Genomic DNA, 57,017 nt, shown 5'->3' on the forward strand with positions numbered 1-57,017 from the left:
GCGTATATCGGTAGAATTTGTCCGCCAGCCGGACCCGCAGCTCGGCTACCTCCTGGGTGGCTGGCTGACCATGGGCATGTTGCTGTCGATCCCCATGCTGTTGCTCGGCATTTGGGCGATGTGGCGGGCTCGCGCCGCGTCCCCGGCAACGACCTGAGGCAACCATGACCACGCCGCTGGCCGACAAGATCAAGGCGATCATCCGTCAGAACGGACCGATCAGCATTACCGATTACTTCGCACTGTGCCTGGCAGATCCAGAATATGGATACTACAAGACCCGCGAGCCTTTCGGTCGGCGTGGCGATTTCATCACCGCCCCGGAAGTCAGCCAGCTGTTCGGCGAGATGATCGGCGTCTTCCTCGTGCAGGCCTGGCAGAAGCACCTGAAGCCGCAGCGAGCCATAAGGATCGCCGAGATCGGCCCCGGCCGGGGCACGATGATGGCGGACATATTGCGCGTGATCTCCCGACTCGCTCCCGAACTCTATCAAGGTGCCACGGTGCACATGGTGGAAACCAGCGCCAAGCTGACAGCCCTGCAGGCCGAGACGCTTGCCGCCCATACCGGCAAGATCAGCTGGCATGAAAGCTTCGACGAGGTGCCCGACGGCTTCCTGCTGCTTGCCGCCAACGAGTTTTTCGATGCGGTACCGATACGCCAGTTCGTCAGGACATCGACAGGCTTCTGCGAGCGGCTCGTGGGCATGGATGAACATGGCGACCTGGCATTCGCGGCCGGATACGGCACTGTCGATCCTTCGCTCTTGCCAATGGGGTATCGGGAGGTGGGGCTCGGCACAATTGCCGAAGTCGCCCCTGCCCGCAGCGCCATCATGCAGATGATTTCCGATCGGCTGTTTGCCAATGGCGGAACGGGTCTGTTCATCGACTACGGAAACCTCACGCCAGGTTTCGGCGATACGCTGCAGGCCGTGCTCGACCACCGCTTCGATCCGGTTCTTGCCAATCCCGGCCTAGCCGATCTGACCAGCCACGTCGATTTTGCTCCGCTTGCCGAAACCGCCCGCGCCCGCTCCATCCATATCAACGGCATGATGAGCCAGGGAGAGTTCCTGCTGGGCCTCGGAATCGCCGAACGCGCCGGCTCGCTTGGCCGCGACAAGGATGCCGCCCAACAGGACGCCATTCGCGCCGCCATCACCCGTCTGGTCGGCGCAAATGAGGGTGAAATGGGCGCTCTGTTCAAGGTGCTCGCGGTATCGAGCCCGGCAGTAGAACTTCCTCCATTTGTGCTCTGAGAGTTGACTCGGGCAAACGACCTCTGCCAACATCCCCGCAACTTGTGGCCGTTGCACCCCGAAAATCCGGGGTTTCCGTCCGAATCATCGTTGAAAGGCTACCGCCGATCATGACCCTCGCGTCACAAACCAGCCTCTCGCCAATCCTCAGCCCGCTTCTCGAACAGGCCGCCCCCAGCGGCATCCGGCACGGTTTTTTCGGCCGGCAGGGCGGAGTGTCCACAGGCATCTATCGGGGCCTCAATGTCGGCACCGGCTCCAACGACCTGCCCGAACACATCCATGAAAACCGCGCGCGCGTGGCGGGCTGGTTCAATGCCGAACCCTGGCACCTGTCGACGCTTTATCAGGTCCACTCTCCCGACGTCGTCACTGTCGAGACGCCAGACCAAGTTAACAGGCCGAAAGCCGACGGACAGGTGACGGCAACGCCGGGTGTGGCGCTCGGCATCTTGACCGCCGACTGCGGCCCGGTACTGTTTGCCGATCCCGAAGCCCGCGTAGTCGGGGCCGCGCATGCCGGCTGGAAAGGCGCCTTCGACGGTGTGCTGGAAAACACGATCGAAGCCATGGTTCGCCTCGGCGCGAACCGAAATCGCATCAAGGCCAGCCTCGGACCGTCGATATCGCGGCGAAGCTACGAGGTCGGGCCGGAGTTCGTGGAACGCTTTCTGACCCGCGATGCCTCCTGGGCACGTTTCTTCGGCCCTTCGGAGAAGCACGGCCATAGCATGTTCGACCTGCCGGCGCTGACGATCAGCCGCCTGCAAGCGGCCGGCATCGAGGCTGAAAACCTGGATATCTGCACCTATGCCGATGAAGACCGGTTCTTTTCCTATCGCCGGACGACCCATCGGCAGGATCCGGACTACGGCAGGCAGATATCAGCAATCATGATCGGGGAGTTCTAGCCATGGCACTGCATTTTTCTAGGGACGAGTTTGCCTCCCGGCTGGAACTCCTGAAGGTGCGGATGAAGGAGGAAAAACTCGACGCCCTCCTGATCTTCGCGCAGGAAAGCATGTATTGGCTGACCGGCTACGACACCTTCGGCTACTGTTTCTTCCAGAGCCTTGTGGTCAAGGCCGATGGCCAGATGGTTCTGTTGACCCGCTCGGCCGACCTCAGGCAGGCACGCCACACATCGATCATCGAGGACATCCGTATCTGGGTCGATCGCGCCAGCGCCGACCCCGCAGTGGATTTGAAGAACGTTCTGATGGATCTGGACCTGCTCGGCGCGCGCATCGGCGTCGAATACGATACGCACGGCCTGACCGGCAGGAATACCCGACTGCTCGACAACCAGTTGACGAGTTTCGGCACGATTGTGGACGCCTCCCTGGTCATCAGCCACCTCCGCCTTGTGAAAAGTGCCGCTGAGATCGAGTATGTCGAGAGAGCCGCTGCCCTTTCCGACGATGCGCTCGATGCAGCCCTATCGCTGATCAAGCCAAGCGCCAACGAATCCGATATCCTCGCAGCGATGCAGGGGGCAATCTTGTCAGGTGGCGGCGACTATCCCGCCAACGAGTTCATTCTCGGCTCCGGCGCAGATGCCCTGCTCTGCCGCTACAAATCCGGGCGACGCAATCTCGATCCGGCCGACCAGCTGACACTGGAATGGGCCGGTGTGTTTGCGCACTATCACGCACCGATGATGCGCACCGTCGTGATCGGTCAGCCGACCGATCACCAGAAGCAGCTCTATGCTGCGTCGCGGGACGCCATCGAAGCGATCGAACTGGTGCTGACACCGGGCAACACGTTCGGCACAGTCTTCGACACGCATGCAAGGATCATGGATGAGCGGGGGCTTGCGCGCCACCGGCTGAATGCCTGCGGCTATTCGGTCGGCGCGCGGTTTTCACCGTCATGGATGGAGCACCAGATGTTCCATGCCGGCAACTCCGAGCCAATCCTGCCGGGCATGACGTTGTTCGTCCATATGATCATCATGGACTCCGATACCGGTACTGCCATGACGCTGGGCCAGACCTACCTGACAACGTCAGACGCGGTCAAAAGCCTGACGCGCCATAGCCTCGACATGATTGCAGTGTGAAATTTCGATCCGGAATTGACAGACAACGCCAGAGGATGTTCAAAGTCTTGCACGAAAAACGGAGCCGGGAGACGGAAATCATGCGCGCGCATCCATCGAGATTTGCCGCGGCAATGCTTCTGTTTGTTCTGGCCGGCTGCAATACCACAGATGCGTTGACGCCGCAGGCCGACATACCCAACGCCAGCAATCAAGACCAGCAGAACAACGCTGCTTCCGATGGTCAAACGGTTCAGAACGATGTTGCTGACAACACCACGCAACCGATGAACCAGGTCGCCACCAACGGTCGTGCACCGCAGAATACGCTGGAAGCACAGGCGCAAGCTCTCGAGCGCGGCGAGGAGAACCCGTCGCTGACCAGAAGCGAAAACACATCGCTGGGTGCCAACCTCTACAAATCCAACAGCGAAGCCAAGCCGGTCAGCAGCCTCTACGCCGCCAACACCGCCAAGGGTTCGATACGCTTCCTGCCGATCATCGGCGCCCCCGTTCAAGCCGTGACGCCGCTTTCCAAGGAACTCGGTAACACAGCACGTTCGAATGGCCTGTCGATAAAGCCGTCGAGCGACGCTTCGGCGGAACACGTACTCAAGGGCTATCTCTCCGCATTCAGCGACGGCAAGAACGTCACTGTCGTCTATGTCTGGGATATCCTCGACAATGGCGGTGCTCGCCTGCATCGAATTCAGGGCCAACAGTCGGTACCGGGAAAAAGCTCCGACGCCTGGGCTTCCGTCCCCCCCGAACTGATGCAGCAGATTGGTGTCGAAACCATCGCCGAATACATCAAGTGGAAGGACGCGCGGCAGGGTTGACCGACGCGTCCCGTCCATTGAGACATCGATAAGATCAGCGACTGGTGCGCGCCTTCGCGCCGTCAAGCACAAAAGATTTTCTACCCGTTAACATTGTCCTAATCTTGCCAATGTGCGTGTTTAGAAGCGCGAGCCAAGGGGCACACGGCATTATGGAGCTGAGCAAACGTGACGGAACTAACAGTCAAGAATGACACCGCGACCGGTGCGGCGATCATCGAAATCAAAGGGCTGACGACCAGCGATATGCGCTTTCGGCTTTGCGACCTTTCGGCCGACAAGTATCTCGGCAAACGTGGGTGGACAAAGCAGCCAGCCAATCTGCCCGCCAGGGTCTCGTTTTCCGAGGACCTTGTTACACTGACGCTCGAGCCCGAGACGGCCAATCGCATCGTTGAACGAGCCAGTCTGACCCTGGAGCAGCCGACGTCAGGCTTTCGAGAGACATTCGTCTGGCCCGAAGCCGAAATCCCGGTGCTGTCCAGCGAGGACCTCCCCCCTCTGGTTCCATTCCCCGAAACCTCACCTGCCGTGTTGCCCGACCTTTCAGCCGAGCCTGCCGTCGACGTGGAGAAACCGGCAGAGCCCGCGATGGCAATACCAGCACGTGAGCCGGAAGAAGCCACTGTTACCGATGACGAAGTTCGTCGCCCCGATTTCTCCGGTCTCGTGCTGGAAGATCCCGGACATTCGTCGTGGTTGCCGACAGCGGTCGCAGCCGCACTGTTTTTCTTGCTGGGTATCGGGCTCTCCTATCTCTGGCTCGGTTCCGGTGAACAGGAGCGCATGCAAACCATCGCCAAGGCTGCTGAAGTTCAACAGCACAAAGTTGGCGATCTGAGTGCCGCACGAGACGCTGCACTGAAAGCAGTTGCCGACAAGGAAAGCGCGCTGCGCGACCTCAAGCAGAAGCTGACCACGGCAAGGGCAGAAGTCGCGACCATGCGGAATGAGGGCGGCAAACAAGCCGACGCGCGGGTTGTGGAGCTGACGGCGACGGTCGATACATTGACGGAAGCCCGCGACGAAGCCCTCAAGGCCGTTGCAGACAAGGATGCGACCGTCAAGGATCTCGAGGAGAAATTGTCGACTGCCACGGCGGAAATCGAAGCCGGCAAGCAACAGGCCGGCAAGGCTGCTGAAGAACAACAGGCAGCATTGTCGGAGAAAACCGATACGTTGTCCGCTGCACTCGACAAGGCCAAGGCAGACATCGCTGAACGCGACCAGACACTCAGGGACACGCAGGCCAAGCTTTCGGTCGCCAATGTTCAGATCGATGCCCTGAAGGGTGTTGCAGGCAAGGCTACCGCGGTCGACCTTGAAAAGGCTTCGCTGGAAGACCGGATTGCCCAGCTGACCGCGGATCTCGATGCTGCAGCCAAGACTGTCGCCGCCAATGAGAAGGCCGCCGCCGACGCTAACCAAAAGCTCAAGGCCAGCGATGAACGGCTTGCGACGATGACTGCAGAGCGACAGAACGACCCCGGCAGTGCATCAACCGGCGCCGATCAGGACGAAGCTGCGGCGCAGTTGAAGAAAGAGCGGGACATCTACGAGCAGGAACTGGAAAAGCTGACCCAGAATTTCACCGTTCTGAAGAAGGAAAAGGTCGAGCTGGAACAGCAGATCGCAACCCTGCGCAAGGACATCCAGGGGGCAAAGAACCCTGCAACTGACCAAGCCGGGCAGGCTCAGGTGGCCAGCGTCTGGGGCGCGACTGCCATCGACGACAGTGGTGCGATTTTCGCCGTCAGCAACCAGGCAACGAAAAAGGCAGCACAAAACGGCGCGGCAGCCAAGTGCCAAAGCCAGTCGGGCTTTGGCTGCATGCCACTGACGGCCTACCGCAACAGCTGCTTCAGCGTCGCCCGGTTCGAAGGCGAAGGCCCGGCAATCGACAACTACGCCTTCTCGACCGATTCGAACTGGAAGCGCTCTGCTGCCGAGGCGTTGGGGCGTTGCGAGCGGATGGGGCAGGCTTGCACCGTGCGTTTCACCGCCTGCTCTCCGGAAAACCTGTCGAAGTAAGCGAGCCGGTCACGGTGTCGTCGCACTCGATAGCCCTAGCCGCTTCAACTCGTTCTTCAAAACCTTCCCCGCGCCGCTGCGGGGAAGGTTTTCAATCCGAACATAGTCCCTTGGTATCTTGTAGCGGGCGATCAGCCCTGCACAATGCGCCACCAGCGCTTCGCTTGCGACAGCGCAGCCTGGCCTGAGCACTATGAATGCACGGCCGACCTCGCCCCATTTCTCATCAGCCACGCCGATCACAGCGGCATCAAGAATGGATGGATGCGCGTTCAGCGCGGCTTCGACCTCGACGGGATAGACGTTTTCCCCACCTGAGATGAACATGTCCTTGCGGCGGTCGACGATGGTGACAAAGCCGTCTTCGTCACGTCGTGCAAGATCGCCTGTCTTTAGCCAGCCATCTGGTGTAAAGGCCTTTGCCGTCTCCTCGGGCCGGGCCCAATAACCGGGCGTAACATTCGGCCCCGCCACCAGGATTTCGCCAACCTCCCCCGCACCGACATCCATGCCGGCCTCATCGACGATACGCATGGTCAGACCCGGCGCAGGTAGCCCGGCCGATCCGGCTTTCGCATCAATGAGGGCGGGGTCCAGCGGCATGCCCAGAAGCGTGCCTGCCTCCGTCATGCCGTAGCCATCGACCATGCGCACGCCCTTCCCCAGCCACCAGCGGATATTGGCCGGCGGATTGGGTGCGCCGCCGGTGAACAACGCCTTCAGGCTTCGCCAGTTTTCCGGCGCGAAATTCGCCGCGCCGCGCAACGCCTGCGCCATCTGCGGCACGCAGAAATAATGGGTGACCCCGAATGCGGCATCCGCCAACCGCGCATTGGTTGTCATCGGATCGAAAGCGGATGAGACCAGCACGGTGCCGCCCTGCAGCAATGGCGAGTGCATTGATGTAATCAGCCCGATGATATGAAACATCGGCGTATCACAGAGAAACACGCTGCCCTGCCCGACCTGCCCCAGCACGCCAAAATTGACGGCGGTGGCAAATACATTGCGCCCGGTAATCACCACACCTTTCGGTCGCCCCGAGGTGCCCGATGTGTAGAGTATGATGTTGGGCGCATCGGCTGGAGGCAGCGGTTGCGCAGCCGCAGGTGTTTCTCTCGCGACGGCCTCGCGAAATTCCGCAACGGCAATGTCCTTGCAACCGCGCGGCAAAATCATCCCCGCAATGTCTTCATCCGTGACCAGCAGGCTGGGTGCGCAGCCTGCGAGAATATCGGCCTGTTCGGGTCGCGACAGACGCCAGTTGATCGGCACGAAGATTGCCCCGGATCGCATCGCCGCCTGCTGCAGCATCAACAGATCGGCGCTGTTGCGGGCAATCGCCGCAATCCGCTGGCCGGGCTCGACCCCAAGGCTGGCAAGCGCAGAAACCGTCCGCTGGATCGCGCCGTTGAACTGCCGGTAGTTCCACTGCCGACCAGTGGCCAGATCGACACAGGCGAGCTTTTCCGGCTGCGCCTGCGCATATAGCGCCACGGGGTCGGGCGTTCTCCACTCGGGCATTCCCATCCTCCCAGTTCTATTTCGACATCGACCGGCGCGTCTCTCCTTCACGCCGGTAGTGTCAATCCTTCCGCGACTTGTCGTAGGCGCCGAGGCCGGGCTTGTAGGATTTCTCGTCGATGAACTGACGGATGCCTTCCTTTCGACCTCCGTCATCGTGGAAATTGGCCGCCTCCTGTGCGCGCACAAGATAATCTTCGGCATTGTCGTAGGTCATTTCAGCCACACGACGGATGGCATCCTTGGTGGCCTTCAGCGCCACCGGGTTCTTGCTCAACAGTATCCTGGCAATCTCGGTGACGCGCTCCTTGAGCTGTTCGAGCGGCACGCTTTCATTGACGAGCTTCCAGGCCGCAGCCTTCTTGCCGTCGATCAACTCGCCGGTCAGCGCGTGGTACATTGCATCCCGCATCGACAGCAGATCGACGACGACCTTCGTCGCACCGCCCCCAGGAAGGATACCCCAGTTGATCTCAGACAGCGCAAACTGCGCTTCGTCAGCGGCGACAGCCAGATCACACGCAAACAGCGGGCCGTAGCCGCCGCCGAAGCACCAGCCATTGACCATGGCGATCGTCGGTTTCTGATACCAGCGCAGCCTGCGCCACCAGCCGTAGGACTCGCGTTGCGCCTGGCGCACCGCACCCTGCCCCCTGACTTCGGTCTCACGGAAATACTCTTTGAGGTCCATGCCGGCGGACCACGCCGCACCCTCGCCTGACAGGACCAGTACGCCGACGTCACCGCGAAATTCCAGCGCGTCCAGCACTTCCATCATCTTGCGGTTCAGGTCCGGATTCATCGCATTGCGTTTGTCCGGCCGGTTGAAACGCACCCAGGCAATGGCGTCCACTACCTCATAGGTTACCGGATCCTCGGTCTTGCCCATCGTAATCCTCCCGTCCTGCGTTGAGAAAGCCAGATGAAATCCCGTTCTCATCCATGCTAGTTCTCACCAGCCGCTTTCATTGCGGCACTCATATAGCTATATTATATAGCAATGTTTCTTTTGCAAGGCAATGAATGGAGGCCAGATCGATGAGCCAGAACCTGTCCGTCAAGCTTGATGATCTGATCGGTTACAACATGCGCCGCGCCTCCGCTTTCATGCTGGGCGATTTCGGCGTCATGTTTGCCGATACACCACTGCGGCCAACCAGCTTCAGCGTCGCCTGCGTGATCGGCGAACAGCCGGGCATCACCTCGGCCGAGATCTGCCGCATTCTCGGCCTGCAGCGGGCAAACATCGTGACGCTGCTTGCAGAACTCGACAGCATTGCCGCTATCCTCCGTGTCGATGACAATGAGGATCGACGTATCCAGCGGCTCTATCTCAGCGACAGCGGCAAGGCAGACCTGGCGATATGGCGCGACATGGCCCAGCATCACGAAGACCGCGTCCTCAAGCGTCTGAGCGAGCGCGAACGCGCCGACTTGCTCGATATGCTGCGCCGGGTCTGGCGCGATGACAATGGAGAATGAAATGGCCCAGAACATCTATGACAAACCGGAATTTTTCGCGGGATACAGCCAGCTCGGCCGCTCGGTGATGGGGCTCGACGGCGCAGCCGAATGGCCCTCGATCCGCGACCGAATGCAGGATCTTGCCGGCAAGCGCGTCGTCGATCTCGGATGCGGCTTCGGCTGGGTATCGCGCTGGGCGCGCCAACAAGGCGCAAGTCACGTGCTCGGGCTTGATCTCTCCGAAAACATGATCGCGCGGGCGCGGGCGGACACCGACGATCCGCAGATCGAGTACCGGATTGCCGATCTTGAGAATCTCGAGCTGCCCGCTGCCAGCTTCGACCTCGCCTACAGCTCGCTTGCGTTTCACTACATCGCGGATTTCAGCAAGCTGGTGGCCGCTGTGCACCAGTCGCTTGCAAAAGGCGGCCAGTTCCTCTTCACGATCGAGCATCCGATCTACATGGCCTCGCGCCAACCGGGATGGCAGATCGACGCCGAAGGCAAGAAATCCTGGCCTGTCGATCGGTATTCGGTCGAAGGCAAGCGAACCACCGACTGGCTCGCCAAGGGCGTCGTAAAATACCATCGCACCATCGGCACCACTCTCAACACCTTGATCAATCAAGGATTTGCCATCCGCCATGTCGAGGAGTGGCATCCCTCCGCAGAACAGATCAGGGCGATACCCGATCTGGCCGAGGAAATGGAGCGCCCGATGATCCTCATCGTCGATGTGCAGCGCTGATGTTTGCAGAATCTGACTGCGGGACATCTGGTAGGATGGTAGCAAGACACCGCGCGTTTATCGCCATGGCTGTACAGCGGAACGATCCATTTTGGTTCAGCCATGCGGCGAGAACACCGATCTTCGCTGCATTGCGGCATAAACATCACGAAACCGGTGGCGTTCCACCAAATGCCTATGGGAAAAACCGCGAAAAACCCTTGCATTCACGCGAAAGCCAGATATTAAGCCGCCATCCGGCACGGAAAACAGGCAGCGGGTCATGAAGGTTTTTTCGGGCAATTCTAATCGGCAACTCGCCGAGACGATCTGTTCCTATCTCAAAGTTCCACTTGGTAAAGCCAGCGTCAGGCGTTTCGCCGACCAGGAAATTTTCGTTGAAATCCAGGAAAACGTGCGCGGCGAGGATGTGTTTGTCATCCAGTCGACATCCTATCCTGCCAACGATAACCTGATGGAGCTGCTGATCATGATCGACGCGTTCCGTCGATCGTCAGCCCGCCGTATCACCGCGGTGCTTCCCTATTTCGGCTATGCACGACAAGACCGAAAGCCTGGTCCCCGCACGCCGATTTCGGCCAAGCTGGTCGCCAACCTGATCACGGAGGCAGGCGCGGACCGCGTCCTGACGCTCGATCTTCACGCCGGCCAGATCCAGGGTTTCTTCGATATCCCGACCGACAATCTCTACGCCGTGCCGATCCTGGCACGCGACGTCAAGGCCAACTATGACCTCAACAACGTCATGGTCGTCTCGCCCGACGTCGGCGGCGTGGTCCGCGCCCGTTCGCTTGCCAAGCGCCTCAGCGACCGCAACCTCGCCATCGTCGACAAGCGTCGCGAGAAGGCGGGCGAATCCGAAGTCATGAACATTATCGGCGAGGTTGAGGGCAAGGATTGCTTGCTGATCGACGACATCGTCGATTCCGGCGGCACGCTCTGCAATGCGGCTGACGCTCTGCTCGCCAACGGTGCTTCCAGCGTCACCGCCTACATCACCCACGGCGTGCTGTCGGGCGGAGCAGTCAATCGCGTTTCATCTTCGAAGCTGAAGGAACTGGTGATCACCGACTCGATTCAGCCGACAACTGCCGTCATGTCGGCCCATAATATCCGCGTCATCTCAACCGCGCCATTGATCGGCGAAGCTATCAATCGCACCAGCCTAGAAGAATCGGTTTCAAGCCTGTTCGACTAAAACGCGATACATTAAAGGGGCCGGCGGCCCCTTTTGCTTTTTCCAACGATTGTTAGTTATTCGCGTGTCACGCGTGAAGATCGAGTTTGTTGATCTTCCGATGCAGGGTTGCACGGCTGATCCCCAGCATCTGCGCCGTCAGCGATACATTACCATTGTTGCGCGACAGCGCCCGACGAAGCGCGGCACGCTCCGCCTCCAGTAGATCGCTGCCCTCTCGTTCCTGGCTTTCCTGGAGCAGATCTGAGGCGGGAATCCCATGCGCGATCATCATGTCGTCGATCTTCAGCGCCAACCGTGCCGCCCGCGTCGCCCCGGTCACCATGTCGTCCCGATCGACCGCAAGCAGAGCCGAGCCGGAATGGCTGGCGCCATTGACGAGAACGATGCGCGACCCGCTATAGGCCCGCTTGAACAAATTGATCTCGATGCGCGAGGCCGTATCCTTGGCCGCCTGGGCCAGCACCGGCATGATCATTTCGGTCGCATCGCGCCGCGCGGTCGAAATATCGATTGCTGCCACGATCTGTCCCTTGTGATCGCGAACCGGTGCCGATGCACAAGACAGGCCGATATTTGCGGACAGAAAATGCTGCTCACGAAACACCGTCACCATTCGCCCGTCGGCGAGCGCGGTGCCGATGCCGTTGGTGCCGACACTGGCCTCGCTCCAGAGCGTGCCGGTCCACAGTCCCAGATCACGAAATTCCTTGTCCTCGGAGGAGACGCCCCGGCGCTCCAGCACCACCCCGGCGCTGTCGGTAAAGACGAGACAGCATCCGGCCTTGCCGACCATACCGAAGAGCCAGTCGAGCTCGCTCGATGCTTCTTCGACCACGTGCCCGGAATGCGCCAGGGTCTCCCTGAATTCCGCATCCGTCAATCGCACGGGCTGCCGGCTCTCCTCAGGCGCCAGCCCATGCTTGGTCAGACATCGCCGCCAGGAAGCCGCGATCGGAGAACTGGCTGCCCCGGATTTCTCCTGCGCGAGTGCATACACCTTGTCTGCATGCTGGTTCAGTCCAAGCATAGGCTCCTCCCAAAGCGACTACCCTGTCATTCCCCCACATAGTATCGTTATGTCATCATGAGGCCTGCCACAAAACAAGCCCGTAAATTCCACCCTCAAGCCGAGTTTGCATAAAAAAACGCCGGGATCACAATCCCGGCGTTCGAAGCATCGGACAGCAGTGTCTCAGAACTGCGACAATACAGTCGGAAAGCCTATCAGATCTTCATTTCCTGGCCATTGATCATCACCTTGCCATCGCGATCGAGCTTGACGTTCCAGATCATGCTGCCATCCGGCTGCTGCTTACCAAAGCCCTTGATCATTAGCACCATGAACGATGCCTGGCCGAATTCTGGCACCTTGCTGGCATTGTCCTGCAGGAACTTGATCGTCGTATCGAGATCACGCGCCGTCACGGTGATGTCAGCTTCGGGCTTGTCGCTCTCATCAGGATTGACCTTCATCGTGCCTGCAAGCGCAATGTCATAGACATCCGACTTGGCCGCGACATTGTAGAACTCGATGTTCATCACACCTTCCGGAAGAACGATCTTGGAAAGCGCATCAGACTGTTCGGTCGTCAACGGCTGCGACTTAGTGAAGTCTGCATGCTCGAGAAGGTAGGATACCACGCCTTCAACATTCATGCCGCCGACAGCGACACCCATGCTGGCGGATTTGGGCAGTGCGCCTTCGGTGCCTGGCGGCAGCACTCCAGCGGGAATGACAGGATCGTTGAAGCTGAATTCGACGCCCACCCTCGTATCGGCCTTGATGCCATTGAATTCGACCTTGTAGCCCGCCCGCGCGAGCGAGGCTTCCATCCCTTGCCCCGCAACGGTGATGTCGCGGAAATTGATGTCATAAACCAGATTGTCGACGAAGGGCACATTGGCCTTCATCAGTTCTTTCAGCCGTGCGTCGTCCTGAGCCGAGATCACATCGTCCTTGGACTTGAGCTTGTCGAGGCCGAAGATCACGAGATCCCGAAATGCGGCGACGCCCAGCTTATCGGCCTGCGAACGGCCATCGAGCGATGCCGCCGAAACGGTGAATGTGCCGCCCGTCGGGTCTGTGACCGTCTCCGTGAAACCCTTGCCGCTCAGATTGGAAACCATGTCGGCCTTGCCGCCATCGATGTTTTCCAGACGCATGTCGGTGCTGTAGTCATCGATATTGGCCGAAACCTTGGTGCTGCCGTCATCGGAGCTGAAGCGGAGATTCTGCAGGCTGGCATTGGCGGTACGCGTGAAGCTCAGCTCCGGATCGAACATACCTTCGAACGTGATCGTTTCGATCAGATAGGTAAAATTGTTCTTCTTTCCCTCGGCGGAGAAATGACCCGAAATGTCAAGGCGCTCATTGGTCTCGATCTTCCACAGGCCATCGTCCTGCGGGGTCAAGTACTGGACCAATGGCTTGAGGCCGGTAACCGAAAAGTCTTCCGTCTTGATCTTCCGGAGCAAAGCCTCCAGATCCACCGACAGCTCATAGCGGTTGGTGCCGGCAGTTACCTTGAGAAAACCAGTATCGACCACGTCCTTCGGTAGATAATGCGTGAGCTTTTCTGCTATATCGCGCGCACCGGTTTCGGAAACATCCGCGGCTCGCGTCTGCATTGGCGCAAGCATGGCAAGAATTGCGACTGTCGAATAAAGCGCACGGCGCATTATGTAACTCCCGTATCGGACTTATTGAGATGGCGGGCAAATTGCCCGCTGGCGATAATGCCGTCAATGCCACATATCGAACATCGCAGGCTTTTGCCAGTGCTGCGTTGCAGCGGGCGGGCTTGCGTTTCCAGCCCTTCTGGGTTATGAGCCCGCATCCGCCCGGACACCCTTGGAGGCACGGCGGAGGTATGCTGTTGGCATATCGGTTTTTGCCCGGGGAATCAGCCTCATGCAAGGACCCTCCATAACACTTGAAAGGAATAGCCATGAGCCACGTTTCCTACGAGCTCAAGGCCGAGCTGCGCGAACGGGTAGGTAAGGGGTCCTCCCGTGAACTTCGCCGCAATGGCCTTATTCCTGCTGTCATCTATGGTGACAAGCAGGCCCCCATCTCCATCACGCTTCCCGTCAAGGAAGTGACGCAGAAGATCCATGCCGGCGGTTTCATGACCACCGTTGCAACGATCGAAGTCGATGGACAGAAGATTTCGGTTCTGCCGAAGGACTACCAGCTCGACCCGGTCCGCGACTTCACGATGCACGTGGATTTCCTCCGCGTTTCGGCTGACATGAAGGTTACGGTTGAAGTTCCGGTTCACTTCGTCAACGAAGAAAAGTCCCCCGGCATCAAGGTTGGCGGCGTACTCAACATCGTTCGTCACGCTGTCGAGCTGCACTGCCCGGCAAACGACATTCCGGAATTCATCAGCGCCGACCTCAACGGCCTGAAGATCGGCGACGCGATCCATATCTCGCACGTCAAGCTTCCGGCTGGCGTTACGCCTGTGATCGCCGATCGCGATTTCACGATCGCTACGATCGTGGCTCCGGCTGGCGGCATCAAGGAAGAAACCGCTGAGTAAGGTCAAGCATTCCTTCTGACTGCGGCTCCGCTGCAATCGATAGATGCCACCCGATCAAGCCCCCGCAATCCAGAATGGATCGCGGGGGCTTTTGTTTACATTGCAATAACCAAGTATTCTCACGCCTACTCCTGGCTTTCTTCTTTTCAACAACATTTAATATCTGTCGGAATAGCTTGACGTCGGAGGCCTGGATCAAATTGGGGCACTCAATCGGTTAGCAATGATCGCGCGACAGAAGGCTGCATGACGCCACATGATTACCCATTCGGTTGAAGGACGCTTCATCGCAATCATTCTGGCAACACTCGTCCTTGTTGTAGCCCCCCTCTTCGTCCTTTTTCTCGTGCTCGCCCAGCAGCAGTCGGCCGACGAAGCGCTCGAGCGCGGGCGCATCATGATCGAGGCCAACGCGCAGGCGCTTGGCAAACCAGTCTGGGATTTCGATATCGAGAGCGTGCGGCAGATTGCCCGCGCCGCATCCTCGTCCCGGTCGGTGGCCAGGGTCGACGTGCGCGACAATACCGGCCAGATCCACATCCAGCTTGACGAGCGCGCCATGACCGAGCGGCATGGAATGATCGTTCTGACGCGGGACATCGAATACAATACGACTGATGGGCCAAAGAAGGTCGGCGTACTGAAGTTGCACCTGATCAAGCGGCCATTCTTCAACAACGACAACAACACCATCGCTATCCTCGCGATTTTCGCGCTGGCGGTGCTTCTGATCTTCGCGGCAGCCATTATTGGCAACCGCCAATTGGTGATCAAACCCCTTGCCAGGCTGACGGCGGCCATCGAAGCCACCAGACGGTTGGGATCGCGCCACAAGGTTGACTGGCACTCCAGGGACGAAATGGGCTCGCTTGCGGCAAACTTCAACGCAATGCAGACGCATCTGGCCGAAGAAGAGGCCAAGATCAAGGCAGCCCATGAAAGGGCGACCGAGATCTACAATCGCACGCCGGCAATGCTGTATTCCGTCGATGGCGAGGATAGGTTGACCGCTGTCAGCAATTACTGGCTGCTTGCGACAGGCTATGAGCGCAACCAGGTCATAGGCAGGATTTTCGCAGATTTCGTCGCCGAAGACGATGTGTCTGCCTATCGCTTCCGTCATAAACCCATTGACGGTCCGCAGGGGCACAACGGCATTACCGTAAGATTCTGCCGTGCGGATGGCGAGCTTTCCGACATGCTGATCATGGAAGCCGCGATCGGGCCTGCCGGAACGCGCGAAACATTGTGCGTCATGGCGGATGTGACCGACCTCAAGGCCGCCGAGCATCGCAACCATATGCAGGCAATCACCGATCATCTCACCAGCCTGCTCAACCGCCAGGGCTTCGAGCAGGCACTGACACGCAAGATCGAGGTGGCCGATCGCGATGAAACCGGCCTTGCCTGCCTGTTTGTCGACCTGGACCGGTTCAAGTGGATCAACGACACGCTGGGGCATTCGGCTGGCGACAAGGTGTTGCAAACCGTCGTGGCGCGGATGCGGGCCCAGTTGCGCCCCGGTGATACCATGGCGCGGCTCGGCGGCGACGAATTTGCTATCCTGATCGCCGCCCCGGCTCCGGAAAAAGCAGCCCTCGACGTGGCGGAACGGATCGCTCGCGTGATCGATGCGCCCATGGACATCGAAGGACACAGAACCAACCTCAGCGCCTCGGTCGGGATCGCGCTTTACCCCCAGCACGCCGCCACCGCTGCAGAACTGCTGCAGAAATCCGATCTGGCGATGTACGCCCGCAAGCGCAACGGCAAGAACGGCGCCCGCCTTTTCGACCCCGAATTGGCGAACGCCGCCCAGGACCGCGTTCAGATAGAAGGTTTCATTACCGACGGGCTGCGCGAAGACTGGTTCGACGCCCACCTGCAGCCGATCTTCGACCTGAGGACTGGCCGCATCGCCGGCTTCGAGGCTCTGATGCGCCTTGTCCACCCCGAGCACGGCATCATCATGCCAGCCGGGATCGTGCGCAACGCCGAGGAAACCGGTAGCATCGGCCAGATCGGCGAGCGCATTTTCGAAAAGGCCGTGAGCCAGTTGGCCAGGCTGTCCCAATACCCAGAATTCGCCGACGCCTATGTCTCGGTCAATATTTCACCACTGCAGTTCGAGCCGGCACTGCTCGATCGCATGGGCGGTTCGCTGCTGAAATGGGGCGTATCACCGCACCGGATCGTCGTCGAGATTACCGAAGCGGTGCTGATGCATCACAATCCAGATGTCCAGAAGATCCTTGAGACATTTGGAAAATCCGGCTTCCGGCTGGCGCTTGACGATTTCGGCACCGGCTATTCCTCGCTCAGCTACCTCCACAAGTTTCCGGTCGACATCGTCAAGATCGATCAGTCTTTCATCCGTTCCCTGACCGAGGACGGGGAGAGCGCCCGCAAGAGAAGCCGCATGCTGGTCGAGGGCATCACCACGATTTCGCATCAGATGAACTGTCTGGTCGTTGCCGAAGGCATCGAGAAGTCAGAACAGCGCGACATTCTCTCTGTCATGGGCGTCGATGCGGGACAAGGTTATCACTTCAGCCGCGCGCTGACCTCGGACGACATCATCCGCCAATTCGCCAGCCATGAATCCATGCCTGCCCAAGCCAATCGACAGGCATCGTAGATATCCTACACAGCAGCAAAGGAATACGCATCTTGAGGCTCCCGTTTTTTCTGCTCCCTCTTCTGCTTGCTCCACTGGCTCATGCCGAAGGGATAAGACTGGTGACGGAGGAATATCCCCCGTTCAGCTTCCGTGACGGTGTTACCTACAAGGGCGTCTCCATCGATCAGATCGAGTTCATCATGAAGCGGGCAGGCATTCCCCACTCCATCGAGATGATGCCCTGGGCTCGCGCGCTTGCGCTGGCCCAGACGGAACCCCAGACATGCGTCTTCACCACCGTACACAACGAAGATCGCGACAAGCATTTCAAATGGGTCGAGCCGCTTCTCGAAGGACGGACCGTGCTCATGAAAAAGGCGGGTTCGAACACAAAGCCTGCCAATCTCGAGCAGGCGCGCCGATATCAGCTCGGGACACAGCGCGGCGACTTCACGGCGGACCTTCTGACGAACCTGAAGTTCGAGAAAGTCGATCTCGCCAGCGATTTCAATCTGACATTCAAGAAGCTGATGCTTGGCCGGATCGACCTGATGCCGATCTCGGAGAAATACTACGACAAACTCAAGCGCGAGGGCGCCGAAGTGGAATCGGTACTCGTGCTTGCGACACATACCTATTCTATCGCCTGCAATCTGGGCGTTGCCGATGCGGATATCGCCAACATGCAGGCTCAGCTAAACACTCTGCTGACGGACGGCACCCAGGAGGCAATTTTCCACAAATACGGTTTGGATCAACCCACCAACTGATCTGAGGGGCAAGCGCGCGGTTGACTTTTAGCGCATTTCGAGGCTCTGAAGAACCATCGAAACGAAAGACGACCACCGTTCCATGCGCATTTTTGCAGGCTTGGGTAATCCCGGCGCCAAGTATCACGCCAATCGGCACAATATCGGCTTCATGGCCATCGATGCGATTCATCGCAAGCTGCCATTCGGACCGTGGAGCAAGAAGTTCAAGTCGGAGATATCCGAAGGCGAGATCGACGGCGAAAAGATCCTGCTGATGAAGCCGCAGACCTTCATGAACCTGTCCGGCGAGGCTGTCGGCGATGCGATGCGGTTCTACAAGCTTACGCCAGCCGATATCGTCGTCTTCCATGACGAACTGGATCTTCCCGCCGCCAAGGTTCGTGTCAAGACCGGAGGCGGCCACGGCGGCCACAACGGATTGAAGTCGATCGACGCCCATTGCGGCCGTGACTACCGCCGCGTCCGTCTCGGTATCGGCCATCCCGGCGTCAAGGAAATGGTCCACAACCACGTGCTCGGCGATTTCCACAAAGTCGACCAGACATGGCTGGAACCGCTGCTTGACGACATCGCCCTGAATGCCGGCCTGCTGCTCAAGGGTGACGGCAGCCAGTTCATGAACAAGATATCCGGGGCCGCGCCGGAACCTAAAAAAAAACCTGAAGCGACAGAAGCTAAACCCGCACCGGCCGGCAAGTCACACATCCATCAGGCCCGCAGCCACAAGCCCGCCCTTCCCGCCTCCGGCCCGATGGCCGAAATGCTGAAAAAGCTGCTGGGGAAAAAGGACTGACAGTGCTCGGGGCTTTATGCTCCGGACTCATCCAGCTTGTCGCGCAGCATGCTCCAGGGCAGCAGCATGTTTGGGGCGTGCTTCATCATCCCATGCAGCGGAATCTGCTGCGGCGGGGCAAACGGGATAGGCAAACTGTCCGGATCGGCACCCGTCGCCCAGTCAGCGAGCACGTTGCCCATGGCCGTTGTCGGCGCGATACCGCGTCCATTGCAGGCAAAGCCAGCGATCAGGCCGGGGCCGAGATCGACCAGATGCGGCAGGAAATCCGGTTCGACCGCAGCCATGCCCGACCAGCTATAGGCGATCGGTGGAATGTCAGCGAGTTCGAGAAGCTCTTTCAGCCGCCGGTGAATGGTACGTGGCACCCGCTCGTCTGCTCCCGGACCGAAGATGTGCATCCCGCCTGAAATCAGCCGGTTGTCCGCATCGAAGCGGAAGGTGAACAGATTGCGCCGTGTGTCTGATACGCATTGATTGCCCGGCAGCAGCCGTTCGCGTATCTCGCGCGGCAGCGGCTCGGTGGCAATCTGGAAGACTTTCAGCGGGAAATAGGTTTTGGCAAGCTCCGGTTTCGGCGCCTGGCCATAGGCATTGGTGGCGATGAAGACTTTTCCCGCCCGCACCGAGCCATTGGTCGTCGCCAGGCGATAGCCGTCAGCCTGACGGGCAATGGTTGTCACCGGGCTTCGCTCGAAGATCCTTGCGCCCGCTGCCTCGGCGGCGTCGGCAAGCCCGCGCGCATATTCGACCGGATTGAGCAGGCCGCCGGAGCGATCTGTCCACCCACCACTATAGCCCTTGGCGCCAGTTGTGGTTTCAATCTCGCATTCGTCCAGAATGACAGCCGGCCGGCCGCGCTTTGCCCATTGGCCTGCACGGGATTTGACTTTCGCGAAGGCCGCCGCCGAATGCGCCGGCTGTATCCAGCCGCTTTGTTGAGCGGAGCATTCGATGCTGTGGCGCTTGATCAGATCGAAGACCAGTTCGCCGCTGCCCGCGACAAACGTATTCAGGCGCTCGCCGCGCTCGGCCCCGAGGGCGGCGTTTATGTTATCCGGGTCCATCTTGGCGAAGTTCGGCACGACGAAGCCAGCATTGCGGCCGGTTGCGCCCCAGGCGATGATCTCGGCTTCCAAGACGACGACCGACACCCCCCTCTCGGCCGCATGCAGCGCCGTCGAGAGACCGGCAAAGCCGCCGCCGATAATGGCAAGGTCGGCATCGATATCAGCCGCAAGCGCTGGTCTGTCCCTGCGATTACGGCCCACCGCATGCCAGAGCGAAATGTCGGTCATGTCGCTGGGCCACTGCTTTGAGCGACGGTCTTTCTTGCTCCGGCAGCGAGCCGGCGGCGCTCCACCAGATTGCCGAACAGACCATTCGGGCGCACCAGCAGGATGACGCAGAGCATCACGCCGATGGCGACGATCTGCAGTGCCGCAGCACGCGCCTGCTGTTCCGCCGGGAAAAGCACCGAGGTCAGCGCACCAGAGCCCGCCCAGATCGCCCAGACCAGGACCGAACCGATGACCGCGCCCCGGTTGCTGCCTGAGCCGCCGACGATCAGCATCACCCAGACTTGGAATGTCAGCATCGGGATGTAGTTTTCCGGCGCGATGAAGCCGATGAAATGCGCCTGCACGGCCCCGGCAAGCCCCATCAGCGCCCCGCCGACCGCAAAGGCCTGCACGCGATAGAAACGCGCACTCTTGCCGAGCGAAATCGCCGCACGCTCGTCCTCACGCAGTGCCTTCAGCACGCGCCCCCATGGGCTGCGGGTCAAATGTTGGAGCGCGAGATAGGCAACCAGCGTCACGACCGCGACGATGGCGAGGTTGGAAAGATTGAACAGGATCGGCTTCTCGGCGAGGCTGGCGAACGGCCGTGGGATGAAACCGATGCCGAAAGCGCCGCCGGTCAACCACTGCGCGTTCAGCGCCACCAGTTGCACCACGACCGCGACACCGAAGGTGGTGATCGCCAGATAATCCGATTTCAGCCGGAGCGTCGCAAAACCGGTGATGGCGGCGGCAATGCCGGCCACCAGCATCGCCCCCAGCCAGCCCACGACAATGGGCATGTCGAAGCCGCCGAAACGGGCCGCCTCCTCGGGTGTGGTCAGCAACGCCGATGTATAAGCGCCGATCGCCACGAAACCCGCGACGCCGACATTGAAGAGGCCGGTCAGCCCCCATTGCAGGTTCAATCCCAGACTGATCAGCGCAAACACCAGCGCCGTCGTGAGGAAGAATGCACCGTAACCCAGGAGATCGATCATCGCTCCCTCACTCCGAATATGCCGATTGGTCGGACGAACAACACCGCCATCAGGATGACGAACGAGATCGCGGCGCGCCATTCCGCGCCGACGAGCTGGACTGCGCCGGCTTCGGCGACGCCGATGATCAGACCGCCGAGAACTGCGCCGGGTACGCTGCCGATGCCGCCGAGGATGGCTGCTGCAAACATCGGCAACAGCATGTCGAAGCCCATCATCGGACGGATCTGTACAAGGATGCCGATCATCACGCCGGCCACGCAGGCAAGTGCCCCGCCCAGTACCCAGGTGACACGGATAACCTTTGCGACATCGATGCCGACGACGCGGGCAAGCGCCATGTTCTGGCTGACCGCCTGCATTGACCGGCCTGTCTGGGTGCGCGTCATCAGCAGATGCGTTCCGGCGACCAGCACGGCCGTGATCAGCAGCAACGCGATCTGGTCCGGCGTGATGCGAATTCCGAAACCGACCGGCATGGCCATCTGGATGGCCTTGGAGAAGTAGGCCGGCCGCGAGGTGAAGATGAATTCAAGCAGGCTGCGCAGCGCCATCGAGGCGCCGAAGCTGGCCATGACGACGATGATCGCCTGGCCCTTCGAACGCAGCCGCGCAAACAGCACAACGTCGAGTGCAAGCGCCAACAATCCTGTAAACGCGCAGCCGAGAATGACAGCGACGATCAGCGGCCAGCCAAAGGAGAGCGCGCCGATCGGCGCGAACTTGCCGAACATCGCGCCGATGGCGCTGACGACGGCCAGCGTCGCATAGGTGCCCCAGGCCATGAAATCGCCATGGGCGAAATTCGAGAACCTGAGGATCGAATAGGTAAGTGTGACGCCGATGGCGCCAAGACCGATCATCGAACCGGTCAACAGTCCGTCGACTATGAATTGCAGGTTCATGTCGCGCCTCCGGCTTTCTGATGGGCACGTTGGCCGAGATAGAGCTCGGCGACGACGGGATCGTTCCAGAGCTCGGACGCCACGCCCTCGTGGGCATCCTTGCCCTCGACCAGAACGTAGGCACGATCGCCGATGGAGAGTGCTGCCTTGGCGTTCTGCTCGACAAGCAGGATGGTGACGCCGGTCTTGCGGATATCTGTCAGCATCCCAAACACCATGGAGACGAATTTCGGCGACAGGCCCGCCGAAGGCTCGTCGAGCACCAGCAGCTTCGGATCGACGATCAGCGCGCGCGCGACCGCCAGCATCTGCCGCTGGCCGCCGGAAAGATTGCCCGCGCCGTTGCGGCGGAAGGATTTGAGATCCGGAAAGAGTTCGTACATCCGTTCGATCCGCTCGGCGGATTCCTTCGGCTTCAGGATGCCGCCGGCGACGCGGAGATTGTCCTCGACACTCATCAGCGGAAAGATGTTTTCCGTTTGCGGCACGAAGGCCAATCCCCTGCGGACCATCTGGTGCGCCGGAACGGCGGTGATATCGACGCCGTCAAGCAGCACCTGTCCGCTGGAGACCGGGACGAGCCCGGCGACCGCCTTGATGAAACTCGACTTGCCGGCGCCATTAGGCCCGAGCACGATGACGATCTCGCCCTTGTTGACCGTGATGGAAGCGCCGCGGACGATTGGCACGCCGGGCTCGTAGCCCGCGACGAGATCGCGGACCTGAAGAACAGGTTGGCTCATGCCGCACCTCCGAGATAGGCTTCGATAACGCGTGGGTCGCGGGCGACTTCACTGGCGGTGCCCTCGCAGATCAGCTGACCGCTCGCCATGACCAGCACCCGGTGGCAAAGCCGCGTCACCATATCGATATTGTGTTCGATCAGCAGAAACGTGACGCCACGTGCATTGATCTCGCGAATGCGGTCCATGATCACTTCGAGCAGCGTTGCATTGACACCAGCAGCAGGTTCGTCGAGCAGGATGATCTCCGGATCGGCCATCATCACGCGTGCCAGTTCCAGCAGCTTGCGCTGGCCGCCGGAAAGCACGCGGGCCGGCTCATGCGCCAGCCGCGACAAAAGAACCAGATCGAGCAGCTCCATCGCCTTTTCCTCGGCGACTCGCTCCTCGGCGGCGACCTTGAATGGCCTGAGGAAATTGGCCACCAGGCTTTCGCCCGTCTGCCCCTGCCCGGCCAGCATGACATTTTCGACCAGGCTGAGATTGGCAAGCGGTCTGGGGATCTGGAAAGTACGACCAAGCCCGCGGCGAATGCGGCGATGCGGCGCATCGCCGGAAACGTTGGCGCCGTTCAGCACGATATCACCGCTGCTGGGCGGGATACTGCCGGCCAGCAGATCGAACATCGTCGTCTTGCCGGCCCCATTGGGGCCGATCAGTCCGAGGATCTCGCCGCGACGCACTTCGAAGGACACGTCGTTGACGGCGTAGAGGCCGCCGAATCGGCGCACGATGTTTCGCGCCGCCAGCACCGGCCCGTCAGACGCCGCCTTTCTCACTAAGTTCGAGCTCATTGTTCCCTCTGGCCGAAATGGGTCAAAGCCATTTCGTGATATTTGATCTGTGATCACACTTGCATTGATCACAATATTAGGCTTAAAATATTTCGCAAGCAGAAAATCGAAGCGCCCCGAACGGAGTCACGATGTCGAAGGCCGCTATGGATAAAAGCAGTGATTTTGCCGTAGGCCATCTGGCGCCGGTTGGCCGCGAGACCGTACAGGACCGCGTCTATACCGAATTGCGCCGCGCGCTGATCGGCGGCCTGTTCGAGCCAAGCCAGGTGCTGACGATCCGCGGACTCGCCGAAGCGCTGGCAACCAGCACCATGCCGGTGCGCGAGGCCGTAGGGCGACTGATCACCGAAAAGGCGCTTGAGGCGCTGCCGAACCGGTCAGCGCGCGTACCGCCAATCACGCTCGAGCGCATGGACGACCTGCTGCGCACCCGAATTCTGATCGAAGGCGAAGCCATCGCATTAGCCGCCACCCGCATGACACCGCGCCAGATCGCCATAGTCGAAGGCCTGCTCGCGGAGTGGGACGAGATGCGCGCGCTCAAGCAGCCGAAGGATGTCGACCGCGAAGTGACGCTCAACCAGAGCTTCCATTTCGAGATCTATCACGCCTGCGGATCCTCGGTGCTGATCCCGATGATCGAGAGTCTCTGGCTGCAATCCGGCCCCTGCATCCGGGTGGCGATCTACGCCTTTTCCGAAGCGGGCGAGGTCGACACGGCCCATTACCACCGCGCCATCGTGGCGGCCCTCGTCGCCAAGGATCCCGATGCGGCCCGCGAAGCGCTGGCGGCAGACATATCCAGGCCGTTCGCCTTTCTTCGCCAGAAGCTGCGGGCCGAAGCCACATCCAAGGAAAACCAAGCATGAGCAACCGCGCCATCCTCATCACCGAACCGAAATCCGGCCTGTCCGTCACCGCACCGTTGCTGGACGCCAAGGCGCCCGAAAACGCGGCCTTCTTCTGGGATTATCTCGCCGAACCGCGGATCGTCGGCGGCCTGCATGCGATGTGGACCGGTCCGGAAATCTCCTGCCCGATCCCGCCCGCACATCTCGAAGGCGCAGCCTATGCTGTCGCCCTGCCCGCCGAAAACGCCACGCTCAATCCTCAGCCCGGCGATATCGTCCTCTCCTATGTTCCACCGCGCATGTGGGGCGGAAATCCCAATGCGATCTTCGACATCGGCCTTTTCTATGGCGCCGGCGCCCGGCTGCTGTTTCCGATCGGCTGGCTTGCCGGCAGTGTCGTCGCGCAGGTCCGGGCGGAAGAGCGCGAGCATTTCGCTGCCGCCTGCGGCGCAATCCGCAAGTCCGGCGCCTGTGACGTGACCTTTGCCCGCGTGGAGATCTGAGATGAGCGACGATAGTTTCGAACTTTACGATCTCAGGGTCGAAGCGGTGATCCCCGAGGGAAAACCGATCTATTGCGGCGCAAAGGAAGGCGACCATTTCGAGTTGCGCGGCGAAATGCTCTCCATGCCGCCGGGTCAGGGATTTTCGATCTATTCGATTTCCGCCGTGCTGCCGCTGCTGGCGGCCAAGCAACGCCCGACCCACAAGAACGACTGGATGACCTCGGACGCCGAGATCGCCTGCCCCGACCCGAACTGCGCAAGCCGACTGCGGATTGTCAGGCTCGACAAGCGCCGTTTCAGCCATGCTGCGACTACCGCAGTGCCGTTGCCGAAGGAGTCGGAATGACGATGCAAGGCTGGCGATTAAAGGCTTGCCTCCCTCTTCTCCCCTGCGGGGAGAAGGTGGCCGAAGGCCGGATGAGGGGGCCCTTCTCCAGGCCCCGACGTCGCCCCCTCATCGCCTCGCTACGCTCGGCACTTCTCCCCGCTGGGGGGAAGAGGGAGCAAGCGGCAAGTCTTCATTTTCGCTTTAACCAATCCGGAAATCGCACACTATGACCAAGACGTTTGAACTCAGCCCCGGCTATCACATTTCCCGCGTTATCCGTGGCGGCTGGCAGCTGGCCGGCGGCCACGGCGCTGTCGATCGCGCGCAGGCGGTCAGCGATCTCGTCGCTGCCTTCGACGCTGGTATCACGACCTATGACTGCGCCGACATCTATACTGGTGTCGAAGAACTGATCGGTGAAGCCCGGCTGAAGCTCGCCAACGATCGCGGTGCCGATGCCGCAGCGAAGATGAAGGTACACACCAAGTTCGTGCCGGACCTCGAAGTGCTGCCGCGCATCAGCCGCGACTATGTGAGCGGCATCGTCGAGCAGTCGCTCAAGCGGCTGAAAACCGATCAGATAGACCTGGTGCAGTTTCACTGGTGGGACTACGACTACCCTGCCTACGTGGACGCCATGGGTTGGCTGAACGAGTTGCACATCGCGGGCAAGATCCGAAATGTCGGCACCACCAATTTCGACACGCCGCGCCTGACCGAAATCCTGGCGGCCGGCGTCCCGCTCGTCAGCCAACAGCTGCAATATTCGGTTCTCGACCAACGGCCCGCCCATCATCTGGCAGCCCTCGCGGCGGAACACAACATCAAGTTCCTGTGCTACGGTTCGGTCGCCGGCGGCTTCATCAGCGACAAATGGCTCGGCCAGCCGGAACCGGAGATGCCGCTCGAGAACCGCTCGCTGGTCAAGTACAAGCTGATCATCGACGATTTCGGCGGCTGGGACCTGTTCCAGGAAATGCTGCGGACGCTGAAGGCCATCGGTGACGTCCATGGCGTCGATATCGCCACCGTTGCCAGCGCCTGGGTTCTGACCCAGCCGCAGGTCGCCGCCGTCATCGTCGGCGCACGCAACCAGGAACACGCCATGGCCAATGCCAGGATCATGGATATGGAGCTGACAGCCGAAGACCGTGCGCGGATCGAAGCCGTCATCGCCCGGAGCACCGGCCCCGAGGGCGACGTCTATACGCTGGAGCGGGACCGCACCGGCCGGCACGGTTCGATCATGCACTACAACCTGAATGCGGGGAAGAAATGAACCTGTTCGATCGCGCCAGCGCCGAGATCATCGCGCTACACCGCTTCTTCGTCGCATGGTTCGACAAGGTAACATCGGCCGATGCCGATTTCAGCCGCTTCGACCAGTCGATGGGCGACGGCATGCAGATGATCGCGCCGAGCGGGGCGATCCTCGACCGGCAGGCACTCGTTGGCTATGTCCGCGACTGCCGGGACACATTCGACGGCGATTTCAGCATCGACATTTCGGACATCCGTCCCGTCTGGGAAAGCGATGACGCGATCGTCGTCTCCTATATCGAAAAGCAGCAGCGCAAGGGGGTAAAGACCGCCCGCCGCGCCACCGCCCTTTTCACCAAGAGTTCATCGGCGCCATCAGGCGTCGAATGGCGCCACCTGCATGAAACCTGGATGCAGACGGCAGAAAACTGACAGGTCACGCCTATAGCCTCCGTACCTTAAACTGGGAACACATCACACCTAACAAGGGGAACCACCATGAAGAAGACTATCCTTCAACTGACTGCCGCATTGCTGCTGACCGGCGTTGCCGGCATCGCCAATGCCGCCGACTGCAAGATCACGGTCGGCCTCGTGATGGAACTGACCGGCCCCGCCGGCGAATATGGCCAGGCCGGTGCAAAATCCGTGGAGATGGCCTTCCGCGACATCAACGAAGCCGGCGGCGTGCGTGGCTGCGATCTCGTCACTGATACCCGTGACAGCCAGAGCCAGGGCAATGTCGCCGTCGACGCTGCGACCCAGCTCGTTCAGGTCAAGAAAGTGCCCGTCGTCATCGGCGGCATCATTTCCTCCGTCTCGATCCCGATCCTGACCTCGGTCACTGGCCCGGCGAAAATCGTCCAGGTCTCGCCGGCATCGTCCTCGCCGACACTGACGGCGCTCGGCCGCGACGGCAAGACCAACGGTATCTTCTTCCGCACCATCACGTCTGACGCACTTCAGGGTGTTGCTGCAGCAAAGTATGCCGTCGACAAGGGCTTCAAGAAGTTGTCGATCATCCATGTCAACAACGACTTCGGCGTCAACATGGTGGCGGAATTCGCGCGCGCCTATAAGGCGCTCGGCGGCACCATCATTTCCACCACGCCCTATAACGAAAAGCAGTCGAGCTACGCATCGGAAGTCACCGCCGCCATGGGTGGTGAGCCTGATGGCCTCTATCTCATCAGCTATCCGGTTGATGGCGCGACCATTGCCCGTACTTGGATCTCGCAGGGCGGCCCGCAGAAGTTCCTGCTTAACGACGGCATGAACAGCCCCGACTTCATCGACTCGGTCGGCGCGGAATACCTGAAGGACGCCTATGGCACCTCCTCGGGCACAAGCCCGACAGCTTCCACCGACTACTTCATGAAGAACTACAAGGACTTCTCCGGTATCGAGCCGTCCAACCCGGCTGCCGACCGTTCCTATGACGCAGGTGCGATCGTCGGCCTGGCGATTGCCATCGCCGGCTCCGAAGATCCGGCCAAGATCAAGGACGCCATGTTCAAGGCCGTCGATCCCGCCGGCACGCCTATCTATGCCGGCAAGGAAGAGTTCGCCAAGGCGCTCGGCCTGATCAAGGACGGCAAGCCGATCCGCTACGAAGGCGTTATCGGTCCGGTCAGCTTCGACAAGTACGGCGACATCACCGGCCCGTTCCGTCTCTGGAAGATCAAGGACGGCAAGGTCGAGACCGAAGGCGAAATGACCACCGACGACGTCGGCAAGCTGCAGTCTCAGATCCAGTAAGTAAGTGCTCAACGCACATGACGGCCGGTGCAGCTCTTGTTGCGCCGGCTTTTTTGCTATCCATTGGCATAGGGCGGCAGCGGTCGGGTAGGACACGACGCGGGCTGCATTCTCGATTTTAAGCTTACTTGCTAACCAGTCTGTGAAATCCGCCGGTCTGTCTGGAGGGATTCTATGGCCATGGCAGCCCATCGCGTGTATTCGTGTGCAATCAAACTACGATTGGATGTTACATGCCACAGGAACTTTCCCCTGACCGGATCGCCGAAGAACTCGTCACGCTGCGCGATTTCTGGCGCTATGCCATCAGCCGTTTTCGCGCCGCCAATCTGACGTTCGGCCACGGAACGACGACGGCGACTGACGATGCCGCCTTCCTGGTGCTCGACAGCCTCGATCTGCCGATCGACACACTCGATCCCTTCCTTGATGCCAAGCTCACCGCTTCCGAGCGAAAACTGCTCGCCGAACGCATCGAGGCGCGGGTGGCCACCCGCAAGCCGTCCGCCTACCTGACAGGCCGGTCCTACATCCAGGGCATCCGCTTCATCGTTGACGAACGCGTCATCGTTCCACGCTCCTACATCGGCGAGATCCTGTTTTCCGAATATGCGGACGCGGATGGGGAAGAGTCGGTTTATCTGCCCGACCGCTTTGGTGTGGAAAGCGTCGTCGATATCTGCACCGGTTCAGGCTGCCTGGCTGTCATCGCCGCCGGCTTGTTTCCGAATGCCGAGGTCGACGCGGTCGACCTGTCACCCGATGCCCTCGAAGTCGCAAAGCTCAACGTCGCCGAACACAATCTGGAAGAACGCCTCAATCTCCATCACGGGGATCTGTTCGGGCCGCTCAAGAACAAGCGCTACGACCTGATCATCACCAACCCGCCCTATGTCGATCACGAGGAAATGGCTGTTCTGCCCGAGGAATACCAGACCGAGCCGGCCATGGCGCTAGATGGCGGGCCGGATGGGCTCGACCTCGTCCGCCGGCTGATCTCCGAGGCGCCAAAGCACCTCAATCCCGGCGGCGGCATGATCTGCGAGATCGGCACCGGCCGCGAGATCATCGAGGAAGAGTATCCCGACCTCGATTTCTTCTGGCTCGATACGGAGGAGTCGCAGGGCGAAGTGTTCTGGATTACCGCCGAAGCACTGGGTGTCACGGACAAAAAGAAGAAGAAGTGAGCCAGCGTCGAGCAGATGAAGCCGCAATCTGGGTCTTGATCAACGACGCATGGAAAAACATGTCTCTTGCACAAAGGAGACTCTGGGAAACCATCAGCATCACGCCGGAAAAGTGGACCTACAAACCACATTCAAACCCGGTTCCGGAAGCTTGGGTGGTGGCTATAATAGGTACCTCCCATATTTGGTATGACGACTACTATGATGAAATGTACGATGGCTTTTATGTCTCAGAACACTGCCGTTACGGCGAAACCATTGCACAAATGAATGGCGGCGGCGGCCTCGAAACCGCCGTCCAGATATTGCTCGAAAAAATAGTCATATAGAACTGGGCTCACTCCTCCGGCTCGGCCGTGAACATCAGCGGAAAGCCTGCATCCTTGGCATAGTCCATCGCCTCCTTGACCTTGGTCTCGGCGATATCGCGCGCATAGACCGCCACGACGCAGGAGCCCTTCCGGTGCGCCGTGATCATGATGTGGTAGCCGGCGGACTCACCGGTCCTGAACACCGCCTGCAGGATCATGATGACGAATTCACGCGGCGTATAATCGTCGTTGAAGAGGATGACCTTGTAGAGCCGAGGCTTGTCGATCTTCGGCTTGATCTTGGTCTTGGGCGTCAGGACAATATCGTCGCTCATCGGTGTCTCCGATGACAAATGAGATAACAGTTGAAAATTCCGATACAGCGCTGATCGCGAAACCCCGTACCAGTTCTATTATTCTGCATCGCGAAGATCTCGATTTCAAGACATTCGGCGACCGGACGTACGAGAGACGGCCATCTCCCATGCGTTCAACCCATCACAGCCAGCCGCGCTTCTTGAAATACAGGAATGGCATGGCGGCCGACAGCACCATCAGCAGCATCGCCCAGGGATAGCCGATGCCCCACTTCAGCTCCGGCATGATATCGAAGTTCATGCCATAGATCGAAGCCACCAAGGTCGGCGGTAGGAACACCACAGAAGCCACGGTGAAGATCTTGATGATCTGGTTCTGCTCCAGATTGATCAGGCCGAGCGTCGCATCGAGCAGGAAGTTGATCTTGCTCGTCATGAAGGTCGCATGTTCGCCGAGCGAAGTCGCATCCCTCTGGATCAGCTTGATCCGCTGGCGGGCATCCTTGGAAATCTTGCGGGCGCTCGTTTCCAGCGCCGTGTGATAGCTGATGAGCCGCGAGATGCTGACAAGGCTTTCGCGAACCATGGTGAGGAAATCGCCCTTGCGGCCGATCTGTTCGATCAGCGACTGCAGGTCATGGGTCTTCTTCTGAGCATTCGCCACCTTGTTGCGAAACACATCTCGCGAGATCGTATCGATCTCGTTGGCCAGCCGCTCAAGCGTGTCCGCCATCCGGTCGATCAGCGATTCCAGCAGCCCGATCATGATCGACTCGCCGGTGATCGCCACGCCCGTACCTTTGGCACGCTGAGCCCGGTTGCTGAAGACATCGAACGGCTTGTGGTCGGCATAGCGAATAGAGACGAGGCTCGGCCCCTTAAGCGCGAAGGTTACCGGCGTCTTGCGCGGATCGTCGCTGTCGAGATCGGTCAGCGCCGTGATCGTCATGAACTCTGCCCCGTCCTCCTGATAGAGACGTGCGGAGAGTTCGATCTCTTCCATCTCGTCGCGGGAGGGAAGTGCAATACCAAGTTCGTGTTCGACGAGCCGGCTCTCCGACAACAGCGGATTGACGAGATCATACCACACTGACAACTGCGGCTGGACCAGAGACAGGACTTCCGACTGGAGCTGGATTTCGGTTTCGGGCGCGGAAGCGTTTGCTTCGACGCGGACCAACCGGTCCGCTTCACGTGCGTAGATGCGCAGCATGTTACTCTCCTTGCAAGCCTTGCAGCCCGTCCGGAGAGCGACCCCTAAGATCAAATCACCGAAACAGGCATGATTTTGACGCCGAACTTCGACTGTCGGGGTTCATCGGGGTTGTCCTTTTGAGAAGATGGCAAAGAAAGCCACGCCATCGAAATTGGCTATGCGCCTCGCATCCGAGCTTGTCAACAGCGCGCAAACGATGCAGCGAGACCTCGCGCTGTCGCTCAAACGGCCCGGGGCTCGACCTCGATCGTCACATGCGAAAGATTATCGATATGGGCTAGCTTTGCCCGGTAGCAGGCAGGAGACTGTGGTTTCAGCGACTGCAGGGAAATGATCGCCGCATGATGGCCGGGACCAAGCTGCCAGACATGCAGATCAGTGATCTCATCGCCCTCGCCTTCAATTGCCGAGCGTATCTGTGCGGGCAGGTTTTCACCCGGCGGGGCATAATCGATGAGCACCGCACCGGACTGCCGGATCAGGCCCCACGACCAGCGGGCGATGACAACCGCACCCACGACGCCGATGACCGGATCGAGCCAGATCCACCCGTAAAGGCTTCCCAGCACCAATGCGACAATGGCAAGAACCGATGTCAGCGCATCGGCAAGCACGTGCAGATAAGCGGCGCGCAGATTGTTGTCTGCAACATGACTGTATCCGTGATGCGCGTGATGGTGGCCGCCATCATGGCGATGGCCGCCATGGTTATGGCCATGATCCTCCCGCAAGAGCCAGGCGCTGATCATATTGACAGCGAGGCCGAGCACAGCGACGCCAATGGCTTGGGAAAAGTCGATTGCAACCGGGCTATAGAGACGCACCAGGCTTTCCCAGCCGATGAGCACCGCGATGAGTGCCAGCACGACGGCGTTGGCAAAACCGGCGAGATCGCCAAGCTTGCCGGTACCGAAGGTGAAATTCGGATTGTGCGCATGCCGGCGCGCATAGAGATAGGCCAGCGCGGCAATCAGCAGCGCGGCCGCATGCGTGGACATGTGCCAGCCATCAGCCGTCAGCGCCATTGAGCCATAGACAGTGCCGGCAACAATTTCCGCCACCGTCATCGCGGCTGTGAGCACGATCGTAAGCCAGGTGCGGCGCTCGTTGCGCGCATGGTTTTGCCCGAGAAAGACATGCGGGTGGGGAGTTCCCAGGCGGACGAACTGCTCGCTCATTTCGTGGACCTCACAATGGTTTGGATCCGTTCATCTCCGGCGGAGGAGGACACATCCCGGCTGATATGGCGATGACAAACTCCTAGGCCATCTTGGCGGCATGAGCATGACGCCTTGGTGAGACCGGTATATTCCACCGCACGCATCATCTTTCCGCCAACGTTTTTCCAGTCAATTCCCCTTCCTCCCTTGACCTTCCCGGCCGCATTGCCCATAGGCAAGGGCAATCGAGATCTCAAAGACCGGACATACTTCCATGGGTTTTAAATGCGGAATTGTCGGGCTGCCGAATGTCGGCAAGTCCACTCTCTTCAACGCGCTGACACGCACGGCGGCAGCACAGGCCGCCAATTATCCGTTTTGCACGATCGAGCCGAACACCGGCGAAGTTGCCGTGCCCGATCCGCGCATGCAGAAGCTCGCGTCGATCGCCGGCTCCAAGGAAATCATCCCGACCCGCATCTCCTTCGTGGATATCGCCGGTCTCGTGCGTGGCGCATCCAAGGGTGAAGGCCTCGGCAACAAGTTCCTCGCCAATATTCGCGAAGTCGATGCCGTGGTCCACGTGCTGCGCTGCTTCGAAGACGACGACATCACCCATGTCGAAGGCCGCATCAATCCGGTCGGCGATGCCGACACGATTGAAACCGAACTGATGCTCGCTGACCTCGAAAGCCTTGAGCGTCGCGTCGACCAGACCCGCAAGCGGGCCTCCTCCAAGGACAAGGATTCGCTGGCGCAACTTCCGGTCATGGAAGCCGTGCTCAAGCTGCTCAACGACGGCAAGCCGGCTCGCCTGCTACTGAAGACGCTTGCCGCCGACGAGATCGAGATCCTCAAGGGCCTCAACCTGCTGACCTCGCACCCGGTGCTCTACGTCTGCAATGTGGCCGAAGCCGATGCCGTCAGCGGCAACGAACACACCGAAGCCGTCGCCAAGATGGCTGAGAGCCAGGGCGCGGAATGCGTGGTAATTTCCGCAGCGATCGAATCCGAAGTCGCCCAGCTTCCCGACGAAGAATCCAAGGAGTTTCTTGCCGCCCTCGGGCTAGAGGAAGCAGGCCTCGACCGTCTGATCCGCGCCGGCTACCACCTGCTCGACCTGATCACCTATTTCACGGTCGGCCCCAAGGAAACACGCGCTTGGACAATCGTACGCGGCACCAAGGCGCCACAGGCCGCTGGCGTCATCCACACGGATTTCGAGCGCGGCTTCATCCGTGCCTTCACCATCGCCTATGAGGACTATGTCACCCTCGGCGGCGAAGTGCCGGCCAAGGAAGCCGGAAAGGCGCGCGACGAAGGCAAGGAATATGTCGTCCAGGACGGCGACGTGATCCACTTCCGCTTCAACACCTAAATGAAAAAGGCGCCTTCGGGCGCCTTTTTCATATGCTCGCGGGCAATCTTCAGCCCAGCACCGGCGGCACCCTGCCGACCAGCGAATCCGGCAATGTCTTGATCACCACCCGCCTCAGCGGCTTCCAGCCTATGCCAAGGGTTAAAACGATCACCCCGACAGCGAGCAGGATGACGAAACCGATATTGTCGGTCGATGCGAGAAACTGCGCGATGCCGCCCTCTTCCAGCAGCACTTTGAATGCATAGCCGAAGGACAGCAGCCCCGAGGTCACGAAGGCGCGCCTGTCGAGGACGATGCCGATCAGCATCAGAACCAGCACCGCAAAAACGATGATCGCCGCCTGCATCGCCGTCGTGCCGGCTTCGAACCACGACTGCCCACTCCAGTAGACAAGCGTGATGACGGTGTAGAGGATGGCAGGCGCCGCTGCCAGATGCAGCCAGAAGGCAACGTCGGAGCGGCGCGTCGCACGCAGCCTGTCGGAGAAATCATAGTAGAGCGCCGTACCGAAGATCAGCGCGGCAAACAGGCCGATCAGCCCCGCCAGCACCAGCGGGTACCTGTCGAGAATGGAAATGTCGCCCGAGGATTGCAGGATGACAGCCGCAATGCTCATCACGATCGTCCCATAGGCAGCAAGGCACATCAGCGCAAATGCGATGGGCACGCGATAACGCCAGTAGAACAGCGCCAGCAATCCCATGACCACAAGGCCGGCGAAAGCGGGTTGCCAGCGCGCCGCAATGATGCCGAATGTTTCGTCAAACAGCGGTTGAATGGCAATGCATGCAGCCAGAATGAAAGCAACAGTCAACACGACAGCTGGAAGCGCCAGCCGCTGGCGGCGGATGAGGATCTCCCCGAGGACGATAACAGCTGGAAAGACGGCGTAGACGCTCGCCAACCCCACCAGACCGGAAAGCCCGATGATGATACCGATGGTGATAAGAATGTCATGAAAGCCCCGGATGAACCGTGGCGCTTCACTGTCTTCCAGTTCCGAGGGCCGTTCGGATGCTATCGGGGTATCGAGCGTCTCTGGCTGATTGCCCGCGACCACGCTCGCGGGAAGCGCATGCACACCGACACCACGTCCAAGCAGGAACTCCGCCAGCCGCGCCGCCTGTTCGCGAACGATCAGCCCTTCATCCGCAGCCGCCGCCAGCACCGGCGCAAGCGCCGACTTGCGTCTTTCCCAATCGCCCAGGTCATAATTCACTTGCATCGGCTCCATTGAAATGATTTGCGAGAAGAGATGCTTCTGAAGGACGATGCAAGAGAAAATGTCAGATATCAGATACTGGTACGAAGATCTCACGCCGGGTCGCGTGTTCCGGCATGGGGACCGCAAAGTAACGGCAGAGGAAATCATCCGTTTTGCCCAAGAGTTCGATCCTCAACCATTTCATCTTTCAGAAGAAGCCGGCAAGGCGAGCATACTGGGAGGCCTATCCGCATCCGGTTGGCATACATGCTCCATGACGATGCGGATGTACTATGACAACATTTTGCGTTGGTCTTCGAGCGAAGGTGCCCCCGGCATCGATACGATCGAATGGCGCAAGCCGGTACTCGCAGGCGATACGCTCAGTGGAGAGACCAAAGTTATCGAAGCCCGTGCGCTGAATTCCCGTCCCGGTATCGGCATCGTTCGGTTGCACCACACGATCATCAACCAGAATGGCGAAACCGTGATGTTCATGGACAATCCCGGCATGTTCAGGATGCGGCTGGGAGCCGACGCATGAAACTTAGAGACGCCATGAAACCCGGCGAGCCGGTCACCATCGGATCCTACACATTCACTTCCGAAAGCATTGTCGAATTCGCCCAAGAGTTCGACCCGCATTTCTTCCATGTCGACGCCGAAATGGCAAAATCGTCACTGTTCGGCGGCCTTTGCGCCTCGGGTTGGCACGTTTGTTCCGCCGCGATGAAATGCAACGTCGCCAACATTTTCGAGCAGTCCGCCAAGATTGCCGCCGCAGGCGGCGAACCGCCGAAGCTAGGCCCCTCTCCCGGCGTGCGCAATCTCAAATGGCTCAAGCCGGTCTTCGCAGGCGACACCGTCACCTACGCTATGACCTTCAACCACGACAGGGCGGTGCCGAACCGCCCCGGGCGCAACATCTGTGACCTCACCTACGAAGGCGTCAACCAACGTGGCGAGACGGTGATGCGGTTTGATTGCACCGTAGTTGAGTTCGATTGACTTGATCTACCGCGCAGCCCAAAGCGCACCGCGCTCGAAAATCATCCGCATCTCGCCAACTGCAAACTCGTCGGCCACGTGCCCTAGCGATGAATAGAAGACGCGTCCCTTGCCATAGCTCTTCTTCCAAACCACCGGCATCGTCACCCCTTCGATGAAGTCGAGATGCTCGGCGGAAAACGTCGTCGTTGCCAGCACCTCGTTGGAGGGATCGACATGCATGTAGTATTGCTCTGAGCGATAGTCGAAATCGGCGATGCCGGACATGATCGGGTCATTGGCGCGGGTGACGTTGACTCGATAGTCGATGATATTGCCGGGGTGGGATACCCATTGGCCTCCGACCATGAACTGGTATTCCGGCTCGTTGCGGAAGCTGTCTCCCATCGTGCCGTGAAATCCCGCGAGACCCACACCCGACCTTACTGCGGCAAGCAGCGCGCCCAGTTCTTCCTTCTCGATACTCGACATCGTGACAACGGGAACGATGAGATCGAAGCCTGAAGGATCGCTTTCGGCAAGGCATCCGGTGCCTTGCCGAACGGCAACGTCAAAGCCGTTGCCCTCCAACATCGCGCGTACAACGGCCGAACTCTTTTCCGGCGTGTGGCCTTCCCAGCCACCCCAGAACACCAACGCACGTTTTCCCATTGCCCCTCCCCGGGATCCGGTCAGTGACCTTCGAACTCGATCAGCGTCTGAACCTTGACGCCCAGATCCTCCAGCTTTTTGCGACCGCCGAGTTCGGGCAGATCGATGACAAAGCAGGCAGCGACGATCTCGGCCCCCATCTGACGCAGCAACTTGGTGGCACCCTCGGCAGTTCCGCCGGTCGCGATCAGGTCGTCCACCAGGATGACTTTCTCGCCGGGCTGGACCGCATCGCGATGCATCTCCATCTCGTCGACGCCGTATTCCAGGCTGTAAGCGATGCGCACGGTATCATGCGGCAGCTTGCCCTTCTTGCGGATCGGAATGAACCCGGCAGACATCTGGTGCGCCATGGCGCCGCCTAGGATGAAGCCGCGTGCCTCGATGCCGGCAATCTTGTCGATCTTGGTGCCCGCGAACGGATGGACGAGCTCGTCGATCGCCCGCCGAAACGCCTGCGGATTGCCGAGCAGCGTGGTGATGTCGCGAAACATGACGCCCGGCTTGGGATAGTCGGGAATGTTGCGAATGGCCGCGCGGAGCGTCTCCTGAACTGAACTCATGTCTTCATCCATCTTGTGGAAAGTCTGGGTCTGTGGAGCAGTGGTTGCCCCGGTGCGCGGGACCATACCAATGTCCCATCCTCTTGACAGCAAAAAAGGCGGCCTTGGGGGCCGCCTTTTCGTATTATTTATCGCCGAAGCTTAGTGCTTGCTGGCATAGACAGCGCGCTTGGTCAGGAAGACCAGTGCGCCGAGGGCCGCCAGGAACACCATGACCATGAAGCCGGTGCGCTTGCGGTTTTCCAGCTTCGGTTCCGCCGCCCACATCATGAATGCGGCAACGTCCTTCGAATACTGCTCGAGCGTCTGCGGGCTACCATCGTCATAGGTGACCTGATCGTCGGAGATCGGCTTTGCCATCTTCAAGGCCGTACCACCCACGTAATGCGGGTTGAAATGCGTACCTTCGGCCACCTGCACGCCGGCAGGCGCATCCACATAACCGGTAAGCAGCGCGTGGATGTAGTCCGGGCCGCCTTCCTGGTAGGGAACAACCATATCGATGACGAACTGCGGGAAGCCGCGCTCGACGCCGCGCGCCTTGGCGAGCAACGAGAAGTCAGGCGGTGCAGCCCCACCATTGGCAGCGGCAGCTGCTTCATGGTTGGGGAATGGCGACGGGAAGTAGTCAGACGGAACAGCCTTTCGGCTGTACATCTCGCCATCGGCGTTCGGTCCGTCCTGCACTTCGTAGTCAGCGGCGAATGCCTTGACCTGCGCTTCGGTGTAGCCGAGATCCTCGAGGTTGCGGAAGGCCACCTTGCTCATCGAATGACAGGCGGAGCAGACTTCCTTGTAGACCTTGAGGCCGCGCTGAAGCTGAGCCTTGTCATACTTGCCGAAAATGCCGGAGAAGGTCCACTTCTGTTCTTCCGGCTTCAACACCGGGAAGTGACCGCCTTCGACTGCATGATGGACCTGAGCCGCCAGATCGTGGGCTTCTTCCGCTGCGTTCGCGAAGCCAGCGCCCGAACCGGCGATGGCTGCTGCGACAACGATGCTTGTGAAAAGCTTTTTCATTGTTGTTCTCCTCCTCATCAAGCCTTGGCGTTCTTTTCCAGAACGGCTTCCGTAATCGAGTTCGGAATGCGCTTCGGCGTTTCGATCAGACCGAGAACCGGCATGATCACGAGGAAGAAACCGAAGTAATAGAGCGTTCCGAGCTGCGACATCAGAGTGAAGAGATCGGTAGGCGTACGCGATCCAAGCCAGCCGAGCATCAGGCAGTCAGCAACGAACAGCCAGAAGAACAGCTTGTACCACGGACGATAAACGGCCGAGCGGACCTTGGAAGTGTCGAGCCAGGGCAGGAAGAACAGGATGAGGATCGAACCGAACATCACCAGAACGCCGCCAAGCTTGGAGTCGATCGGGCCGACATTGAAGGTGATCGCGCGCAGCATCGCGTAGAACGGCAGGTAGTACCATTCGGGAACGATGTGTGCCGGAGTCTTCAGTGCATCGGCTTCGATGTAGTTGTCGGGATGGCCGAGGAAATTCGGCATGTAGAAGACGAACCACGCATAGACCAGCAGGAAGATCACCACGCCGAGCGCGTCCTTGACGGTCGCATAGGGCGTGAACGCCACGGTGTCGGTCTTGGACTTGACTTCCACGCCTGTCGGGTTGGTCTGGCCGGTTACGTGCAGCGCCCAGACGTGCAGGATCACGACGCCGGCGATCATGAAGGGCAGCAGGTAATGCAGCGAGAAGAAGCGGTTAAGCGTCGGGTCGCCAACGGCAAAGCCGCCAAGCAGGAACTGCTGGATCCACTCGCCCACCAATGGGAAGGCAGTGAAGAAGCCGGTGATGACGGTCGCGCCCCAGAAGGACATCTGTCCCCAAGGCAGCACGTAGCCCATGAAGCCGGTGGCCATCATCAGAAGATAGATGACAACACCGAGAATCCAGAGGATTTCGCGCGGAGCCTTGTAGGAACCGTAGTAAAGGCCGCGAGCGATGTGCAGGTAGACGGCGATGAAGAAGAACGACGCACCATTTGCGTGCATGTAGCGCAAGAGCCAACCGTAGTTGACGTCGCGCATGATCTTTTCGACGGAATTGAATGCGACGGTGGTTTCTGCCGCATAGTGCATGGCCAGCACGATGCCGGTCAGAATCTGGACGACCAGCATCACCGACAGCATGGCGCCAAAAGTATAGGCCATGTTCAGGTTGCGCGGCACCGGATAGGCGATGAATGAATCATACATCAGGCGCGGCAGCGGAAGGCGGGAATCCACCCATTTCTCTATGCCGGATTTCGGCTCGTAGGTTGAAGAATGATCAACGCTCATATCAATTTGCCCCTCTATCAACCGATACGGATGACTTTATCCGAAATAAAGCTGGATATCGGAATAGCCATGTTTTCCGGCGCGGGACCCTTACGGATGCGTCCGGCCGTATCGTAGGACGAGCCATGGCAGGGACAGAACCATCCACCGAATTCCCCGGACTCGCCAAGCGGAACGCAACCCAGATGGGTGCAGACCCCGATCATGACCAGCCAGTTCTCCTTGCCTTCGCCAGCAGAGCGATCGACATCGGTCGCCTTGGCATCGGCCGCAATGTTGGCATTGCGTGCGAGCGGATCCTTCAGTTCCGAAAGGTCAACCGCCTTGGCGTCTGCCACTTCCTTGTCGGTGCGGTTGCGAATGAATACCGGCTTGCCGCGCCATTTGACGGTCAGCGACTGGCCCGGCTCGAGCGCACCGACATCCACCTCGATGGATGCAAGCGCTAGTGTCGAGGCATCCGGCCGCATCTGGTCGATGAACGGCCAAGCCACGCCGACAGCGCCAACCGCAGCTGCCATCCCCGTTGTCAAATATAGAAAATCGCGGCGGGTCGGACCGCCCGCTTCCCCGCCTGTCGTGTCGTGTTCGCTCACGGCTTATCCATCCTCTGCGCGAAGTTTAGTCTCATACACCTAGAAGTCCGGCTTTTCAGTGGTCACAATACGGCCACAGATTCCCCCACTTTCGGGCGCGTTCTAAGCTTGATTGCAGAATATGTCCAGTCTTGGCAAGGGGATGAGGGCACAATGTCGCGGTTAATTCACCCGCGAGCGATAACTACCCGCAGGAGCAAGCATATTTGTCAGCCATGACGACACAAGGCGCGCAGTTGCGCAATTGTGCCGCGACCGGCGTCATCCATTTGGTTGAATTCCTCAACGATTGCGCCCCCGTTGCGGGCGTGTTAGCCGCATAGGCGAACAAAGGGAAATCTGCTCCGACATGAAGTCTGTTTCGATCGTCATCGGCACGCTCGCCGCCCTAGCCGTAGCGGCGCTCGCCGGCCGCTACGCCACCGGCTCCTGGATTTTCTATACGATTGCCAGCTTACAGATACAGGGGGCAGTAGCAGCCTTTGCACTGGCGGCGATTTCCTTTGGGTTTTACCGCCACGCCCTGAACCTGGCTCTGATGGTAGTTGCGATCCTCATCGGGGCGCACGGCTACATCATGCTCGGCGAGTTCCGCCAGCCAGCGCCACTCGACCCGGCTGCGAAGCCCCTGTTCCGCCTGCTGTCGATCAACATCATGGGCGACAATCCACAGGGCGTCAAGGTGGCAGACTACATCATCGGCTCCGGTGCGGACGTGGTTTTCATCCAGGAATCTGCGCCGATCGGCCCACATATCGATCGCATCAAGGTGGTCTATCCCTACCGGCTCGGCTGCGGGGCCCAGACGATCACCTGCGATCAATCGCTTTGGTCCAAGCGACCGCTGGCCGAAGGCAAGGTCATCACCGCAAGCCCCATTTACCGTGACCGGCTGATGATCGCCACGATCGATTTCGATGGGCGGCCGGTCAACTTCGTCAACGTACACCTGACCAAGCCCTATTTCGACAATTTCCATGCCTACGAACTGCGCAGGATCCAAAAAAGCATCGCCCCGCTGAAGGGGCCGATGATCCTTGCAGGCGATTTCAATGCTTCGATACTGACGCCGGACATCAGGGGTTTTCTCAAATCGACCTACTTGATGACTGCCGAAAAAGAGCCGCAGACCTGGCCAGTCAAAGCCACCTGGGCCGGCATGGCGATTGATCATGTGTTCGTCCGTGATGCGCTGCGGTTCAAATCGCTTGCCCGCGTCGAGGAGACGCTGGGCTCCAACCACTATGGCCTGATCGCCGACGTGCTCTGGCAGGACGATACGGCTACTTATCCACCGCAATGAAACCGCCGGACTGGCGAGCCCACAGATCGGCATAGAGGCCGCCCTTCGCCAACAGTTGCCGATGGCCACCCTCCTCGATGATCCGTCCCTTGTCCATGACCACGAGGCGATCGAGATTGGCGATCGTCGACAGGCGGTGGGCAATGGCGATGACGGTCTTGCCATTCATCAGCTTTTCGAGGTTTTGCTGGATGGCGGCTTCCACCTCTGAATCCAACGCCGATGTCGCTTCGTCCAAAACCAGGATCGGCGCGTCCTTGAGCAGCATGCGGGCGATTGCGATCCTCTGGCGTTGTCCGCCAGAAAGCTTCACCCCCCTTTCGCCGACATGAGCGTCATAGCCCTTGCGACCGCGGAAATCCTCGAGGTGGGGAATGAACATGTCTGCTTCGGCCTCGCGCGCGGCTGCCTGCATCGCCTCCACCGTCGCATCCGGCCGGCCGAACATGATGTTGTCGCGCACAGAGCGATGCAGCAGCGCCGTGTCCTGTGTGACCATGCCGATCTGCCGGCGCAATGATTCTTGCCGGACCGAGGCGATGTCCTGGCCGCTAATGAGGATACGGCCGGATTCGAGATCGTAAAAACGCAAGAGCAGGTTGACCAGGGTCGACTTTCCGGCCCCCGAGCGCCCGATGATCCCGACTTTCTCCCCCGCCGCGATCGACAGATTGAGCCCCTCAATGACGCCGCTACCCCTGCCATAATGGAAGCTGACATTCTCGAAGAGGATCGAGGGCTCTCGAATGACCAGATCGGGAGCGTCCGGCCGGTCGACGAGTGCAATCGGCGCCGCGATCATTTCCGCTGAATTCTGGATCGTGCCGAGATTGCGCATGATCGCGTTGAATTGCGTCATCATCCGGCCGAGCAGCATGTTCATGCGCAGCACGAGACCCAGGGTGAAGGCCACGGCGCCCGTCGTCACCTGCCCGTCCAGCCACAGTTCGATCGTCAAGGCGCCCACCGCCGTGATCATCAATCCCGACAGAAAGGCAAGCGATGAGCGGACGCCGGTCAGATAACGCGTAAACGACTTCAGCACATCCTGGAACCGCTCGAAACCGTCTCTGATATAGCGGTCGTTATCCTCCTCGCGGCCGAACAGCTTCAGCGTCTGGATATTGGAATAGGCATCCGTCAACCGTCCGTTCAGCATTGAAGAGGCTTCCGCAGTCTCGCGTGCATTGCGACGGATTTTCGGCACGAAGAAGCGGGCCAGCACAATGAACGCGACAATCCAAAAGCCCACCAGCGCACCCAACCTCCAGTCGAGGCTGGAGACCAGCGTCAGAGTCGTCAGCGAATAGATCACCATGAACCAGGCAACCTGCAGCAGCGACACCATGAGGTCGCCGGTGGCCTGCCCAGCAGCCCAGACCTTGGTGACGATCCGGCCCGAAAAGTCGTTGTGAAAGAAGCTGAGGGACTGCCGGGAAATGTGGGCGTGCGCCTGCCAGCGCACCAGATTAAAGAAGCCGGGAACGATCACCTGCTCCTCGACCAGCGCCGAAAGCGCAATCGCCGAAAAGCGCACCCCCAGGACGACGAAGGCGATGAAGGCTATTTCCCGGCCATGCGCTTCGATCAGGCCGCTCCAGCCGTTGCCGGGACCAACGCTGTCCAGAATGTCGACAAGTCGGCCGACGAACCAGAACAGCCCGGCCTCGAGCATCGCCACGACGCCGCCCAACACCAGCATGGCGAAGAACGCAGCCTTGGCTTGCGAGACATAGTGCCAGATGAATGCCGCCGTGCCCTTTGGCGGCTGGTAGCTCGCTTTCGGCCCAAAAGGGTCAATCCAGGATTCGAAATAGCGTGCGAGCCGGTGAAATATCATCACTGCGATATAGGTTGTTTTCTCGCCGGCGCAAAGGTCGCCGCTGTCCTGATTTCACCTTGAAAAAAGCGCAAGGAGGGGCTCTATGGCAGACGGAATTTATTACTGGAGGATTTATTCATGCATATTGCCATCATCGGAGCGGCCGGAATGGTCGGCCGCAAACTCACGACCCGGCTGGCAACCGCCGGCGAGCTTACCGGCCGCTACATCGAGCGGCTGACGCTGGCCGATGTGGTGCCGGCCGACGCTCCTGCCGCATTCAAGGGCAATGTCGAGATCGTGGCAGGCGATTTCTCCGGCGAGGCGGAAATCCAGAAACTGGTGGACGCTCGCCCCGACGTTATTTTCCATCTGGCTGCAATCGTTTCCGGCGAGGCGGAACTGGACTTCGAAAAGGGCTACCGCATCAACATGGATGGCATGCGCCACCTGCTCGAAGCGATCCGACATGCCCATGACGAGGACGGCTATCGCCCTCGCCTGGTCTTCACCTCGTCGATCGGCGTCTACGGCAGCCCCTTCCCTGCCTCCATACCGGATGATTTTCATCTCACCCCGCTCACCAGCTATGGCACCCAGAAGGCGATCTGCGAGTTGCTGCTGGCTGACTATAGTCGTCGTGGCTTCGTCCAGGGCGTCGGCATCCGCCTGCCGACCATCTGCGTCCGTCCGGGCAAGCCCAACAAGGCCGCCTCGGGCTTTTTCTCGGGGATCATCCGCGAGCCGCTGGTGGGTGTGGAAGCGATCCTGCCCGTGCCCGATACTGTGCGCCACTGGCACGCCTCGCCGCGCTCGGCGGTGGGCTTCCTCATCCATGCCGCCGAAATCGACACGATGAAACTCGAGGGCCGGCCGACCCTTACCATGCCCGGCATCTCGGCGACCGTCGAAGAACAGATCGATGCGCTGCGCAATGTTGCCGGTGAAAAGGCTACCTTGCTCATCCGTCGCGAGCCCGACGAAATGATCATGCGCATCGTCGCAAGCTGGCCCGAGCGCTTTGAAGCGACACGTGCCACGGCGCTTGGCTTCAGGGCCGACGCCTCGTTCGAGGATATCATCAAGGCCCATATCGAGGACGAGTTGCAGAAATAGCAGGCAATAACAAAGAGGCCGGGGTTTTCGCCCCGGCCTCTCTTACTACTCCGCCGCTTGCTCCGCGTCGGCGTCATCGGCGATAAATCCACCGGACTGACGCTTCCAGAGATCGGCATAGATACCGCCTTCGGCCACGAGCTCGGAATGGCTGCCCTCTTCGCGGACCGCCCCCTTGTCGAGCACGATCACGCGGTCCATCTCCGTCAGCGTCGACAGCCGGTGGGCGATTGCAATAACCGTCTTGCCTTCCATCAGCTCGAACAGGTTTTCCTGGATCGCCGCCTCGACTTCGGAATCGAGCGCCGAGGTCGCCTCGTCGAGCACCAGGATCGGCGCATCCTTGAGGAACACACGCGCGATCGCCACGCGCTGCCGCTGGCCGCCCGACAGTTTCACGCCACGTTCTCCGACCTGCGCATCAAGCCCGACGCGCCCATGCGGATCCACCAGCGTCTCGATGAAGTCCCAGGCATTCGCTCGCTTGGCCGCCTCGATGATCTCGGCATCGCTTGCGCCCGGGTTGCCATAGGCAATGTTGTCGCGAACGGACCGGTGCAGCAGCGAGGTGTCTTGCGTGACGACACCGATCTTGCTGCGCAGGCTGTCCTGCGTCACCTTGCTGATATCCTGCCCGTCGATGCGGATCTGCCCGCCCTCGAGATCGTAGAACCGCAGCAGCACATTCATCAGCGTCGTCTTGCCGGCCCCAGAACGGCCGACAAGGCCGACCTTTTCGCCTGGCTGGATGGCTAACGAGATATCGTTGATGACGCCCTTGTCCTTGCCATAGTGGAAGCGGATCTTGTCGAACTCGATCTTGCCGCCGCTGGCACGAAGTGTCCTGGCGTCCTGGCCATCGCGGATGTCCTGCTTCTTGGAAAGCATTGCCATGCCGTCATAGACAGTGCCGATGTTCTCGAACAGCGCCGAGACTTCCCACATGATCCATTGCGACATGCCGTTGATGCGCAGGGAAAGCGAGATGGCGACAGCGATGGCACCGAGCGAAATCGAACCGCCGACCCAGAACCAGATCGACAGGGCTGTCGTCAGGAATGCGAGAAGCGCGTTGTTGAGGTGCACCAGCGCATGGAAGGTGGTGATGAAGCGCATCTGGCCGTGCACGGTTTGCAGGAACTCATCCATGCCCTTCTTCGCAAAGGTCTCCTCACGCCCCGCATGCGAAAACAGCTTGACCGTGGCAATGTTGGTGTAGCTGTCGACGATCCGGCCGGTCATCATCGAACGGGCATCCGCCTGCCGTTCGGAAATCTTCCGCAGCCGGGGGATGAAGTACCGCAGCAGGCAGGAATAGACGACCACCCAAAGAGCCAGCGGCCCCATGAGACGCCAGTCGGCGGTACCCACCACCACGAACATGGAAATGAAGTAGCTCAGGACATAGACGAAAACGTCCAGAACCTTCATCGCAACTTCGCGCACGGCCAGCGAGGTCTGCATCACCTTGGTGGCGACACGGCCCGCAAACTCGTTGGAGAAGAAGCTCATGCTCTGGCGCAGCAGATAACGGTGCATCTGCCAGCGGCCAATCATCGGGTAGTTGCCGATCAGCACCTGATGGATCACCAGCGACTGAAAGATCACCAGACCCGGCAGAACAACGAGAGCGAACACCGCCATATAGGCAAGCGTTGTGCCCTCGGTGGCCAAGAAGGTCTTGGGATCCGACTTCGACAGCCAATCGACGATCTGGCCGAGGAAGTTGAACAGCATGACTTCGCCGACACCGATCGCAGCAGTGACGACAGCCATCAGCACCAGCCAGCCGGCCACCGGCTTCGAGTAATGCATGATGAACGCATAAAGCGTGCTGGGCGGGCGCGAGGGATCCTCGGCGGGATAGGGATTTACACGGCTTTCAAACCAGGCAAACATTGCGGAATTCTCCAGATGAAAACGCGGCGAGCGCGTCCCTTTGGGGGAGCCGGCGGAGCGGAATCTGCTCGGCGCTAAAAGTACGCCGCGGGCACTCAACCGGAATATATGTGAAGGCGAAGAATGTAAGAAAAGATCAGAACGACTTCGGCGTCATTCGAAGAAGGCGCCAGTTGCGACAATTAATATCCATGACAGCCTCCCAATCCTTCGCGTTAAAGACAGCATTCTGCATAGACCGATTTGCGAAAAATCGCTAGAGCACCGGCGCGGTCTTTTTACGGAACCTGCTCATCAATTAGCCATTTGTTGCCAAATGAGCACAGCCGACGCGCGAAGAAAGTTTTGAGGACGAGCATGCCGGGTCTGTCAATCGCACTCTATCAGCCGGATATCGCCGGAAACACCGGCACGATCCTCAGGCTCGCCGCATGCCTGGGTATAAGCGTCGAGATCATCGAACCGGCGGGCTTCGATACGTCGGATCGCAATCTCAGGCGCGCCGGCCTTGATTATGCCCAGACCGCACAGTTGACGCGCCATGTCGACTGGGCGCATTTCGAGGCATGGCGCGTTGAAACCGGGCGCAGACTGGTTCTCGCGTCGACAGGGGCTGCGGCCCCCTACACGTCAATCGAATACCGTAGTGACGATATCCTGCTTTTCGGCCGGGAAAGCGCTGGCGTGCCCGAACACGTGCATGAAAAAGCCGATCTGCGCGTCATCATTCCAATGGTCGCGGGACAGCGTTCGATCAACGTTGCGATGTCGGCGGCGATGATTTCGGGTGAAGCGCTGCGACAGACCGGGTTTCCAGCTTTGGCGCACCTTTGAGATAGACCGAAGGGTTCAGGCGCTGACCGCCTTGCTGGCCTCTTTGCCGATACCGGCATAGCAGATGAAATCATCGACCGGCAGCGGCTTGGACCAATAGTAACCCTGACCGAAGTCGACGCCGAGCAACCCGAGTATGTTGGCGGCACGTTGCGTCTCGACTCCTTCGGCAACGATCTTCAGGCCGAGCGACTTGCCCATCCGCACGATCGCCTCGACAAGCGCGCTGTCCTGCGTCGTGTCAAACATGGCAAAGACGAACGACTGGTCGATCTTGAGCGTTGCAATGTCGAACTTGCTGAGGTTGCCGAGATTCGAGTAGCCCTTGCCGAAATCATCGAGCGAGAAGGTCAGACCCTTGGCCGCAAGCCGGCTGATCTGACCCTTGATGTCGTATTCGTCTTCGAGCAGCAGCGATTCCGTCAACTCGAGTTCCAGATACTTCGACTCCAGCCCGCTGACATAAAGCGCATCGAGCACGATATGTTCGAGGTTGCCTCGCTTGAACTGCACGGCCGAAATATTGACCGCTACGGCAAAATCTGGCGAGCCGAGCTCATGGATCCGCTTGCATTGCAGGCAGGCCTCGCGAATGACCCATTCGCCGATCTCGACGATCATGCCGGTGCTTTCCGCCACCGGAATGAACTGGTCCGGCGGCACCGGGTCGCCGCCTTCGGGGAACCAGCGCAGCAGCGCTTCCGCGCCCTTTATCTTTCCGGTGTCGAGATCGATCTTTGGCTGGAAGTACAGGCTGAATTCATGCCTGTCGATCGCCGTCTTCAGATTGGCCGCCATTGTCACCGAAGCGATCGCCTGATTGCTCATAGTTTCGTCATAGAGCTTGACGACGTTTCGGCCAGCGGTCTTGGCCTTGTACATGGCGATGTCGGCTTCGCGTCGCAGCCGCGCAAATTCAAACGCCCCGTCTTCGCGAATTGCCGCGCCGATAGAGCAAGTCAGCATGATGAACTGATGGCCTGAGCCGAGCGGCTCGGCGATCTTCTTGCGGATCATCTCGGCAATGTTGGCAACAACCTCAGGCTCGACAGCCGCTTCGGTCATGATACCGAAGACATCCCCGCCGATGCGGAAGACGAAGCATTCTGGCGTGGCAAGCTCGGTAAGCCTTTCGGCCACGGTCTTCAAAACGCTATCGCCGAAGACATGGCCGAGTGAGTCATTGACCACCCGGAGATTGTCGAGCCCGATGACGAACAGACTGACCTTGGGGCTGCCTGCGGCAGCATAATGGTCGCGATACTTCTTCTCCGCCATGAACAGATTGGGCAGGCCCGTCAGCGGGTCGTGGTTGGCAAGCCGGAATATCTCATCCTCGGACGCCTTGGCCTTGCGGTACTCGCTGTTGTAGCGCGACAGCAGGTGGCGCATGTCGTTGGCAAGCATGAAGACCGTGACGGCGGTGACCGAGTAGAGCATCACTGCATCGCCGACATTGGACCAGTCAAAGTAGAACGCGCCGAAATCGACCCAGTGGTTCTCGTTGGCGATCCCGAGCGCGACCGCGTTGAGGATAACAGCGACATACATGATGGCAAAGTGCTTGGGCGTAGCCAGGATCGCGGCAAAGACCAGGGCGATCGAATTGCCGAGGATGATCTGGTCGCGAAGCCCGTCGCCCATCCATGTAATGTAGGTTACCGCCGAAAAGATGGTCCACAGGAAGATGAACTGGGCCGCTGACGGGTTTTCGTTGTCATAGAAGCGCCGCGCGACAAACAACACGCAGAACACGGACGCCGCAGCGATCGTCAGCCAGATACCACGCTCGAATATCAGATTGTTGACGATGGAGAGCACGATCAGAAAGTTGATCGCGACAATCATCTGCTTGACGCGCCGCGCATTGTATTTGGCAAGCGCCTGGATGACATCGAAACGGCCTGGTTCGGCACCATGAAGGACATCGGGCGCGCGGCTGCGCTTCACTGACAGCGCAGTGTCCGAACCTCTCCCAAACTTTCGTATCCAGTTAAATGCCATTGCCAACCCGAACGACCCAACTGCCACGGCAAGCGACACGTGACAATCCGGCCTCTATTGTGCACCATCGTTCGTATTCTGAACAATGGTGCGGGAATATCAACTCTGCCAAGACGCCCCTTGTGAAGACGACCTGGCGCATCGTATGTTCCGCTTAAACCCGGATGCTCTAGCAAACGCTTAAAACCGACATCTTAAATCGGCATTTCTACGACTATTTGCCTGAATGGTTGATTTTCCGTTTAGGATTTTCAATCAATTGTCGCGATCAGTGCGAATCAAAAGAATGGGACTTGGACGTCATGGAACGACCGGTACTTCCACAGGGCCTTCCGGCCGATATCGAAGACAAGAAGGAAGCGGCCCGGCAGTGGTTCGAGAGCCTGCGAGACGGGCTTTGTGCAGCTTTTGAGGCGCTGGAAGCCGAGCTTACCGGGCCGCTATCGGATTACCCCGCAGGAAAGTTCCATCGCAAGGACTGGCTGCGCGAAGATGGTCGTGGCGGCGGCGGCACGATGTCCATGCTTGAGGGACGCGTCTTCGAGAAGGCAGCCATCCACACATCCACCGTCTATGGCGAATTTTCGCCGGAATTCCGCCAGCAGATGCCCGGCGCGTCGGAAGACCCGCGCTTCTGGGCTTCGGGAATTTCGCTGATTGCGCATCCGGTCAATCCGCACGTCCCAGCGGTGCATATGAACACCCGTATGGTGGTCACAAGCTCGCACTGGTTCGGCGGCGGCGCCGACCTGACACCGGTCCTGGGCCGGCGTCGCACCCAGGAAGATCCGGACAGCCAGCTCTTCCACAGGGCGCTGGAAATTGCCTGCTCGCGCCATGCGGTTGCCGACTACCCGAAATACAAAGACTGGTGCGACGAGTACTTCTTCCTCAAGCACCGCAACGAGGCGCGTGGCATCGGCGGCATCTTCTTCGACTGGCAGAACTCCGATAACGAACAGGGCGGATGGGATGCCGATTTTGCCTTTACCCGTGACGTCGGCCGCGCTTTCGGCCTCGTCTATCCCAAGATCGTGCGCAGCAATTTCAACACGCCCTGGACAGAGGACGACCGGGACGAACAACTCATCCGTCGCGGCCGTTATGTCGAGTTCAACCTGCTCTACGACCGCGGCACCATGTTCGGTCTCAAGACCGGCGGCAACGTTGAAGCGATCCTTTCCTCACTGCCTCCGGTCGTTCGCTGGCCTTGACGACGGACATGTGAATTCAGGGGAAAGATTCGCGATCGTCATATTTCTGAGACCTAATATATGCTAGGTTACCTCCGTCCCTGATGAGCTGGAGGAGTTAGTCATGGCAACGACCGAGACCACTCGCGTCACCACCGAGGAGGCCGAAGGATTGCGCAACGATCAGGCGGTCAATCTCGCCGACCGCGATTCCTATTTTGAGCATCTTGCTTCCATGAAGGCCGACAACCGCAAACTGTCTGCAGCGCTTCGCCTGCAGACGTCGGCCTGCTTCGAATCCTGGGCCTTGCCGGACTATATGCGCCATTGACGCGTGTGATAAGCGCGGGAAATCTGGAACGGGGACAAATAAAAAGCCCGGCGCGGGAGGAGGTGCACCGGGCTTTAATCATGACTGACAACTGGGAGGAGGAGTGTTGTCAGTCGCTATGAAGAGGTTCGGGAGGAGGTGAACCGCTTCATTAATCAGACTGTAATATTGCACCGCAGAAATGACAAGCGAAAAATTGCGGCATTGCAATATTTTTCATTCGCATACTATTGAATAGCCAGTCCGACGAGCTCGTCCCTCGTCAGTGAGAAGTTCGAGGCGATCCAGTCTTTTTCCAGCCGCTCGAGCATGGCCCCCATTTCCGGTCCCGGCTTGAAGCCAACGGCAAGCAGGTCGGCCCCCTTGACCGGGAGATTCGGGCGTTGCCATTGTTCGGTGGCCTGCAAAAGCTTCTGCAGATAGCCCATGCGCTTCAGCTGATCGAGATCATCCTCACCTTTCGAGAGTGCATTCGCGATCGCCAGCTTAAGCCTGGCCACCGACCCGGCTGCGCCATGCTGGTAAAGCAGCTTCTCCCAGTCCGTCTTGGAAATCGTCTCGACGAAGTTCGGAAACTCCGAAAATGCCTCCAGGAACTCCCGCTCGGCACCGGACATTCTCAGGCGATCGGCCATCGCTTCGAGCCTGTCGCTTACCGGCGGGACCATTGCGGCAAGTCTGAGGAGCGGATTTACGGGCCAGCCGAATTGATCTTCTGCGCGCACTAGCGCCGGAACTGCGTCGATGCCCCACTTTTCGGTTTCCGGCAGGACTTCCGTCAGTACGCCCGACGTCCGCATCCACAGCAGCGCCCGGAACGGGTCTGGCGCCGAAAGCAGCTTGCGCATTTCGGCCCATATCCGCTCGGCGGAAAGCGCGCCAATGCTTTTCTTGGCAACCGCACAGGCTTTCAGTCCCTCTGCATCCGGCCGTCCCTTGCCGTAGAAAGCAAAGAACCGGAAGAACCGCAGGATACGCAGATGATCCTCGGCGATCCGCTCGGCGGCCGAACCGATAAAGCGGATCGTTGCCGATGCGATATCCGGCAAGCCACCCACATAATCGTAGACCTCGCCGTCTTTGTCGGCATAGAGCGCGTTGATCGTCAGGTCTCGGCGCTCGGCATCCGCCTTCCAGTCATCGGTGAACTCCACTTCGGCATGCCGGCCATCGGTATCGACATCCTTGCGCAGCGTTGTGACCTCGAACGGCTTGCCATCGACAACAAGCGTCACCGTGCCGTGCTTGATGCCGGTCGGCACGCATTTGATGCCTGCTGCCTCGGCGAGCGCCTGCACTGCCTCGGGTCGATGGGTGGTGGCGATATCCATGTCGCTGAGCGGGATGCCCATCAAGCTGTTGCGCACCGCGCCACCGACAATGCGCGCCTCACCGTCATCGCGGTTGAGCAGCGCCAGCACACGTTGAAGCCCCTCAGCCTTGAACCAGTTTTCGCTGGCGATGTTGGTCATTCGTAGAACCTCTCGTAGAGCGAGCGAACGATGCCCGCCGTGATGCCCCAGATGCGCCAGTCGTCGTAGGTCATCGCGTAATAATTTCTCTCGAGATCGCGAAACGTCGTGCGCTCCCGAACGTGGTTTGCCGGATCCATGAGGAATCCGAGTGGCACCTCGAACACATTCTCCACCTCGTCGGGATTGAGCTTGAGCTCGAAGCCCGGCCTGACGGTCGACAAGACAGGCGTGATCCGAAACCCGGAAAGCACCGGAATTGACGGCAGACGGCCGATGATATCGACGAAGTGCCGGGCCAACCCGATCTCCTCCTCGGCCTCGCGCAGCGCTGCAATCTCCGGAGACTCGTCCTCGTGGTCGAGCTTGCCGCCGGGAAAAGCGATCTGGCCGGAATGCTTGCGCAGGGACGACGTCCTCTTCGTAAAGATGACCGTTGCCTGATCGCCATGATCGACCACCGGCACCAGCACCGCTGCGTCCTTGAGTTCCATTCCCTCAAGCCCATGCTCGACGCCGGGATTGATCTTGTAGTCGCCGTAGAGAAGAAAATCACCGGGGTTGCCGTTGATGTGGTCCTCGGCCCTGCGCCGGAATTCGCGGGCAGTAAAACCCGTTGTCGTCGCTAGCGCGTGGTGATCGTTGATTGTCAATGCGATAGTCTTTCAAGTTCGTCTGCCCGCATCACCGGAAACAGAACTCCGGCCGAACGGACGCAAAACATGACCTCTCCGTCGATCTCGGCTTCTTCTCCAAGCTCGACCAGATCATACATAACGGCGCGCGAAACCAGGGCCTCGAGATTGCCGCGCACATGTAGATAGGGCTTGAGCTGCTGGTTTTCACCCGCGATCTCGAAACGCATGCTGTGATCTGGCCCGGCGGCCACCACGTCACCGACGTTGGTTCTGAATGTCAGAACGCGCGACGCGCCATTGCCCTCGGCTACCATTTCCACCGCGACGAAAGGAGCATCCTCGATGCGGATACCGACTTTTTCGACCGGGGTTACCAGATAAGTCTTGCCGTCATCGTCCTTGCGCAAGACCGTGGAAAACAGCCTGACCAGCGGCTGTCTGCCGATCGGCGTGCCCATATAGAACCAGGTGCCGTCCGCCCGGATCTCCATATCGATATCGCCGCAATAGGGTGGATGCCAGCGCTCGACCGGCGGCAGGCCGCGACCCGGCTGATTGGTGTCGGCCGCGGCACGCGCAATCAGCGCGGCGAGACTGCCGGCATCTTTTTGCGCCTGAAATTCACCGCTTGCCATTCTTATGTCCTCATCGGGGCCGATATGCTGACGCTATCTTGGTAGGAATCGCGCTTGTCAGCCGTTGTTACCCCTGTCACTTTACAAAGCAAGCAAGCATAAGTGCAAATTACGAATCGAAATCGCCATCACCCGGAGGGTCCTATGGGCGCAATGACACCGGCAGACACCGCCATCGACGAAGAAACCGTTGTGGCGGTCGCTGAGAAGGCGCTCCAGGACATAGCCAACATCAAGGCCGAAACGGCCAAGGTGATCTTCGGCCAGGAAACCGTCGTCGAACAGACCTTGCTTGCTATCCTGTCGGGCGGCCACGCCCTTCTGGTGGGCGTGCCCGGCCTTGCAAAGACCAAGCTGGTTGCCACGTTGGCCACCGTGCTCGGATTGGACACAAGCCGCATCCAGTTCACGCCCGACCTCATGCCGTCAGATATTCTCGGCTCGGAAGTAATGGACCAGGATGACAAGGGCAAACGCAGTTTCCGCTTCGTCAAGGGGCCGATCTTCACCGAATTGCTGATGGCCGACGAAATCAACCGCGCCAGCCCCCGCACGCAGTCGGCACTGCTGCAGGCGATGCAGGAATATCATGTCACGATAACCGGCCAGCGTTACGACCTGCCGCAGCCGTTCCATGTGCTCGCCACCCAGAATCCGCTGGAGCAGGAAGGCACCTATCCGCTTCCGGAAGCCCAGCTCGACCGTTTCCTGCTGGAAATCGATGTCGAATATCCCGACTTTGCGGCCGAACGCCAGATCCTGCTCGAAACGACAGGCATGTCCGAGGCGCGTGTGGGGGGCATCATCGATGCCGCCCGCCTGCTGGAAATCCAGACGTTGGTGCGCCGGATGCCGGTGCCGGAAAGCGTCGTCGACGCCATCCTGACGCTGGTGCGCTCCGCCCGCCCCGGAAATGGCAGCGAAATCGCCGACAGTCGCATTGCCTGGGGCCCAGGCCCACGTGCCGGCCAGGCGCTGATGCTGACAGCCCGCGCCCGCGCGCTCTATCACGGGCGCTTTGCCCCTTCGATAGATGATGTCGTCGCACTCGCGGGCCCGGTTCTGCAGCATCGCATGGCCTTGACCTTCGCCGCCCGCGCCGATGGCGTGACCATGAAGGACGTGATCGCCCGGCTGGTCGAACCGTTGAAGCATTCATCGAAAGGCTAGCAAACCACGTGGCTCCCATCGGCCATAGAGTCGCCGCAACGACACCGGGTGCAGCACTGGTCCGGGCGCGCGAACGCGCACGCCTGCTGCCCGACTGCCTCGTGGAAGCAAGACGCATAGCCAACACGGTGATAGCTGGCTGGCACGGGCGCAAGAAACGTGGCGTGGGCGAAAACTTCTGGCAGTTCAGACCTTTCGTGGAGGGCGACAGCCTCTCGCGCATCGACTGGCGCAGGTCGGCACGCGACGACCACACCTACATTCGCGACCGGGAATGGGAAGCTGCCCACACGATCTGGCTCTGGGCAAGCCTGTCGCCGTCGATGATGTTCAAGTCGAACCTGGGATTGGTGTCCAAGGAGAGCCGCGCATTGGTGCTGATGCTGGCGACGGCGGAAATCATGGCCCGCTCCGGCGAGCGCATAGGATGCCCCGGCATCATGGAGCCGATCGCCGCACGAAATGCAGCCGAGCGCTTGGCCCATGCGCTGATGCATGCCGACCTGCAGGAAAGCCTGCCCGAAACGTCAATGATCCGGGGTTCCAGTGACATCGTGTTGTTCGGCGACTTCCTCGCACCGGTGGAGGAAACGCTTGCGCGGCTGCAGCCGCTTACGAGCCGTGGCCTTCGCGGCCATGTGATCGAGATCGCCGACCCTGTGGAAGAAACCTTCCCCTATATGGGCCGTATCGAATTCAACGACCCAGCCACCGGACAGAAGTTCCTTTCGGGACGTTCCGAGATCCTCAGGGACGAATACCGGCTCGCCTATTTTGCGCGCCGGGAGAGCCTTCGTGACGGCCTCCGGCACATGGGCTGGAATTTCATCGCTCACAACACCTCGCGGCCGGCTTCCGAGGCACTGGCAGCAACGCATATGTATCTTTCGGGCCAGCCCGGCCGGCACGAGCATGAGGGGCGCTGATGGCCGCACTTGCCTTCACATCGCCTCTGTTGCTGATGGCGCTTGTCGCTCTGCCGGTGATCTGGTGGCTGCTGCGGATCACACCGCCGAGGCCCGAAAAAGAGGTATTCCCTCCCTTTCGCATTCTCCTGTCGCTGCGCAAGCGCGAGGAAACGCCCTCCACCACGCCGTGGTGGCTGATGCTCTTGCGGCTTCTGCTCGCCGCGGCGGTGATCGTGGCGCTCGCTGGCCCGGTTCTCAATCCCAATGCCGGGTTTAGCGGCATCAACGGCCCCCTGGTGATCGTCTTCGACAATAGCTGGGCCAGTGCCCCCACATTCGACAAGCGACGGGCGACGGCCGAACTGCTGATCCGCGAGGCCGCAGACCAGGATCAGCCGGTCAGTCTGGTGTTCACGGCCAACGACACGAATGACGCCACGCCAAGGCGCGCCGACGAGGCGCTGCGCATGCTTGCAGCTGAGCGGCCCCTGCCCCTGCCCGCCAGCCGGGGCGCCGCCGCAGCCGCGCTGACTTCGGCATTTTCTGGCCAAAAGCCCGGACTGCTGGCTTTCATCAGCGACGGCATCCGCTCGACGGACGACCCGCTGATGTATGACGCGCTCAAGGCAGTTGCGGGAAATGACGTCCGCCTCTATGGCGACAAGAATCCCGCCGCGATGACCATTACCGGGGCGGCCAACAGTGCAGACCGCCTGACCTTGAACGCCACTCGGCTCGACATCGACACTCCCCAATCAGCCATCGTTTCGGCCCGCGACATGCAAGGCCGGGTTCTGGCAACGACGAGACTGGAATTTGCCGCCGGAAAAACGGATGCGACGGCCGCTATCGAGACGCCCTTCGAACTGCGCAACGATTTTGCGCGGCTGACGATCGATGACTACGACACCGCCGCAGCCGTGCGCCTGCTCGACGACAGCTTCAAGCGCCGCAGCGTCGGCATGATTTCAGGTGAAGCGGGCGACCGCAGTCAACCCTTGCTGTCGCCGCTCTACTATATCACCCGGGCGCTTTCGCCCTTCGCCAATCTGGCGGAAGCGGTCGGCAGCGATCTGGCCACGTCCATTCCGACCATGGTGAAGGCTCACCCCTCTGTCATCATGCTCGCCGATATCGGCCGCATGCCGCCGACCGCCGAAGCTGCCTTGCGCACCTGGGTGGAAGAAGGCGGCACGCTTGTGCGGTTTGCCGGTCCGCGTCTTGCTGCTGCGCCGGCCGAAGATCCGCTCGTGCCCGTTCGCCTCAGGCAGGGCGAGCGCTCGCTCGGCGGCTCGATGTCCTGGGCAGAGCCGCAACCTCTCGACGCCTATCCGCCCACCAGCCCTTTCGCAGGTCTGGGCGCGCCCAAGGGTGTGCTTGTCAATCGCCAGGTTCTCGCCGAACCGACCAGCGACCTGCAAAACCTGACCTGGGCCAATCTCAAGGACGGAACACCGCTTGTGACCGCCCGCAAGATCGGCGCAGGCCGCATCGTCCTGTTCCATGTCAGCGCCGAGTCCTCGTGGTC

56 protein-coding genes (2 of these 56 cut by a window edge) are annotated in these 57,017 nt (G+C 59.9%); 32 read left to right on the plus strand and 24 right to left on the minus strand.

Translation table 11 applies throughout. The annotated features are described in order from the left end of the window. The 6 genes from lgt to JJB09_RS27025 form a co-directional block, all read left to right on the plus strand. Positions 1-157, plus strand: partial view of a prolipoprotein diacylglyceryl transferase gene (gene lgt, locus JJB09_RS07975; protein WP_425523695.1) — the 3' end only. Its footprint begins 689 nt before the window's first position; only the last 157 of its 846 coding nucleotides appear in the window; its start codon lies beyond the left edge, outside the window; it ends in the stop codon at positions 155-157. Between the two features lie 7 nt (positions 158-164). Continuing rightward, positions 165-1,262, plus strand: coding sequence for a class I SAM-dependent methyltransferase (locus tag JJB09_RS07980; RefSeq protein ID WP_201655775.1), 1,098 nt, complete (start codon positions 165-167; stop codon positions 1,260-1,262). 110 nt (positions 1,263-1,372) lie between these two features. Continuing rightward, a complete protein-coding gene (pgeF, locus tag JJB09_RS07985; RefSeq protein ID WP_201655778.1) occupies positions 1,373-2,173 on the plus strand; it encodes a peptidoglycan editing factor PgeF in 801 nt (266 codons plus the stop codon). A 2-nt stretch (positions 2,174-2,175) separates the two neighbouring features. Beyond that, positions 2,176-3,327, plus strand: a complete 1,152-nt coding sequence (locus tag JJB09_RS07990; protein WP_201655781.1) for a M24 family metallopeptidase — start codon at positions 2,176-2,178, stop codon at positions 3,325-3,327. Positions 3,328-3,407: 80 nt separating this feature from the next. After that, positions 3,408-4,145: a hypothetical protein gene (locus JJB09_RS07995; protein ID WP_201655784.1), complete on the plus strand. Its 738-nt coding sequence runs from the start codon at positions 3,408-3,410 to the stop codon at positions 4,143-4,145. Between the two features lie 168 nt (positions 4,146-4,313). Beyond that, positions 4,314-6,176 (plus strand): DUF4189 domain-containing protein, encoded by a 1,863-nt coding sequence (locus tag JJB09_RS27025; RefSeq protein WP_201655787.1) that lies wholly within the window; start codon positions 4,314-4,316, stop codon positions 6,174-6,176. Positions 6,177-6,185: 9 nt separating this feature from the next. Here the strand turns inward: JJB09_RS27025 and JJB09_RS08005 are convergent, their stop codons facing one another. Together JJB09_RS08005 and JJB09_RS08010 are read right to left on the minus strand one after the other, a co-directional pair. Further along, entirely contained in the window at positions 6,186-7,700 is a 1,515-nt protein-coding gene (locus JJB09_RS08005; protein WP_246748622.1) for an AMP-binding protein, read from the minus strand. A gap of 61 nt (positions 7,701-7,761) precedes the next feature. After that, positions 7,762-8,589 carry a p-hydroxycinnamoyl CoA hydratase/lyase gene (locus JJB09_RS08010; RefSeq protein WP_201655793.1) on the minus strand — a complete coding sequence of 276 codons (828 nt, stop codon included), beginning with the start codon at positions 8,587-8,589 and terminating at the stop codon, positions 7,762-7,764. Positions 8,590-8,738: 149 nt separating this feature from the next. Here JJB09_RS08010 and JJB09_RS08015 point away from each other — a divergent pair, with 149 nt between their 5' ends. From JJB09_RS08015 to JJB09_RS08025, 3 genes are all read left to right on the plus strand, one after another. Then, complete coding sequence (locus JJB09_RS08015) at positions 8,739-9,182, plus strand: MarR family winged helix-turn-helix transcriptional regulator (protein ID WP_201655796.1); 444 nt, start codon at positions 8,739-8,741, stop codon at positions 9,180-9,182. Position 9,183: 1 nt separating this feature from the next. Further along, entirely contained in the window at positions 9,184-9,912 is a 729-nt protein-coding gene (locus JJB09_RS08020; RefSeq protein ID WP_201655799.1) for a class I SAM-dependent methyltransferase, read from the plus strand. Positions 9,913-10,174: 262 nt separating this feature from the next. Next, positions 10,175-11,110, plus strand: a complete 936-nt coding sequence (locus tag JJB09_RS08025) for a ribose-phosphate pyrophosphokinase (RefSeq protein WP_201655802.1) — start codon at positions 10,175-10,177, stop codon at positions 11,108-11,110. A gap of 67 nt (positions 11,111-11,177) precedes the next feature. Here the strand turns inward: JJB09_RS08025 and JJB09_RS08030 are convergent, their stop codons facing one another. Both JJB09_RS08030 and JJB09_RS08035 read right to left on the minus strand, forming a co-directional pair. Then, positions 11,178-12,140: a helix-turn-helix domain-containing protein gene (locus JJB09_RS08030; protein WP_201655805.1), complete on the minus strand. Its 963-nt coding sequence runs from the start codon at positions 12,138-12,140 to the stop codon at positions 11,178-11,180. A gap of 197 nt (positions 12,141-12,337) precedes the next feature. Continuing rightward, on the minus strand, positions 12,338-13,792 hold the full coding sequence (locus tag JJB09_RS08035) for a hypothetical protein (protein ID WP_201655808.1): 1,455 nt from the start codon (positions 13,790-13,792) through the stop codon (positions 12,338-12,340). Positions 13,793-14,061: 269 nt separating this feature from the next. Between JJB09_RS08035 and JJB09_RS08040 the strand changes: the two genes are divergently transcribed. The 4 genes from JJB09_RS08040 to pth all read left to right on the plus strand — a co-directional run bounded on the left by JJB09_RS08040 (position 14,062) and on the right by pth (position 18,844). Further along, positions 14,062-14,658, plus strand: a complete 597-nt coding sequence (locus tag JJB09_RS08040; protein ID WP_201655810.1) for a 50S ribosomal protein L25/general stress protein Ctc — start codon at positions 14,062-14,064, stop codon at positions 14,656-14,658. 259 nt (positions 14,659-14,917) lie between these two features. After that, positions 14,918-17,296, plus strand: coding sequence for an EAL domain-containing protein (locus tag JJB09_RS08045; RefSeq protein ID WP_201656786.1), 2,379 nt, complete (start codon positions 14,918-14,920; stop codon positions 17,294-17,296). A 101-nt stretch (positions 17,297-17,397) separates the two neighbouring features. Then, positions 17,398-18,048: a substrate-binding periplasmic protein gene (locus JJB09_RS08050; protein ID WP_343228999.1), complete on the plus strand. Its 651-nt coding sequence runs from the start codon at positions 17,398-17,400 to the stop codon at positions 18,046-18,048. A gap of 82 nt (positions 18,049-18,130) precedes the next feature. After that, positions 18,131-18,844 carry an aminoacyl-tRNA hydrolase gene (pth, locus tag JJB09_RS08055; protein WP_201655814.1) on the plus strand — a complete coding sequence of 238 codons (714 nt, stop codon included), beginning with the start codon at positions 18,131-18,133 and terminating at the stop codon, positions 18,842-18,844. A gap of 14 nt (positions 18,845-18,858) precedes the next feature. On the opposite strand, the gene JJB09_RS08060 is transcribed toward pth, so the two are convergent. Genes JJB09_RS08060 through JJB09_RS08080 form a run of 5 tightly spaced genes read right to left on the minus strand, consistent with a single transcriptional unit; the run spans position 18,859 to position 23,567 of the window. Then, positions 18,859-20,142, minus strand: a complete 1,284-nt coding sequence (locus JJB09_RS08060) for an NAD(P)/FAD-dependent oxidoreductase (RefSeq protein ID WP_201655817.1) — start codon at positions 20,140-20,142, stop codon at positions 18,859-18,861. Beyond that, positions 20,139-21,125, minus strand: coding sequence for a branched-chain amino acid ABC transporter permease (locus tag JJB09_RS08065; RefSeq protein ID WP_201655820.1), 987 nt, complete (start codon positions 21,123-21,125; stop codon positions 20,139-20,141). The genes JJB09_RS08060 and JJB09_RS08065 overlap by 4 nt, the downstream gene beginning before the upstream one ends. After that, complete coding sequence (locus JJB09_RS08070) at positions 21,122-22,030, minus strand: branched-chain amino acid ABC transporter permease (RefSeq protein ID WP_201655823.1); 909 nt, start codon at positions 22,028-22,030, stop codon at positions 21,122-21,124. Before JJB09_RS08070 ends, JJB09_RS08065 begins: the two co-directional genes overlap by 4 nt. Next, complete coding sequence (locus tag JJB09_RS08075) at positions 22,027-22,773, minus strand: ABC transporter ATP-binding protein (protein WP_201655826.1); 747 nt, start codon at positions 22,771-22,773, stop codon at positions 22,027-22,029. The genes JJB09_RS08070 and JJB09_RS08075 overlap by 4 nt, the downstream gene beginning before the upstream one ends. Beyond that, positions 22,770-23,567, minus strand: a complete 798-nt coding sequence (locus tag JJB09_RS08080) for an ABC transporter ATP-binding protein (RefSeq protein WP_201655829.1) — start codon at positions 23,565-23,567, stop codon at positions 22,770-22,772. The genes JJB09_RS08075 and JJB09_RS08080 overlap by 4 nt, the downstream gene beginning before the upstream one ends. Positions 23,568-23,698: 131 nt before the next feature. Between JJB09_RS08080 and JJB09_RS08085 the strand changes: the two genes are divergently transcribed. From JJB09_RS08085 to JJB09_RS08120, 8 genes are all read left to right on the plus strand, one after another. Next, positions 23,699-24,439, plus strand: a complete 741-nt coding sequence (locus JJB09_RS08085) for a GntR family transcriptional regulator (protein ID WP_201655832.1) — start codon at positions 23,699-23,701, stop codon at positions 24,437-24,439. Beyond that, complete coding sequence (locus JJB09_RS08090) at positions 24,436-24,924, plus strand: DUF3830 family protein (protein ID WP_201655835.1); 489 nt, start codon at positions 24,436-24,438, stop codon at positions 24,922-24,924. The genes JJB09_RS08085 and JJB09_RS08090 overlap by 4 nt, the downstream gene beginning before the upstream one ends. 1 nt (position 24,925) lies before the next feature. Further along, positions 24,926-25,273 carry a TIGR04076 family protein gene (locus tag JJB09_RS08095; RefSeq protein WP_201655838.1) on the plus strand — a complete coding sequence of 116 codons (348 nt, stop codon included), beginning with the start codon at positions 24,926-24,928 and terminating at the stop codon, positions 25,271-25,273. Between the two features lie 208 nt (positions 25,274-25,481). Continuing rightward, positions 25,482-26,534: an aldo/keto reductase gene (locus JJB09_RS08100; protein WP_201655841.1), complete on the plus strand. Its 1,053-nt coding sequence runs from the start codon at positions 25,482-25,484 to the stop codon at positions 26,532-26,534. Then, complete coding sequence (locus JJB09_RS08105; protein WP_201655843.1) at positions 26,531-26,947, plus strand: hypothetical protein; 417 nt, start codon at positions 26,531-26,533, stop codon at positions 26,945-26,947. Before JJB09_RS08100 ends, JJB09_RS08105 begins: the two co-directional genes overlap by 4 nt. A 66-nt stretch (positions 26,948-27,013) precedes the next feature. After that, positions 27,014-28,273, plus strand: a complete 1,260-nt coding sequence (locus JJB09_RS08110) for an ABC transporter substrate-binding protein (protein ID WP_201655846.1) — start codon at positions 27,014-27,016, stop codon at positions 28,271-28,273. 233 nt (positions 28,274-28,506) lie between these two features. Next, positions 28,507-29,460 carry a 50S ribosomal protein L3 N(5)-glutamine methyltransferase gene (gene prmB / locus JJB09_RS08115; protein WP_201655849.1) on the plus strand — a complete coding sequence of 318 codons (954 nt, stop codon included), beginning with the start codon at positions 28,507-28,509 and terminating at the stop codon, positions 29,458-29,460. Continuing rightward, complete coding sequence (locus JJB09_RS08120; RefSeq protein WP_201655852.1) at positions 29,457-29,789, plus strand: hypothetical protein; 333 nt, start codon at positions 29,457-29,459, stop codon at positions 29,787-29,789. The genes prmB and JJB09_RS08120 overlap by 4 nt, the downstream gene beginning before the upstream one ends. An 8-nt stretch (positions 29,790-29,797) precedes the next feature. Here JJB09_RS08120 and clpS read toward each other — a convergent pair whose 3' ends face one another. The 3 genes from clpS to dmeF form a co-directional block, all read right to left on the minus strand. Continuing rightward, positions 29,798-30,106, minus strand: a complete 309-nt coding sequence (gene clpS / locus JJB09_RS08125; RefSeq protein ID WP_201655855.1) for an ATP-dependent Clp protease adapter ClpS — start codon at positions 30,104-30,106, stop codon at positions 29,798-29,800. A 163-nt stretch (positions 30,107-30,269) separates the two neighbouring features. Then, on the minus strand, positions 30,270-31,301 hold the full coding sequence (locus tag JJB09_RS08130; protein ID WP_201655858.1) for a magnesium transporter CorA family protein: 1,032 nt from the start codon (positions 31,299-31,301) through the stop codon (positions 30,270-30,272). Positions 31,302-31,525: 224 nt separating this feature from the next. Further along, positions 31,526-32,482: a CDF family Co(II)/Ni(II) efflux transporter DmeF gene (gene dmeF, locus JJB09_RS08135; RefSeq protein ID WP_201655861.1), complete on the minus strand. Its 957-nt coding sequence runs from the start codon at positions 32,480-32,482 to the stop codon at positions 31,526-31,528. 256 nt (positions 32,483-32,738) lie between these two features. Between dmeF and ychF the strand changes: the two genes are divergently transcribed. Further along, complete coding sequence (gene ychF / locus JJB09_RS08140; protein ID WP_201655864.1) at positions 32,739-33,842, plus strand: redox-regulated ATPase YchF; 1,104 nt, start codon at positions 32,739-32,741, stop codon at positions 33,840-33,842. Between the two features lie 49 nt (positions 33,843-33,891). Here the strand turns inward: ychF and JJB09_RS08145 are convergent, their stop codons facing one another. Then, positions 33,892-35,064, minus strand: a complete 1,173-nt coding sequence (locus tag JJB09_RS08145; RefSeq protein WP_201655867.1) for a hypothetical protein — start codon at positions 35,062-35,064, stop codon at positions 33,892-33,894. 64 nt (positions 35,065-35,128) lie between these two features. Between JJB09_RS08145 and JJB09_RS08150 the strand changes: the two genes are divergently transcribed. Beyond that, positions 35,129-35,593 carry a MaoC family dehydratase gene (locus JJB09_RS08150; RefSeq protein WP_201655870.1) on the plus strand — a complete coding sequence of 155 codons (465 nt, stop codon included), beginning with the start codon at positions 35,129-35,131 and terminating at the stop codon, positions 35,591-35,593. Further along, positions 35,590-36,057, plus strand: coding sequence for a MaoC family dehydratase (locus JJB09_RS08155; protein ID WP_201655873.1), 468 nt, complete (start codon positions 35,590-35,592; stop codon positions 36,055-36,057). The genes JJB09_RS08150 and JJB09_RS08155 overlap by 4 nt, the downstream gene beginning before the upstream one ends. A 6-nt stretch (positions 36,058-36,063) precedes the next feature. Here the strand turns inward: JJB09_RS08155 and JJB09_RS08160 are convergent, their stop codons facing one another. The 5 genes from JJB09_RS08160 to petA all read right to left on the minus strand — a co-directional run bounded on the left by JJB09_RS08160 (position 36,064) and on the right by petA (position 40,164). Then, the gene (locus tag JJB09_RS08160) at positions 36,064-36,708 is read right to left on the minus strand and encodes a ThuA domain-containing protein (protein ID WP_201655877.1); all 645 of its coding nucleotides are present in this window, start codon (positions 36,706-36,708) and stop codon (positions 36,064-36,066) included. Positions 36,709-36,728: 20 nt separating this feature from the next. Then, complete coding sequence (locus JJB09_RS08165; protein ID WP_201655881.1) at positions 36,729-37,271, minus strand: adenine phosphoribosyltransferase; 543 nt, start codon at positions 37,269-37,271, stop codon at positions 36,729-36,731. A gap of 141 nt (positions 37,272-37,412) precedes the next feature. Further along, complete coding sequence (locus JJB09_RS08170) at positions 37,413-38,291, minus strand: cytochrome c1 (RefSeq protein WP_201655884.1); 879 nt, start codon at positions 38,289-38,291, stop codon at positions 37,413-37,415. Between the two features lie 17 nt (positions 38,292-38,308). Then, the gene (locus JJB09_RS08175) at positions 38,309-39,568 is read right to left on the minus strand and encodes a cytochrome b (protein WP_201655887.1); all 1,260 of its coding nucleotides are present in this window, start codon (positions 39,566-39,568) and stop codon (positions 38,309-38,311) included. A 17-nt stretch (positions 39,569-39,585) separates the two neighbouring features. Next, positions 39,586-40,164 carry a ubiquinol-cytochrome c reductase iron-sulfur subunit gene (gene petA, locus JJB09_RS08180; protein WP_201655890.1) on the minus strand — a complete coding sequence of 193 codons (579 nt, stop codon included), beginning with the start codon at positions 40,162-40,164 and terminating at the stop codon, positions 39,586-39,588. Positions 40,165-40,513: 349 nt separating this feature from the next. Between petA and JJB09_RS08185 the strand changes: the two genes are divergently transcribed. Then, positions 40,514-41,467 carry an endonuclease/exonuclease/phosphatase family protein gene (locus JJB09_RS08185; RefSeq protein ID WP_201655893.1) on the plus strand — a complete coding sequence of 318 codons (954 nt, stop codon included), beginning with the start codon at positions 40,514-40,516 and terminating at the stop codon, positions 41,465-41,467. Here JJB09_RS08185 and JJB09_RS08190 read toward each other — a convergent pair. After that, positions 41,448-43,307, minus strand: a complete 1,860-nt coding sequence (locus JJB09_RS08190; protein ID WP_201656789.1) for an ABC transporter ATP-binding protein — start codon at positions 43,305-43,307, stop codon at positions 41,448-41,450. The genes JJB09_RS08185 and JJB09_RS08190 overlap by 20 nt on opposite strands. A gap of 120 nt (positions 43,308-43,427) precedes the next feature. Between JJB09_RS08190 and denD the strand changes: the two genes are divergently transcribed. Then, positions 43,428-44,405 (plus strand): D-erythronate dehydrogenase, encoded by a 978-nt coding sequence (gene denD / locus JJB09_RS08195; protein ID WP_201655896.1) that lies wholly within the window; start codon positions 43,428-43,430, stop codon positions 44,403-44,405. A 45-nt stretch (positions 44,406-44,450) separates the two neighbouring features. On the opposite strand, the gene JJB09_RS08200 is transcribed toward denD, so the two are convergent. Continuing rightward, positions 44,451-46,304 (minus strand): ABC transporter ATP-binding protein, encoded by a 1,854-nt coding sequence (locus JJB09_RS08200; RefSeq protein ID WP_201655899.1) that lies wholly within the window; start codon positions 46,302-46,304, stop codon positions 44,451-44,453. Positions 46,305-46,661: 357 nt separating this feature from the next. Here JJB09_RS08200 and JJB09_RS08205 point away from each other — a divergent pair, with 357 nt between their 5' ends. After that, a complete protein-coding gene (locus JJB09_RS08205) occupies positions 46,662-47,138 on the plus strand; it encodes a tRNA (cytidine(34)-2'-O)-methyltransferase (RefSeq protein WP_201655902.1) in 477 nt (158 codons plus the stop codon). Between the two features lie 15 nt (positions 47,139-47,153). Here the strand turns inward: JJB09_RS08205 and JJB09_RS08210 are convergent, their stop codons facing one another. After that, positions 47,154-49,088, minus strand: a complete 1,935-nt coding sequence (locus tag JJB09_RS08210) for an EAL domain-containing protein (RefSeq protein WP_201655905.1) — start codon at positions 49,086-49,088, stop codon at positions 47,154-47,156. A gap of 356 nt (positions 49,089-49,444) precedes the next feature. On the opposite strand from JJB09_RS08210, the gene hemF reads away from it, so the two are divergent. Both hemF and JJB09_RS08220 read left to right on the plus strand, forming a co-directional pair. Beyond that, positions 49,445-50,356 carry an oxygen-dependent coproporphyrinogen oxidase gene (hemF, locus tag JJB09_RS08215; RefSeq protein WP_201655908.1) on the plus strand — a complete coding sequence of 304 codons (912 nt, stop codon included), beginning with the start codon at positions 49,445-49,447 and terminating at the stop codon, positions 50,354-50,356. Between the two features lie 103 nt (positions 50,357-50,459). Continuing rightward, positions 50,460-50,666 (plus strand): hypothetical protein, encoded by a 207-nt coding sequence (locus JJB09_RS08220; protein ID WP_201655911.1) that lies wholly within the window; start codon positions 50,460-50,462, stop codon positions 50,664-50,666. Positions 50,667-50,893: 227 nt separating this feature from the next. Here the strand turns inward: JJB09_RS08220 and JJB09_RS08225 are convergent, their stop codons facing one another. Genes JJB09_RS08225 through JJB09_RS08235 form a run of 3 tightly spaced genes read right to left on the minus strand, consistent with a single transcriptional unit; the run spans position 50,894 to position 53,411 of the window. Then, positions 50,894-52,138: a CCA tRNA nucleotidyltransferase gene (locus JJB09_RS08225; protein ID WP_201655913.1), complete on the minus strand. Its 1,245-nt coding sequence runs from the start codon at positions 52,136-52,138 to the stop codon at positions 50,894-50,896. Further along, positions 52,135-52,785: a CoA pyrophosphatase gene (locus tag JJB09_RS08230; protein WP_425523702.1), complete on the minus strand. Its 651-nt coding sequence runs from the start codon at positions 52,783-52,785 to the stop codon at positions 52,135-52,137. Before JJB09_RS08230 ends, JJB09_RS08225 begins: the two co-directional genes overlap by 4 nt. Positions 52,786-52,787: 2 nt before the next feature. After that, positions 52,788-53,411 (minus strand): DUF1285 domain-containing protein, encoded by a 624-nt coding sequence (locus JJB09_RS08235; protein WP_201655917.1) that lies wholly within the window; start codon positions 53,409-53,411, stop codon positions 52,788-52,790. A gap of 144 nt (positions 53,412-53,555) precedes the next feature. Here JJB09_RS08235 and JJB09_RS08240 point away from each other — a divergent pair, with 144 nt between their 5' ends. The 3 genes in view from JJB09_RS08240 to JJB09_RS08250 are tightly spaced (at most 8 nt apart) and all read left to right on the plus strand, a layout consistent with a single transcriptional unit that may run on beyond the window. Further along, a complete protein-coding gene (locus JJB09_RS08240; protein WP_425523696.1) occupies positions 53,556-54,581 on the plus strand; it encodes an AAA family ATPase in 1,026 nt (341 codons plus the stop codon). Positions 54,582-54,589: 8 nt separating this feature from the next. Beyond that, on the plus strand, positions 54,590-55,507 hold the full coding sequence (locus tag JJB09_RS08245) for a DUF58 domain-containing protein (RefSeq protein WP_201655919.1): 918 nt from the start codon (positions 54,590-54,592) through the stop codon (positions 55,505-55,507). Then, positions 55,507-57,017 carry the 5' portion of a DUF4159 domain-containing protein gene (locus JJB09_RS08250; RefSeq protein ID WP_425523697.1) on the plus strand. It continues 1,276 nt past the right edge of the window, so 1,511 of the gene's 2,787 nt are visible here — the first part of the coding sequence; it begins with the start codon at positions 55,507-55,509; its stop codon lies beyond the right edge, outside the window. The genes JJB09_RS08245 and JJB09_RS08250 overlap by 1 nt, the downstream gene beginning before the upstream one ends.

Source organism: Phytoamicus setariae (genome assembly GCF_016722925.1).
In the GTDB taxonomy this organism is placed as follows: Bacteria; Pseudomonadota; Alphaproteobacteria; order Rhizobiales; family Rhizobiaceae; genus Rhizobium_E; species Rhizobium_E setariae.

Excerpts from the sequence above, each read along its gene's own strand:
- prmB (WP_201655849.1), top strand. The coding sequence starts at position 28,507 with ATGCCACAGGAACTTTCCCCTGACCGGATCGCCGAAGAACTCGTCACG.
- JJB09_RS08100 (WP_201655841.1), top strand. The coding sequence starts at position 25,482 with ATGACCAAGACGTTTGAACTCAGCCCCGGCTATCACATTTCCCGCGTT.
- JJB09_RS07990 (WP_201655781.1), top strand. The coding sequence starts at position 2,176 with ATGGCACTGCATTTTTCTAGGGACGAGTTTGCCTCCCGGCTGGAACTC.
- JJB09_RS08090 (WP_201655835.1), top strand. The coding sequence starts at position 24,436 with ATGAGCAACCGCGCCATCCTCATCACCGAACCGAAATCCGGCCTGTCC.
- JJB09_RS08205 (WP_201655902.1), top strand. The coding sequence starts at position 46,662 with ATGCCGGGTCTGTCAATCGCACTCTATCAGCCGGATATCGCCGGAAAC.
- JJB09_RS08075 (WP_201655826.1), bottom strand. The coding sequence starts at position 22,773 with ATGAGCCAACCTGTTCTTCAGGTCCGCGATCTCGTCGCGGGCTACGAG.
- JJB09_RS08160 (WP_201655877.1), bottom strand. The coding sequence starts at position 36,708 with ATGGGAAAACGTGCGTTGGTGTTCTGGGGTGGCTGGGAAGGCCACACG.
- denD (WP_201655896.1), top strand. The coding sequence starts at position 43,428 with ATGCATATTGCCATCATCGGAGCGGCCGGAATGGTCGGCCGCAAACTC.
- JJB09_RS08070 (WP_201655823.1), bottom strand. The coding sequence starts at position 22,030 with ATGAACCTGCAATTCATAGTCGACGGACTGTTGACCGGTTCGATGATC.
- dmeF (WP_201655861.1), bottom strand. The coding sequence starts at position 32,482 with ATGAGCGAGCAGTTCGTCCGCCTGGGAACTCCCCACCCGCATGTCTTT.
- JJB09_RS08185 (WP_201655893.1), top strand. The coding sequence starts at position 40,514 with ATGAAGTCTGTTTCGATCGTCATCGGCACGCTCGCCGCCCTAGCCGTA.
- pgeF (WP_201655778.1), top strand. The coding sequence starts at position 1,373 with ATGACCCTCGCGTCACAAACCAGCCTCTCGCCAATCCTCAGCCCGCTT.
- JJB09_RS08170 (WP_201655884.1), bottom strand. The coding sequence starts at position 38,291 with ATGAAAAAGCTTTTCACAAGCATCGTTGTCGCAGCAGCCATCGCCGGT.
- JJB09_RS08175 (WP_201655887.1), bottom strand. The coding sequence starts at position 39,568 with ATGAGCGTTGATCATTCTTCAACCTACGAGCCGAAATCCGGCATAGAG.
- JJB09_RS08110 (WP_201655846.1), top strand. The coding sequence starts at position 27,014 with ATGAAGAAGACTATCCTTCAACTGACTGCCGCATTGCTGCTGACCGGC.
- JJB09_RS08085 (WP_201655832.1), top strand. The coding sequence starts at position 23,699 with ATGTCGAAGGCCGCTATGGATAAAAGCAGTGATTTTGCCGTAGGCCAT.
- JJB09_RS08165 (WP_201655881.1), bottom strand. The coding sequence starts at position 37,271 with ATGAGTTCAGTTCAGGAGACGCTCCGCGCGGCCATTCGCAACATTCCC.
- JJB09_RS08020 (WP_201655799.1), top strand. The coding sequence starts at position 9,184 with ATGGCCCAGAACATCTATGACAAACCGGAATTTTTCGCGGGATACAGC.
- JJB09_RS08150 (WP_201655870.1), top strand. The coding sequence starts at position 35,129 with ATGTCAGATATCAGATACTGGTACGAAGATCTCACGCCGGGTCGCGTG.
- JJB09_RS08010 (WP_201655793.1), bottom strand. The coding sequence starts at position 8,589 with ATGGGCAAGACCGAGGATCCGGTAACCTATGAGGTAGTGGACGCCATT.
- JJB09_RS08240 (WP_425523696.1), top strand. The coding sequence starts at position 53,556 with ATGGGCGCAATGACACCGGCAGACACCGCCATCGACGAAGAAACCGTT.
- JJB09_RS08095 (WP_201655838.1), top strand. The coding sequence starts at position 24,926 with ATGAGCGACGATAGTTTCGAACTTTACGATCTCAGGGTCGAAGCGGTG.
- JJB09_RS08200 (WP_201655899.1), bottom strand. The coding sequence starts at position 46,304 with ATGTTTGCCTGGTTTGAAAGCCGTGTAAATCCCTATCCCGCCGAGGAT.
- JJB09_RS07980 (WP_201655775.1), top strand. The coding sequence starts at position 165 with ATGACCACGCCGCTGGCCGACAAGATCAAGGCGATCATCCGTCAGAAC.
- pth (WP_201655814.1), top strand. The coding sequence starts at position 18,131 with ATGCGCATTTTTGCAGGCTTGGGTAATCCCGGCGCCAAGTATCACGCC.
- JJB09_RS08130 (WP_201655858.1), bottom strand. The coding sequence starts at position 31,301 with ATGCTGCGCATCTACGCACGTGAAGCGGACCGGTTGGTCCGCGTCGAA.
- JJB09_RS08040 (WP_201655810.1), top strand. The coding sequence starts at position 14,062 with ATGAGCCACGTTTCCTACGAGCTCAAGGCCGAGCTGCGCGAACGGGTA.
- JJB09_RS08190 (WP_201656789.1), bottom strand. The coding sequence starts at position 43,307 with ATGATATTTCACCGGCTCGCACGCTATTTCGAATCCTGGATTGACCCT.
- clpS (WP_201655855.1), bottom strand. The coding sequence starts at position 30,106 with ATGAGCGACGATATTGTCCTGACGCCCAAGACCAAGATCAAGCCGAAG.
- hemF (WP_201655908.1), top strand. The coding sequence starts at position 49,445 with ATGGAACGACCGGTACTTCCACAGGGCCTTCCGGCCGATATCGAAGAC.
- JJB09_RS08220 (WP_201655911.1), top strand. The coding sequence starts at position 50,460 with ATGGCAACGACCGAGACCACTCGCGTCACCACCGAGGAGGCCGAAGGA.
- JJB09_RS08025 (WP_201655802.1), top strand. The coding sequence starts at position 10,175 with ATGAAGGTTTTTTCGGGCAATTCTAATCGGCAACTCGCCGAGACGATC.
- JJB09_RS08015 (WP_201655796.1), top strand. The coding sequence starts at position 8,739 with ATGAGCCAGAACCTGTCCGTCAAGCTTGATGATCTGATCGGTTACAAC.
- JJB09_RS08235 (WP_201655917.1), bottom strand. The coding sequence starts at position 53,411 with ATGGCAAGCGGTGAATTTCAGGCGCAAAAAGATGCCGGCAGTCTCGCC.
- JJB09_RS08005 (WP_246748622.1), bottom strand. The coding sequence starts at position 7,700 with ATGCCCGAGTGGAGAACGCCCGACCCCGTGGCGCTATATGCGCAGGCG.
- JJB09_RS08105 (WP_201655843.1), top strand. The coding sequence starts at position 26,531 with ATGAACCTGTTCGATCGCGCCAGCGCCGAGATCATCGCGCTACACCGC.
- JJB09_RS08060 (WP_201655817.1), bottom strand. The coding sequence starts at position 20,142 with ATGACCGACATTTCGCTCTGGCATGCGGTGGGCCGTAATCGCAGGGAC.
- JJB09_RS08030 (WP_201655805.1), bottom strand. The coding sequence starts at position 12,140 with ATGCTTGGACTGAACCAGCATGCAGACAAGGTGTATGCACTCGCGCAG.
- JJB09_RS08035 (WP_201655808.1), bottom strand. The coding sequence starts at position 13,792 with ATGCGCCGTGCGCTTTATTCGACAGTCGCAATTCTTGCCATGCTTGCG.
- JJB09_RS08155 (WP_201655873.1), top strand. The coding sequence starts at position 35,590 with ATGAAACTTAGAGACGCCATGAAACCCGGCGAGCCGGTCACCATCGGA.
- ychF (WP_201655864.1), top strand. The coding sequence starts at position 32,739 with ATGGGTTTTAAATGCGGAATTGTCGGGCTGCCGAATGTCGGCAAGTCC.
- JJB09_RS08065 (WP_201655820.1), bottom strand. The coding sequence starts at position 21,125 with ATGATCGATCTCCTGGGTTACGGTGCATTCTTCCTCACGACGGCGCTG.
- JJB09_RS07995 (WP_201655784.1), top strand. The coding sequence starts at position 3,408 with ATGCGCGCGCATCCATCGAGATTTGCCGCGGCAATGCTTCTGTTTGTT.
- JJB09_RS08225 (WP_201655913.1), bottom strand. The coding sequence starts at position 52,138 with ATGACCAACATCGCCAGCGAAAACTGGTTCAAGGCTGAGGGGCTTCAA.
- JJB09_RS08080 (WP_201655829.1), bottom strand. The coding sequence starts at position 23,567 with ATGAGCTCGAACTTAGTGAGAAAGGCGGCGTCTGACGGGCCGGTGCTG.